Origin of the sequence: Ferruginibacter sp., assembly GCF_049840995.1 — a bacterium.
Classification (GTDB): Bacteria; Bacteroidota; Bacteroidia; order Chitinophagales; family Chitinophagaceae; genus Ferruginibacter.
The window spans coordinates 345,092-402,762 of the sequence record NZ_JASGIP010000004.1; the positions used below are offsets into that span (position 1 = coordinate 345,092).

Here is a 57,671-nt window from a genome sequence, read left to right on the forward strand (position 1 = left end):
TTCATTCACCTGTTCTTTAAAGCTATCGTCGCCGGCCAGTAATATCGCCATTTCTATTTCGGCCATGGCGTAAGTAAAGCTTTCTTTATCGGCAAATTTTTTAGTGATGTTGTAGCTTTCTATATATTTTGTTGCCGTATCGGAAGAGATGATCTTTTCTTTGGTCTGTGCGATCTTGCCCAGCAATCGATATTCCTGCGCCCATGATATATCGCCTTCGGGATAATTGGCTTTGCGTATGTTCAATGCTTTGTTGGCGTATGCTTCAGCGGTGTCGTACTGCTGCAGGTTCAGTAAAAATTCCGCTGCGTTGTGATGCAGGTCGGCTGCTTTATCTGAGTTGGGATCGGTCAAGCTGTCGATCACGCTCTTTATATATTGCATGGCCAGTTCATCATTACCTGCCTGCGAATAAAATGTGGCCAGTGCTGTAATAGTATCATCATCTATTTCCACGCCCTGCTGTTCGGCAGTTTCCATTAGTGCCACCGTACTATCCAGTAATGCAATGGCATCGTTCTTAAATCCCATTTCTATATAATCGGCCACCAGGCTGGTCTTTAATGCAAATATCTCCATCAGCGGATCATTGAGGTTGGTGGCAAGGGCGATCTTTACCAACATGAACTTGGGCATTACTGCTGCTGTTAAATGATTCAGGCTCATGCGTGTAAAAAAGGATACAATGTTCTTGCAATCTAAGTATACAGGCTTCAACTGCAGGCGCACCATTTCCTGTATCAACGGGTGCATCTTGATGAATATTTCATCTTCTTCCTCGTCGTCCTGTTTTTGTGCTGCTTCTTTTTTCTCTTCTTCCAGTATAATGAACCAACCTTTATCTATCAAACTGGATATGGCCAGGTTGAATTCATCTTTCAGGTCGGCATCATTTTCCTGCTCCTGGTACATGAATATGAACATGGCGCCTACACCAAAATTATAGGAGTTTATTACCGCGAAATTCTTCAGCACAATATCTTCCATGGTACTCATATCACCGAGTGCAAATATGCGCAGCATGTAATCTAAAATATTGTCTACCGATTGTGTGCTGTGGTCTACTGCTATGTTTGACTTTGATGCAATGTTCAATCCTTTTTTACTGATGCGGCTGGCAATTTCAGTGATGTTCAACCGGAGCTTTTGCCCGGTCTTCGACATCATTTCTGTTGTTAAAGTATGATAACCGATATCGCTGAGCACCTGCTGCAGCACGGTATCATTTTTATCGTGCGTATAGTACGTGTAAAATAATTCCATACATTTTGCAGGATCGAGAAAACCGAGATTGAATTCTTTAAAGCCTTCGAAATGATGACGGGAGGTGATGAGCACCAACCAATTCTTCTGCAATGTTTTGATGGTACGCAAGGATGCAAGGTCTTCTTCCTGCAATAAATTGTCTATCACCATTACGCTTTTACCTTCCAGGTTCAGCAATACACTGATGGATGATCTGAATACTTCATTTAATTGTTCTTCCGGCGAAGCGCTGCTTTCTTCTATTGCTATCTTTAATTGCTGCAATAAATTACCGTTGGTAAAGCCCTGTTTTAATCCCTGGCTGGCATCTATCCATGCTACATGTTTTGCAGCTGCAGCTAATTTATCCAATACCACTTTTGCAATGGTGCTCTTACCCAGTCCACCCATACCCCGTATGATGAGTGGGTTATCGCCTTTTTGTAATTGATCCGTAATAGCAATCGTTTCATCTTCGCGACCGATGAATGTTTCGGGTAAGGGTGGTATTACGGTTAAATATTTTTTGGTGATGGCAGTAGGATCGGGCGCTATGTTGATGATCTTATCTCCGGCGATATTATCGCCGAATCCTGTATGCGTCTGATCGATAGTAGCGGCCATTATTTACCGGTTATTTTATCGTGACCAATATTATCGCCTTCGCCGTAATGCACCTGGTGTACAGAATTATCAGTAATGGTTACTGGTACAGCCTGCCCGCTGCCATCGGGTTTTAATTCTATGAATTTTGCATTCACCAGTTTTTCCAGTTGCTGGTTGAATTTAAATTTCAACTCATCTATATTTTTATATACGGTGTAAAAATGGCCCAGCTCTTTTAATTTTTCCTGGAACGCCCAGAGGCTCATCATGTCATTCTTGTTCACGTTGCCGGTGGTAACAGGTGCATCTTTAAAATACGTGAATATAAATGGCTTGTTGGTGGATTTGAATTGATTGAAGGCATTGTTGAATTCTTCTTCGGTATACTTGCCTACCTTGGTAAAATACAACATGATGAATATATCACTCTCTTTAATAGCTTTGTTGTATTCATCCTGCAGCCGTGTTTGTGATACCGCGTCTAAAAAATCTTCCCATACTATCAGTTCTAAAAAAACGCCTTCGTCTATCCAATCTTTGTTCTTACGATTAATGAATATTTCAAATTCCTTACGGTCTTCTACCAATTCGGAAGAAGAAGCGAGAAAGATTTTTTTCTTTTCCATGATATACTGATTGAATGTTTGCATTGTGCTTAGACAATATAATGAATCTTATTGACAAATGCAATATATTTGTTATATAATGTTGCCCGCTGATCTCGCTGAAGTCGCTGATGAAATTTCTATTCTGCGTTATCTGCGGGCCGCTTTTCTTATTTTTGTGTTTTAAATATTCCCCTTGAGCGTTCCCATATTTTTATTTACACCTCCTTTTACACAGCTGAATACCCCGTACCCGGCAACGGCGTATTTAAAAGGTTTTTTGAATACTAAAAATATCGAAGCCTTCCAGGCCGATCTTGGGATTGAAGTTACCGTTGCGTTATTTTCTAAAAATGGCTTGCAGCAACTGTTTGCTGCCATTGATACCAATAAAGAGATCTCATCCAATTGCAAACGCATCATTACTTTACAGGACGATTATATTCACACGATAGATGCCGTGATACTTTTTCTGCAGGGAAAAAACCCATCACTGGCGCCGTTGATCTGTAAAAGAAACTTTTTACCTGAAGCTTCCAGGTTTGCACAAACCGATGACCTAGCATGGGCTTTCGGCAGTATGGGCATGCAGGATAAGGCGAAGCATTTGGCCACTTTATATTTAGAAGACCTGAGCGACCTGGTGAAAGAATGTATAGATGAACATTTTGGCTTTAGCCGCTATGCAGAAAAACTGGGTCGTAGTGCCAACAGTTTTGATGAATTGTATGAGGAACTGCAGAAGCCATTGACTTTTACTGATAACATTTTAATTGATATCCTGCAGCAGCACATGCATCGGTTGCAACCAAAACTGGTTTGTATCTCTGTTCCCTTTCCCGGCAACCTGTATACTTCATTGCGTTGCGGGCAATTTATAAAGCAACATTTTCCTGCCTCCAAAGTGTGCATGGGCGGTGGTTTTGCCAATACGGAATTGCGTTCACTTACTGATAAGCGGGTGTTTGAATTCTATGATTTTATTACGCTGGATGATGGCGAAGCACCGCTGGAAAATCTTTTTCATTTTGTGAAGGGCGAAAAAAATATTGAAGAGCTGAAGCGCACTTTTACTTTGGTGAATGATGAAATGCGTTATATCAACAACAGCGCCTGCAGCGATTACAGGCAGGGGCAGGTGGGCACGCCTGATTACAGTGATCTTTTGTTAGATAAATATATTTCCGCCATTGAAGTGGTGAACCCGATGCACAGTTTGTGGAGCGATGGCCGCTGGAACAAACTAACGATGGCGCATGGGTGCTATTGGGGCAAATGTACTTTTTGTGATATCAGTTTGGATTATATCAAAAATTATGAACCGCTTACTGCGGAGATATTGTGCAACCGCATGGAGGAAATGATGGCACAAACGGGACAAACAGGTTTTCACTTTGTGGATGAGGCGGCACCACCGGCATTGATGAGGGCTTTATCGCTGGAGATCATTAAAAGAAAACTGGTGGTGAGCTGGTGGGCCAATATACGTTTTGAGAAAAGTTTTACCAGAGACCTTTGTTTGTTGCTGAAAGCGGCGGGCTGCATTGCTGTTTCGGGCGGGCTTGAAGTAGCATCGGACCGGTTGCTTCAACTGATCGACAAAGGCATTACAGTGGCACAGGTGGCTAAAGTAAATAAACATTTTACTGAAGCGGGTATTATGGTACATGCTTATTTGATGTATGGCTTTCCTACACAAACCGCACAAGAAACTATTGACTCGCTGGAAATGGTGCGGCAGTTGTTTGAAACAGGTGTACTGCAATCGGCCTTCTGGCATTTGTTTACCATGACGGCGCATAGCCCTGTGGGGCTCAATCCTGCAAAATATAAAGTGCAGAAACTATTGGAAACAGTTGGCAGTTTTGCCAATAATGATATTGAACATGCAGACCCTACCGGCGCCGATCATGAAAGCTTTGGTTTTGGTTTAAAGAAATCACTATTGAACTATATGCACGGTGCCTGCTTTGATGTGCCGCTGCACAAGTGGTTTGATTTTAAAACACCCCGTACCAGTATTGCACCGGACTATATTGCACAGCTCTTATCCGAAGAAGAATACAATACTGTTAAACCCAATACCAAACTGGTTTTCCTGGGCAATAAACCAGTAACGGAAATTTTTACCAAATCGAAAAAAGGCAGCACGTGGGAAATGTGTTCGTTACTGTTTGAAACAAAACAGGAAAGTTTTGAAATTAAAGTGGGCAAGGAGGAAGGGTTGTGGCTGGCTGGTTTGCTGGAGAAACTATCAGGCAATAAAACAATGGCATTGCAGGAAGTGAAGCTGTCTTTTGAAAGTGCAGGGCTGGGAGATTTTGAATTATTCTGGGATAATAAACCGGTGAATACATTGTACAAAGCAGGTTTGTTGCACTTATAGTTTGCTTTACCAAAGAGTTTTTTTAACCACATAGGCACATGGAAAACATAGGAAATATAGGGTTACTTCTTGTATTGCATAGGCCGTTTTAATTGCAAAAAATCAGAAAAATATTTTATCACATAGATTTATCTATGTACTCTATGTTTTCTATGTGCCTATGTGGTTCAATTTCCTGTTACGCTAAAATATGCTTTCATTTTAGCTATATCCATTACAGCTGCATTAGTTAAGTTAAATGCCGAAATAACTGTTTCCACTAATGCCCGCCGTACCACAATTATTAATGTGTGTTTAAAAGAAGAGTGGAGTATGCTGTTGAATGAATTGTACAATCCTTTTTGTTGTTTAAGTTCCAGCGGGCCTATTTCGTCGATGATCAGATGTGTGATGGTTGTATTTTGATTTGCAGATAGTAGTATGTCGTTTGCTTTTGCAAATGCTGTCGCAGAAAATAAATATTTACCTACCGACAGTTTTTCTTCCTCTTCATTCGCTTCCATTGCAAAAAAATCACCAGTCTCAATGTTATAGAACATGCGTTTGCCATTTACAACAGGCGTGAGGATACCAGCCATGTTTTTTTGCTGTACACAAACCTGTTGCAGCAGGGTTGTTTTGCCGATTTGTATCTCTCCTGTTAAAATGATGATCTTATTGCTCATGATGTACGATCAGCAATACGGTATTGTTGATAAAACTTTTAAAGCGCTGCCATTGGGTCGGTTGCTGCGATAACTGCCAGCTTTGCTGCAATATTACCCTGATGCCCGGCAGCAATGCGATGACCTGTTGCAGGCTGTTGTTATTTTTTTCTTTATAACGGGCCACCCATTTCTGCAACTGCATACGCAATAGTGGGGTGATAAAATAATTCCACACCAACAGGATGATAATGCCCCGTATCAATAATTCTGCAATGGCATATTTACTGAAACTGCTGCTGAAAAACGGCAGGTAAGATAATACCAGCATTACAACCATCAGCGCTCCAAAAAAAACAGTGAACCTTTTTCTCTTTTTAGCGGCTTCGGGAAATGTATCCTGTACCGGGGGCAGATCATTTAGTTGCTGCAATAACAGGTTTGCCTGGTTGCCCGAACGCACCCTGTTGATGATGTGTATATTTAAAAAACCTCCGGCAATACCGGCAATAAGATAACAGGTTAAATAAATAAGGATGATATAGAGGGAATAATGCACCGCATCTTTTACAAATGATTGGGTGATCTTGTTGAGAAAAATATCAATGGACTGCCAAAGCCCCTTACCGAACACAAGCGTTAATATTAATAAGTGCTGAAATGCAGAATACAACTGGCAGAACAGTGTTAATATGAATGCAGCAGGTTTTACAATACGGCGGTTCATAAATAATAATTCACCTGCAAGCCCTTCTATTAAAACCGCCACATAAGCCATCGGCGGTGTATGCGGACTTAAAATAAATTTTACCGCTATTACCAACAGCGTGGCTTTTAATACGGCGCCTTTATTGCTTTCGCCTAATGCAATCAGGGTCATACATACAGATGCGATGAAGGCGAGTACCAGTCCTGCAAAGGGAATTTTTAATCCATGCAGTATACCGCCCATAAATGCTTCGCTGAATGCCCAGAGGGCAGTGATGCGGAGCGTAACATTTGTTCTGTAAAATTCTTTATTGATAAGATCCATGAATAGTTTGGTTAAATAAATGGTTGTTGCTGTGTGATGATCGTGATATGATCACCTACACTGATACTACCATGCTGTTGCGGCAATACATTTTGCCCGAAATAAATTTTATTGTTCTTCATACGGTAACGGGCCAGCGTACGCAAAGGTTCTTTGCCTGCTGCCGCTGTCTGCTGGTTAATAGTGGTCATTACACAACGGGCGCAGGGTTTTACGCCTAAAAATTCCAGCTCATTAATTGTAAACCTTGCCATCTCATCTTCTATATGCGCATGCCCGCCGGTAAAGACAATGTTGGGCCTGAAACGGTTGATGGGCAATGGCGCCGGCATTTTTTCATTTAAAAGATCGAGTGATGACTGACCAATGGCCAGCACCGGGTAACCATCCGAAAATGAAGTGGTCTCATCATTTTCAGCATATCGTTTATCCACCAGCCGCAATGAATCATCGGGCATGTAAACAAGTTTGCAGTTAAAGCCCAGCATGTTGCTGAACCATTGATTGATCTCTTCCGTAGCTTCAATTGCTGTGCACGCATCATCCCAAACAACTACACTGATCCTGTTGCCCGAATCTGTCAAAGGAATGCTGATGCGTTGCGATGGTTGCTGTTTATGAAAGACAGCAATGCCATCTGCAGTTTCTTCCGGTTGCAATAAACTCATTTGCGGGTGCACCCGCTGGGTTAAAAACCTGTTTTCTTCATCCACGAGCATCCACCTGCGGTCGTATTTAAAACCGGTATGTACAATTTCAACGGTCTGTTTGGCAATACCGCCCAGCGATTTAACGGGATAGATGTATAGTTCTGATACCTGCAGCATACACAAATTTATCCTTTCTGTTTGGGATAGTTTGTTGTAATTTTAACTACAAATATTTTGCATGAAACCAACCATTACCATCGAATACTGCCCTAAATGCCACTGGCTTTTGCGTGCCGCTTATATGGCACAGGAAATTTTAACCACTTTTGCCGATGAAGTGGGCGCTGTTACCTTATTGCCCAGCGAAGTGAATGGCCGTTACAGCATCCGTGTAGATGATAAAAAGATATTTGACCGGAAAGAATACGGTGGTTTTGCAGAAATAAAAGAGATCAAACAAATGTTGCGGGACGTGGTGGCGCCGGGCAAAAGCCTTGGGCATACCGATACACCTGCTCATCATCAATCCTGATATATGACTGGTATCATACTTTGCGGCGGTCAAAGTTCCCGCATGGGAACAGACAAAGGACTCTTGCACTACGAGGCAAAGACCTGGGCGCAGACTGCACTTGAAAAGATGAACGTGCTGAACATCCCTGTAAAAATTTCTGTTAACCTGCAGCAACAACCGGAGTATGAAAAAGTGTTTGCACCGCAAATGCTTATTGCAGATGATGCTTCACTTGATCTTAAAGGGCCGTTGCTGGGTGTACTGTCTGCACATTTGCAAAATTCGGCCGAAGATCTTTTTATCCTGGCCTGCGATATGCCATTGATGGAACCCGGTTTACTCAAAGAACTGTTTGCTTTATACCAGCAAAGTAAAAAATACGAAGTGTTCATTTACACCAATAATAAAGAACCTGAACCTTTATGCGGCATTTATACTTCACAGGCTTTAAAAAAGATCGTTACAATGCTGCGGCAGGATAAACTGGTGCGGCACAGTATGAAATTTGTTTTAAGCCAGCTGGTGGTTTGCGAAATTGCGTTACAGGAAAATCAAAAGACCGCTTTCCGTAATTTTAATGCACACGCAGAATTAAACGGCCTGTAAATGCTGCAATGCAGCCCGTTCAATTTTATTGAATCCATTTTTCCCTGTTTCACAAAGCGGGCAGCAATATTCCGGAGGCAAGGCTTCAAACAATGTACCTGCTGCAATATTATTTTCCGGTTCTCCCATTGTTTCATCATATACAGTAAGGCAGCTGCTGCACTGGTATAAATACTGGTCTTCTTTTTTTTGAACTGCTTCTTTTTTTACATTTACGGCTGCTGTATTTGCTTTAAGCACAGAAGCCCGGTAGTTATAAAATTGTATCACAGAACGGTGCAGCTGCTCCGGTAATAAAATACGTGGATTGCCTTTGCTGAATATTTCGCCGGTACGCTCATTGGGGTTAAAATCCTTTGCACATAAAATATCATATACAGGGAATAATTTGATACGACCCATTTGTATAAGATGCCTGCGCCTGATGAGTATACTGCTGAACACTTCGCTTTTGCTGCGGGTTTTAATACCGATGCAAATACCAAATGTCCTGGTATCATCCATACTTAAATGCTTTACCAGGTAATTTTTCAAGGCCAGCCCTTCGGTACAATTATCTTCCACCTGGAAGTTGAGTTCGTTGGCTGCATGGCGCATATTTACTTTAAATTCTTCCAGCAACAGGTTCCACGCTGCTTTGTCTTTTTCTTCAATACCTTTTATAATGATACTTTTCCAGGAAGTGCAGCATATTTGCCCCAGCTTGGTATCAAGGCAAAGCCTGCAGATCTTTTTTAAGAATGATACACTGAATAATTCATCACGGCGGTAAATGCCCAGCCAGTATTTATTGTTATAGCGGTTCAGTCCTTCGTAATATGGCAGGTTGAATTGCGGCAACACAACTTTTGCTGCAGCTGGTTTCAAAATGATATTTTCTGTTTGCAGTAAAGCAAATAATGCATCGCCGCTGGCATTATTATTATCTATGAACCTGGCAGCATGTTGTGTAAGAATTGTTTCCACCTGTTTGCTTACGCCTGCAATATTATTAGTGTAGCAAAGTTGATCCCATTCGTATATCACATTTGTTTTAGGAAAGCGAATGATCAGATGCCAATAATGTTCGGCTGTTGCAGAAGCGATCCAGTTGATATTACCGGTGAGCATGGGCGTAAAGCTCTGGTTGCTGTCGCAGATATTGATCTTTACCGAGGGCCTGAAATCGATCTCATCCAAAATATCTTTATATACACCTTCGCTTAACCAGGTATTGTGTATAAAAACATCTTCGGCAGGATAGGAGCTGATGATATTGGGAAACTGTGCTGTATTTACTTCGTACCCGATCTGTAGTTTATCCAGTTCGGTAGTGAGCAAATTTGTATGATAACTTTCCGTGTCGATCAGCAATTGCTGCCTCAATCCAAATTTTACAAAGCGTACATGGGCCTTTGTTGCTGCAATAAGTATATTCAGCAGGTCGCCGGGGGAAATGATGCCGCCTTTAAAATTTATGATCACGGTGTTTGTCATATTATATCAAACCGAATTCTTTTATTGCCTTCGGAAAGTTTTTATTTTCATGACCCGGCCTGCACAGTTTTAACAGCGTAAAGCGTTGCAGGTTGGTCAACGAACTCCATTGTTGTTTTGTTATCACCAGGTCAAACTCTTTTGCTTTCTCTACCAGCATGGCTGGTATTTCTTCAAGATCTGCCCATGCCGGATGTGCTTCTACCTGCAATGCTGTTGCGTTGCTGCCGGTATATTTTTCCACCAAGCCGGACAAATAAGTGTTGTACTCTTTTGCTTCGTTTACTGTTGCAGCAGGCAGCAGTGCCAATTGTACCCTTTCTTCCTTCTTGAATTTACTCCACTCGGCCAGTTTTAATTTGATGCCTGCCGCATCCATCTTAAAGCGAACGATCATCGGTATACAACGCACATTCTCTTCAATAAAATCTTCTTCAAAATCAAAATATTCAATGTCTTTTACATTCCTGAATTCTGATGCGTTCAGTTCTTTCTGCATGCAAACACTTTCCGGCAGGTCTTTATATTGATCGTAATTTGGAATGATATGGTAGCCCGCTGTTTTATACAATGTGGTGGCCGGTATAAAATGAATACTGGTTTCCAGTATGGCATATTTAAAACCTTCCCCTGTTGCCCATTGTTCCAATTCATTCAGGATCATTTTTGATAACCCTTTGCCACGTTGTTCCTTTACCACGAACATTCTTTTTATTTCGACGGTATCCGCATTGTATTTTTTAAAACAACCGCTTGCCGCCGGTTCATCACCTGCGTATACCACTACCACCGTATCAAGATCCGGTACTTTATTATATTGGTCGTACTGCGCCTGGTCTTCCTGCAGTTCATTCCATAATTCGTGATCCAGCTGCCTTATGAGCGACTGAAAATCTTTGTCGTTTGAAGTGGTCCGTTTGATCTTTAGCTGTTGTTTCATTGTTGGATGGCTTTAATGTTGTTGGCAGATGGCCTGCTACAAAATTAAATCATGCTGTTACTGTATCCGTTTCTTTTTTTATCACATTTACCTGGCTGTCCAGTATGGCTTTTACTTCGGGCCTGCAGCTGCCGCAGCCCATACCTGCACCTGTAAGCTGGCACAACTGTAAATGATCGGTGCATCCTTCTTTTATTTTGTTGATCAAATTACCTGCGCCTACGTTGTTGCAGCTGCAAACCAGTTTGCCTATCACCGGTTCGGGCATTTTACCGCTGCGCAATAACTGCAACCGTTTTTCGCTCAGCTCCAGTTTATTTTCTATTAAATTCCTGAATTCGAGGAATTCACTTTTATCACCAATAAGAATGGCGCCTACCAGTTTATCGTTGTGTACAATACATTTTTTGTAATAGCGTTTTGCCCGGTCAATAAAAACGATCTCTTCATAAGTGGGATCGTTGTTGGGAATTTCTGCAAGCCCCAGCGAACAAAGATCCGTGCCGTGCATTTTTAAAATATTCATCAATAAACTACCATTGTAGAATTTAGCAATATCGCCGTTCAGGAATCTTGCCACGATCTCGGCCTGTTGTTCGGCAGCAGCAGTAATACCATATAAAAATCCTTTGAATTCAGCGATCTCGCCAATAGCATAAATATCTTTTTCACTGGTACGTAAATATTCATCCACCACTACACCTCTTTTACAATCAATGCCAGCGGTTTTTACCAGTTCGATATTGGGTACGGTACCAATGGCGATCACCAATGCCTGGCAATTGATGAGCAAACCACTTTTTAACCGTACTCCCGAAATATTCTTTTCGCCGATGAAGCGGTCGATCTCATCGTTGTAAAATATTTCGATACCCTTATTCACCAGTTCTTCATGCAGTAACTGGCTGCCCAATGGATCGAGCTGCCGGTCCATTAAGCGGGAGATGCGTTGAATGATCACCACTTTTACACCCACTTCTGTAAGCGATGCTGCCAGTTCAATGCCCAGCAATCCGCCGCCTACAATGATGAGCTTGCCTTTTGCCGGATCCACATGCGCTTTAAAATTATCCGCATCCACACGGCTGCGCATGGTAAAGATGCCTTTCATGGAAGGGATATCTTTCAGCATAAAGGCACGGCTGCCGGTGGCTAATAAGAGTACATCATAAAAATGTGTAACACCATTACTGTCGGTTACTGTTTTTTGTTCCTTGTCAATTTTTTCAATGCTTACGCCGCGATGCAATTTTATTTTATGATCCGTTTCTTCATCATCGCTCATCTTTATTAAATTATGCCAGGGCAATACGCCACTGATATAATCCGGTAATAACACCCTGTTATAAAAAGGAAAATCTTCCTTGCTGAATACTTCTATTTCATCGATGGTATTCAATGCCCGGTAACTTTTTACAAAACCACAGGCGCCTGCACCAGCGCCGATCACAATTATTTTTTGCCTTGCTTTTTTATACAACTGCACCTGTACAGCACTGAATTTAAAATCGGGTTCCTTGCTTTTGGGATCCACCAGGTTGTTGGTGAGGTTATTGGCACGGTTCAGATCGCTGTTCAATATTTTGCCCCAATGCATGGGTAAAAAAACCACACCGGGTTTAATGTCTTCAGAGAATTTTGCTTTTACCCTTACATTGCCGCGGCTGTTGAATACTTCGAGGATATCGTTGTCTTTTATTTTTCTCTTTGCGGCATCAGTTGGATGTATCTCCAGAAATGCTTCGCTGATATGCTGGTTGAGTTTATTCACCTTGCCAGTTTTGCTCATGGTATGCCATTGATCGCGGATGCGGCCGGTAGTGAGTATCAACGGGTGTTCGGGCGTAAGTAGTTCAGAATTATTGCTATCCCCAAAAGAATGGATATTGGCTTTTTTATCGGCAGTAAAAAACTGATGATCGGTAAACAATCTTGGCGTACCGTAATATGATTTTTTGTGGCCGGCGCTTTCTTCTTTTTTGTAAGGCCATTGCACCGCACGCTTTTCTTTCAGGATATCATAGTTTAATCCACTGATATCAATATGTGTGCCCGCTGTTAAAGCAGCGTGTTCGGCATATATGGCGGCACTGTCTTTAAAATCAAAACCGGTGTAGTCCATCTTCTTTGCAAACCGGCAAATGATCTCTGCATCCGGCAGTGCTTCACCTGGCGCTTCCACCACTTTATTCAGGTAAGCAATATAGCGGCCTGCATTGGTCATCGTGCCTTCTTTTTCTATCCAGGATGCAGCAGGTAAAACCACATCGGCATATTGTAATGTTTCCACTTTATTACTGATATCCTGCACCACTACAAATTTTGCTTTCTTTAACCCTGCTTCAGCTATGCGTACATCGGGCAGGCTGGTGAGCGGGTTGGTGCATAATATCCAGATGGCTTTCAGCTTGCCTGCATTCAAGGCATCAAACATTTCGGTTGCGGTTAAGCCTGGCGTAGGTTGGATAGTACCCAACGGGATTTGCCAGAATCTTTCCACTTCATTACGGTGCTGCATATTCGAAAGATCGCGGTGCGCCGGTAATAAATTACTCAATCCGCCCACTTCTCTTCCGCCCATGGCATTGGGCTGACCGGTAAGCGAGAAGGGACCTGCACCCGGTTTGCCGATCTGCCCTGTAATTAAATTCAGGTTGATCAACGACAGGTTCTTATTAGTACCGATCACACTTTGATTAAGCCCCATCGTCCACATGGTGATAAAACCTTTTGCATTGCCAATGTATAATGCAGCCAGCCGGATATCATTTTCACTTACACCGCAAATATGTGCAGCTTCTTCAACAGTTCTTGCAAAAACAGTTTCGCGGTATTGCGTAAATCCATTGGTGTTGTCGCTGATAAAATCAAAATCAATTTTCCCATCTTCTATCAAACACCTGCCGATGGCATGATGCAGGGTGATATCAGTTCCGGGATTGAGTTGCAGGTGCACATTTGCCAATGAACAACTTTGTGTTTTGCGGGGATCACTCACAATAATTTTCAATTCGGGATTTTTTTCTCTCGCAGCTTCCACACGCCTCCATAGAATAGGATGGCACCAGGCAGGATTAGCACCGGCAACGAATATCACATCGCATAATTCAAGATCATCGTAACTAACAGGCACGCTGTCTTCTCCCAAGCTCATTTTATAACCCATTACCGCACTGCTCATGCAAAGACGGCTGTTGGTATCAATATTATTGCTGCCAATAAAACCTTTGATGAGTTTGTTGAACACATAATATTCTTCTGTTAAACATTGTCCGCTTGCATAAAAAGCTACACTGTCGGGGCCATATTTATCTATCAATGTTTTAAAAACCGCAGCGGTTCGTTCCAGTGCAGTATCCCAACTTACCCTTTGCAGCGGCAGATTTTTATTGTACCGCATCTGCGGATATAACAAGCGGTCACTTCTATCATTCACCGTGTGGTGCAGGTTCATACCCTTACTGCACAACATACCTTTATTTACCGGGTGGTTTTTATCTCCTTCCACGGTAACCCTGTTGTGTGCATCTTTGCTTACAACAATGCCACAGCCCACACCACAGTAACAGCAGGTAGTGCTGTTACCTGCTGTGTGTTGTGAGTTTGATATGTTGTTATTGTCCTTCAAATAATAAGTTTAAAGATCCGAGCCTCAAGTAACAAGCTGCAAGGGATAAGCATTCTATTGAAAATATTTCTTTCCCTTGCGGCTATTCCCCTTGTCGCTTTTCCCCTTGCCACTGTTTTTAATTTACTGCCGGCACTGCAGCAAGCTCAGTTACAGTCGTTTTTTTCTGTGCGGTTACTGTTCTGAAAATAAAAACCGCGATGCCAACACCTACAATGATAAAACCGAGCAAAGTAAATGCTGCCGTATAATCGATCAGGTCCTTGGTTTTGCTGATGCCGTTCTCAATAACTGTTTTGGTGCCATGTGCTGCTTTTGCTTTGAACATAAATGCGATCAGCATAGCGCCGATATTACCACCTGCACCCACAATGCCCGCCACACTGCCCACAGCTTTGGGGCTTACAAAGGGCACCAGGCTGTAAGTGGCGCCATTGGCCATTTTCAGGCTGAAGCCAAAGATGAGCATCATGGTGATGGCCATAGCAAGGTTGCCGCTTTTTGCAAACCAGATGATGCCAACACCTTCCAGTAATAATAGTATAGATAGTAAAAATGATTTGCCATCATAGCCCCACACTTTACCCACTTTATCAGCAACAATGCCGCCCATTGGCCTTGCTATTAAATTGATCCATCCAAAAATGCCTGCAGCCATACCTGCAACCGCCAGTGTGGCGCCAAATGAATCGGTGAAAAAGATAGGAGCGAAATTGTCCACGGATATTTCCACGCCAAAACTTGCCGCATAAGCAATAGTTAATACCCAGGTACGGTAATCTTTTATAGCGATCAGGAAGGTGTTCTTTTTGGTATCTACTTTATAACCGGTGTCTTTATAATTGCCTTCGGGTGCATCTTTGGTATAACGGTAGTAAAGGAATGCGCAGATCAGTAGCAAAGCACCCGGCACAGTCATGGCATACCGCCAGCTGTCTTCCTTACTGCAAAACCCCAAAACAGTAAATGCTGAAGCAATGAGCGGCATAAAGAAGTTGGCAGCGCCTGCACCGGCATTACCAAAACCACCGGCAGTGGCATTGGCCGTGCCTTTAATAGCCGGGGCAAACATTACCGAAGTGTGAAACTGTGTAATAACGAATGAAGCACCGATAACGCCAATGAATAAACGAAATAATAAGAAGGAGGTATAAGAATTGCTAAAGCCTATGAGCAATACTGGTATGGCACATAGCAACAACAGCCAGGTATAAATGATCCTGGGTCCGAACTTATCCACCAGCCTGCCAATTAAAAGACGGGCTACAATAGTTGCAGATACCGAAGCGATCTGGATATTGCCGATCTGGTCTTTGGTAAGATGCAGTTGTTCCTTGGCGATCTTCATCAGCGGCGCCATGCCGAACCAGGCAAAAAAGCAACAGAAAAAAGTGAACCAGGTAATATGAAAGGTTTTCATCTGCACTCCTTTGAGTGAGAATATATTCAGTTTGCCAAGCGGTTGATTATTTATGGTGGTGGTAGACATGTTGTAATATTTTAAGGATGAAATGAGCGTGATGTTATAAGCATCACTGTTTAAATAAAAATTCCGGTTTTATACTGATCATCACATAACTCCACAAACCGGTAAGGTCGGCCGTGCCCGGTGTTATACCCTTGGCATATTCCATACTTTTGGAAGCAGCCATGGTACATATGCCCAACTCTACAGTGGTTATCTTGTTCAGGCTGTAATTGGTTACCAGGTCAAACTCACTGCCGAGGTATTTTTCAATAGCAGCGCCATTCACATCCTTCATATCTTTTGCCAGGGCGAAATAATGGTAATCCAAACCTGCTGTAAATCTTTTATTGCTGCTGCCGTATTTTATTTTAAAAAATGGGTTGCTTAATCCTCCTGCCGGTGAACCGGTTCCCACGTAGAAATAATCCATATAACCCCAGAATTTATGCGGCGTGCCATATAAAGGATCGAAACGATGGTTGGTGGTAGAAGTTGAAAATGCATCATTGCCACTTACATAATCCCATCCTATTGTATAGGTGAATTTATTTTTCGTGAAAGCAGCAGCAAGGGTAGAAGTATAGGCTGATAAGCTCACACCATCTTTATCTTTTCCACCCTGGTAATAAGCGCCGGCCGTTAATGCCAGTGTTTTATTTTTATTTAAAGGACTATTGAGTAAAAAGCCGGTAGTGAAGCGGCTGTTCACGCCTTTTTGATTGAATTTTCTACCGTACACATACCCGTTGCCGTTAGCTGTTGATGTAAGTACAGAATCCAGTGTATATTTTCCAAACTGGTCTGCCAGCAATAAAAAACTCAGTTTAGTGTTTTTAAAAGTTTTAGCACTGTATACATATTGTAAAGCCTTGTAGTTCTGGTTCATGCCATTGGTGGAAGGCGCATTTACAAAAGAAGGATTACCCGTCTTGCTGCTGACACCGCTGCTGTTCATCAATGGTATCAACCCAGATGGTGTTGCCACCAGGAAGCCTTTACTGTCTTTTACAGATGCAGAAATATTCGCTGCTGTATAATAAGTACCATTGTAATTAAATGCATCGGTATTTTGATTGAATGCAAAACCTGCATCTACCTGCCAGCCTTTGTTCAGCATTTTAAATACCACGGCATCGTGCCTGCGGGCCTGCTGCAGCCAATCCAGGTTGCCGAGTAACCTCACATCATCATACACCAGCTCCTGCCTGCCCAGTTTTACGGCAAAATAATCTACGGAAGGTTTTTTAAAAGAAGTATCTTTTTTATTGGCCAGTATTATTTCGGCCCATGCTTCGTGCAGGCCCAGCTTACTGCCATCTGCATTGCTGATGGTAGAAGCGTCCTGGCCCCAGACCCTTACATCCTGTAAAGACGTTTGCAATATCACGCGGCTGGTCTTATAATTGAATGTAAGCCTGCTGCGCTGCGAAGTAAAAACAGCAGCATCATTCCCCGTGGTTTTTAAAGTGCCCACACCGTTCCTGTATTCAGTACGGGTACGCACCTGTGCCGTAGCAGTCAGCTGGCCGCGGGAGTAAGAAAAAAATAAAACAGCAAGGATAAGAAACAGCATACTTTTCGTCGCCTTTATTTTTTTATTCATAATTTCGTTTTGGTTTTAAATTGTTTGCAATTTGAGATCAAATTCCGGCCCGGGCAGAGCGCAATTCTTCCGGGCCATTTGTTTTAAGGGGATTGTTATTTTATCATGTATTGATGTTTAGTGTTTAATAAAATTGTTACAGGCAGATCCATTATGGCATACTATTTTACTCCACTGCTATATACACTCTTCCGTCCTCCACTTTTACAGGATATGTTTTTATCGCACATTCATCACCGCCCAGGCATTCACCGGTCCTTAATGAAAATGTTTTTTTATGAAAAGGGCAGGCCACTTTGGGTTCATCTTCCAGCGAACCGATCATGCCGCGGCTTAAGGCCATTTGTTTACGGTGCGGACATTCATTCTGCGTAGCATACCATTCATTCCTCCTGCTGAAACGGAACAATGCGATCTGTTCATTCTTATATTTTACACATACACCACCATTCATCGGTACATCATGTACATGGCAGGCATAGAACCATACTTCTTCATTTACCGGAGAAAGAATTGCAGCAGATGCAGTTGATTGAAAGGGACTATTCATCTTGGTTTATTTACGGTTAACTGTTGTGGTTTAAAGAATATCGAAACGGGCATTGCAACGGAATTTTATTTCCAGTCCCGCGCCTTTACCTGTTGCCGCATAGGGTCGAACTGCACGGACGGATCTTTTTTCTGCGGTGCATTCACAAAATGCGAAAAACGTTTGCGCAGCTCCGGCGTTTCAATGGCCGCTTTCCATTCGCATTCGTAACTGGCTACATGCGCTTCCATATCTGCTTCCCATTGTGTATTAAGTCCCAGTGCATCTTCTATCACCACTGTTTTTAAATAGGCGATACCACCTTCCATTTTATTCAGCCAGGTGGCAGTACGGGTAAGCGGGTCAGCAGTTTTGATATAGAACATTAAAAAACGATCGAGGTATTTTACACAGGTCTCTTCATCAATATCGCTGGCAAGTAATACCGCATGCTGGGGCTTGCTGCCGCCATTGCCGCATACATACAGGTTCCATCCTTTTTCGGTAGCGATAATGCCAAAGTCCTTGCTCTGAGCTTCGGCACATTCCCGGATACAACCGCTTACGCCCCCTTTTAATTTATGTGGCGAACGCAGGCCACGATATCTTTCTTCCACCCTTATTGCGAAACTAACGCTGTCGTGTAGCCCAAAACGGCACCAGGTACTGCCTACACAACTTTTTACCGTACGCAGGCTTTTGCCATAAGCATGACCGCTTTCAAAACCTGCTTCAATCAGCTCTTCCCATATATCGGGCAGATCGCTTAAGTGAGCGCCGAACATATCAATGCGCTGGCCACCGGTGATCTTTGTATAGAGGTTGTATTTTTTTGCCACCTGGCCTATCACGATCAGTTTATCCGGTGTGATCTCTCCGCCCGGTATGCGGGGCACAACAGAGTAAGTACCGCCTTTTTGTATATTGGCTAAAAAACGATCGTTGCTGTCCTGCGCCGTATCATTGCCTTTTTTCAGTATCACTTCGTTCCACAAACTGGCAAGGATAGACGCAACCGGAGGCTTACACAATTCACAACCATCACCTTTACCAAATTTGTTCAGCACTTCTTCGTAGGTCTTCAATTCATTGATCTTTACAAGGTCAAATAATTCCTGCCTGCTGTAGTCAAAATGTTCGCACAAAACATTGCGTACAATTTTTCCCTGCGCTTTCATAGTATGCGTTACCAGGTCTTTTATCATCGGTACACAACCACCACAACCGGTACCGGCCTTGGTGCATTTTTTTATCGCATCCACCGATTCACAACCGTTTTCTGTAACACTGCTGCAGATCATTCCTTTGGTCACTGCTTCGCAACTGCATATCAATGCATCATCGGGCAAGCCGGTAATGCCTGCGCCTGCTGCTTCTTCATTACCACGACTGCCCAGTATCACATCTTCGGGATTGGGTGGCAATACCATTTTGTTCTTGGTAGTTTGCAACAGCATATTGTATTGTGCTGCATCACCCACTAAAATGCCGCCGAGTAAAGTTTTGCCATCGACGCTGATGTTGATGCGCTTGTAGGTGCCTTTGTTGGCATCATTCACAGCAATGGATCGTACCTGGTCACCACTGATAAACGGATCGCCAAAACTGGCCACATCCACACCAATTAATTTTAACTTGGTGCTCATATCATACGCAGCAAAATATTTATTACCGTTGGTAAGATTAGCGGCTACCACATCTGCCATTTCGTAACCGGGCGCCACCAGTCCATAGATCATTCCTTCAAACAAAGCGCATTCACCAATGGCATAAATACTTTCATCACTCGTCTGTAATTTTTCATTCACCACAATACCACCTCTTGTGCCGGTTTGCAGACCGGCCAGTTTTGCCAGTTCATCTCTTGGTTTAATGCCTGCAGAGATCACCAGCATATCCACATCAATTTTTGTATCGTTGGTAAACTGCATGCCGGTGATATGTGTATCACCGAGTATCTGCGAAGTGTTGGTATTGGTAAGAATCTTCAGACCTAATGCTTCCAGTTTTGATTGCAATACATTACTGCCTGCATCATCGATCTGTCTTGGCATCAGCCGCGGTGCAAATTCAATAACGGATGTATCTGCAACACCCAGGTCTATCATGGCTTTGGCAGCTTCCAGTCCTAAAAGGCCGCCACCTATCACGGCACCCTTCTTTGCTTTCTTTGCCCAGGCCGTCATCATTTCCAGGTCTTCGATCGTTCTGTATATGAATACACCATCTTTTTCGGTACCCGGTATCGGCGGTACAAAAGCAGCAGAGCCGGTGGCCAGCACCAGGATATCGTAGGGGAGCGTTAAACCTTTATGTGAATCCACTGTTTTGGCATCACGGTTGATCTGTGCAATGGGGTCACCCAGGTAAAGGGTAATATTGTTTTCGGCATACCAGCTGGCAGGGGCCATGGTAAGTTCTTCGGCAGTTTTTCCGGCAAAATATTCGCTGAGATGAACCCGGTCATAAGCGGGCCGCACCTCTTCGCCAAAAACAGTGATGGAGAATTGACCCGGGATGGATCGGGCTACCAGCTTTTCGCAAAATTTGTAGCCCACCATGCCGTTACCAATGATAATTATATTCATGCTGCAATTTTTTAAAGTAAAAAATTAAAGCAAGCAATCGTATTAGTAAAATATATATTTAATATTTTTTAACGGTAAATATGTCAAAAATGCTATTAAAATATATTTTATATCATAAACATACTATTTTGTTTTTTAGAAAAAAAATATTTTGCCCAAAAAATATTACATATTTAATATTGTAATGTGATAAAATTTACCGCTTATCGACAATCTATTTATCTGATTATAAAGATTTTATTTTTATTTTTGTACGCATTTTTTAAATAAATCAAAATGGTATTAAAAAAATACAAATGTGATTTAAAAAGCTGCTCGCTTTGCCAATCCTGCAGCAAAGAATGGTTACCTGCTATTGATGCCAACAGGAAAGTATACCAGGTGAAAAAAGGTGAAATGCTTTTTAAAGAAGGAGAGGAAGTAAAGGGTATGTACTTTATACACAGTGGACTGGTTAAAGTACATAAGAAATGGGATGATGAGAAAGAAATGATCCTGCGTTTTGCAGGGCAGGGCGCCATCGTGGGCCATCGTGGCCTGGGGAGCGATACTATTTATCCTGTATCGGGCACAGCGTTGGCCAATAGTGAAGTATGTTTTGTAGATATGGATTTTTTTACTGCTACCTTAAAAATGAATCCTGAATACATGTACCAGTTGCTGATGTTCTTTGCATCAGAACTGAAGGAATCAGAAAAGCGCATGCGCAACCTGGCGCACATGAGCACCAAGGGCAGGATCGCGTATGCGTTAACGTCACTACAACAAAAATTCGGCAGCGATGCAGATGGATTTTTAAATATTGTTTTATCAAGGCAGGATCTTGCATCTTACACCGGCACCACGTATGAAACATTGTTTAAAATGATGAATGAATTTGGTGCAGATAGTATTCTCCGTTTTTCAGAAAAGAAGATCGGTATCATTGATGCCGGCAAACTGGCACAGGTATACGAAGAACAATAAAAAGAATCCGCCGGCATGGTACCGGCGGAAATAAATGAATCCTTATTTTTTCTCCTTATAATTATTGTAGTTTTATTGTTCTACAAATTGTTTTAAAGAGGTGCCGGTGATATAGTTCCATCCTTCGGCAAAATTTTCTTTTGCAAAAGCATTGTTGGCAGTTGCAGGGAAGGTCTCCAGTCCTGCATGCGTTAGTTTCAATCTTGTTTGTTCGCCTTCGGCAAATAATTCAAAACTTACCAACGAATTACCTTCAAAGCCTTCGTAACGCCAGCTGTAGCTGAGTTTTTGTCCCGGTATCACTTCCATTACTTTGCATAAGTGCAGGTAAGATTCGCCTTCTTTTCCCTGGCCGGAAAAGGAAAATTCAAAACCCACTTTTGCCTGGAAATCGGCAATATCAAAATACCATTTTTTCATTTCGGCATTATCGGTAAGCGCTTTCCATACCCGGGCCACGGGGGCGTTATATACACGTTCTATAATGATCGGTGTTGCATTGCTCATGATATATTTTTTAGTAAGTAAGATTAAAAGTACTGGTGAGGTATACCTGCAGTTTTTCAATATTTTGTTTCAGGCCTTCATCTGCTTTGAATGTTTTCACCACCTGTTCAAACTGTTCTTTGCTTTCAAACAGCATGTGCCAGGTAAGCAGGGTCTTGTCACCCTGTGCTTCAAAGCTAATGGTGGCGGTAAAATGCGGACCACTTACATGATCGTATACGATCTTTTTAAGCGGTACGATCTCTTTGTACACACTTTTATTTTTATAATCGGTGCCATCGGGCCCATGCATGGTAAGTTCCCATTCGCCACCGGGTTGTACATCCATGGTAAAAATGGTATTGGTAAAGCCATTGGGCCCCCACCAGTTTTTAATATGTTCCGGTTCGGTAAATACTTTCCATACCAGTTCGGCAGGTGCATTCAGCAGGCGGGTGAGGAGCAGTTCGCGGTCGGCAGTATTATTTTGTTGTGCCATTGTTTTATTTTTTATAAAAGATGAGTGAAGAAAATTATTTAGTGAGTGACCAGCATTTTATGTACTGCTGCTTCCAGCCGGTCAAAATTCTGTTCATTGGCAGTGCGTATAAATGGTTTTACCCGGGCGCATTCTTCGGCACTGTCAAAAAGCATGTGAAAGATGAGTTTTGTGCTGTCTGCAGTTTCCTCATCAAATGTAGCCGTAACCCTGAACCGGTGCACAGGTTCCACATGCGTGAATACGATCAGTTCCGGCGCCACAATATTCTCAAAAATATTGGTATTCGGGTAGTCGGTACCGTCAGGTGCATGCATCGTGAATATCCAGTTACCGGAAGGAGAGAAATCAAATTCGGTAAAACTGTTGGTAAAGCCTTCCGGTCCCCACCAGGTGGCCAGTATAGCCGGGTCTTCCCAAGCCCTGAATACGATATGCCGCGGCGCATGGATGATACGGGTGGAAACTATTTCGTGTTCGGTGATCATATAGCTGCTATTTTTTTCGTTTGGCGGTTCTTTTATTTTTTAAAGGCGTTGCTTCTTTGCGTTGCAATTCTTCCAGGTAAATTTCCAGCGAATCCAGTTTGGCATTCCAGAACTGGCGGTATTGTTCCACCCAGTGCGACACTTCATTGAGCTTAGCCAGTTTGGCTTCGCAAAATCTTTCCCGTCCCTGCTGGTTAATTACGATAAGGCCGCATTCGGTCAGTATCTTGATATGTTTTGAAATGGCCGGCCTGCTGATGGCAAATTTATCCGCCACCGAATTCAGGTTCTGCGGCTGCGCTGCAATCATGCCAATGATGGCCCGTCGTGTTGGGTCTGCAATGGCCTGGAACACATCTCTTCTCATTGAGTAAAAATTTAATTAGGTAACCAATCGGTTACAAATATATATGTAACTATTCGGTTACGCAAATTTTTTCTTTACTTTTTTAGAAAAGAGTGGGAACGGGCTTAGTTTTTATCGATGAGTGCGATATGTGCTTTAATGATCCGGGTAAGTTCTTTGCGGTTTTTGAGAGCGGCTTCCTTGTCTTTAAAATGAATGAGCCGCCTGTCTTTATAATTACCTTCTAAAAGCGGGGAATTTATTTTTACAATGGCGGGATGATGAAATACCAACAGGAGTTTGTGTGTTTTATAAGGGCCGAATGTAACGATGTCTTCTTTGTAATAATAACTCGGCGCATTCCATTTAATGCGTTCTTTTAATTTTTTGCTGGCAGATAGTATGATCTCTCTTACAGTTTCAATATCAGCTCTTGCGGCTGCAGGCAATTGTGCCAAATAGATTTTCACTTGTTCTTCGTCACTTTGTTTGGGTGTGGCTGCTTTTTTTACAACCGCTTTGGCTACGGGTTTTACAGTATTTTTTATACCGGCTTTTTCAATATTCTCTTTCAGTTTGAATTGCACCATCCTTGTTACCAGGTCAAGCGGCAATGGTTTATCCAAAGGGAACTGCACTGCCCCTTTTGAATTTTTAAAAGCCGATACTTCTTTTTTAAATGCTACAATAGGGGAGCCGGTGGGATAAAAACCGATATGATTTTTATATCCTGCAAAGTACACCAGCATACCATGCAATTTAAATGCAGGCATCTGGTAACTGATCAGCTCTTCTGCTTTTGGTGCGGCAGCTTTGATCGTTTTACGCAGCTGCTGCAACATTTTTTGCACGTTGGCAGGGAATTGCTGTATGTATTCATCCGTGTTTTTAGCAACTGCAGTTTTATTCATTGCCATAAAATATTTTTTATCCGTTATTTTCCAGGTTGTTCTTCATGTTCTGCAGGTTTTGCTGCATGGCTTTACCCACCAGTTTATCCATCATTACATTCATCACGTTCATCGGGAATTTTTGTGCGCCGGTGAATGTGTTGGTTACTTTGGTTTGCGTTGCAGAAAGTGGTGTTACCGTGGTGAGTGCATAATTGGTGGCTTCAAATGGTTTTTTAAAACGGATCTCCACCTGCATGCTTTCACCTTCTTTTATTGCAATGATCTCCTGTGCACCAACGCCTACATTCTTATCATCACTTTGCCAGGAAGAAGTAAAGCCCACCGTGCCATCGGTACCGGTGTACACAATTTTTATGTTGGGATCCTTCATCACCCATACACTGTATTTTTCCTGGTTCTTTATCAATTTAAGATAATTGAACACTATTGCTGCGGGCTGATCGATGATCACTTCTTTGGATAATGAAAAATCTTTTTTAATGATCAGCGCCAGCACCAGGAAAATGACGATGATGCCTGCTATTACTGATAAGATGCCGATAAGAATACTCATGATGGTAATTTTAAATTTAAGCAATTGCCTTACTGTACTGCAAGGTATTTAATTTACGATAAGTAAAATAAGATACCATCAATACTGCGAGTACAATCAACGGAAAAAATACATTGAAGCTAAAGCCTTCTACTGCCCAGATGCTGGTGGATGCAGCCACCATATCGAACGTTAAGCCTGCATACGCCCACTCTTTAAGTGTTGCCGGAACCTGCGGCACTGTGATGGCAATGGAACCAAGCACTTTAAATACTGCCAGCATAATGCCGAAATAAGCAGGATAACCCAAATGCCGGATACCTTCTTTTGCCATTTCTGTCTGCGAGGTGAGTGCGGGCATTACTCCTTCAAATATAAAGATGAGGAGTGTAGAAACCCAGAAAATGATTTTAAGTGTTTTAGGTTGCATGATCGTAATTTTTAATTTTGAATGATGTTAATTTATGTTTTGATTGTTGGAGATGATGTATTCGTGTATTAATTACCGTTATATTTTGCAACTAATGCTGTTGACTTTGATCAAAATGCAGTAACCAGTTATTGCCATATTTATCTATAAGGTCACCGAATAAAGCTCCCCAAAAAGAATGCTCCAGCGGATGTGTTTTTTTGCCGCCATCAGAAAGGTTTGCATAAAATTCCCGGATCTCCTTTTCGCTGCTGCAGTTGAGCATCAATGAAACGGCATTGCCTTTTATCAATCCATTGTCCCCTACCATGTCCGATGCCATCAGCACCAGGTTATTATTGGTTAAAGTAGCATGCAGGATGCAGTCTTTCATCTGCTCCGGCATTTTACCGGATAAGGGTGATTCACCAATGGTTTGAAAATAGAGTTCGCCACCCAGGCATTCTTTATAAAACTGCATGGCCTGCCTGCAATTGCCATTGAACGTCAGGTAAGAATTGATCTGTGTCATTATTTTGCGTTTGTGTACAATAAGATTATTTAATTATCCGGTAACAGTTCTGCAACACAATCGCGGTTTTTTAACCAGCTGATGAGTGGTGCTGCAGCAATGCTGCCGTTGTTATTCACTACTCTTAATATCCTGTCGCAATCATCCAGGTCAAAGTTGGCCTGGTACTGTGCAAAGCTCTTGCATAGTTGTTCCACCAGTTCCCTGGCCTTGTCGGGACAATTGATATTTGTTTTAAACACTTCTATCATCTGCTGATAATTTTACCAGGCATATCATGTCGGTTCCGTTAGGATATATTTCCACGCAATACCCGTTGTGATCCACTTGCGGGTGCGTTAATAATTTTCGAAAAGTTGTGGCTACAATGCCTTCATTTGTACGCCAGTCTTTTAATGTTTCACTGGCATAAGTCCCTTTGCGTATGATGAATTTTTCGCAGTGCAGTTTTTCTGCCTCGCCCTCAAATGCTTCTTCAGCGGCAGCTTTGTAAATGATACCGCCATCTTTCGACCCAAAAGAAATGCCGTATAATTTTCTCCGGGTATCATGCTGTATTAATTCATGCAGTGTTTGATAGGCTTTGCCAAGAGCCAACGGAAATGATTCCGCCTGTACGCAGATAACAGGAATGTCTTTTTCGATACTGTATTTTTCCATGATTGAAATTTTAAGACGATACAAACTTAGTTGCTGTCGCGAAAAACATTACTGTGTAAAAACGACAATCAAAGGGGTTGATTACGACATAAAACTTGATTATCTTTAGTGCATAAAAACCAAACAATGAAGCATGTATCTATCCTGGTGCCAGAATCTTCTGTGATCGAAGCAATTGCTGATCCCCGCTATATGTTCACTGCGGTGAACCAGTTCCTGGAATCGGCCGGAAAGCCTGCCCTGTTCAATGTACAGTTAGTAGCAGTAAAACCCGAAGTAAAACTGGATGGCAGTTTATTTTCTGTGCATGCAGATGTATTGCTGAAGGATGTAAAGAAGACCGACCTGGTATTTATTCCTGCATTGAGTGGTGATATAAAAAAAGCACTGGAGCTGAATAAGGAACTGGTGCCCTGGATCGTGGACCAGTATAATAGAGGAGCAGAAGTGGCGTCGCTTTGCCTGGGCGCTTTTTTATTTGCGTCTACTGGTTTGCTCAATGGCAAACAATGTTCCACACATTGGTTATTCGCCAATGATTTCAGAACCATGTTCCCGCAGGTGGAACTGGTGGATGGCAGCATTATTACCGAAGAGAATGGACTGTACAGCAGTGGTGGCGCCAACAGTTACTGGAACCTGCTGTTGTACCTGGTGGAAAAATATACCAACAGGGATATTGCGATACTGGCTTCTAAATTTTTTGCAATTGAGATCGATCGCAACAGCCAGAATGCTTTTATGATGTTCCAGGGGCAGAAGGAACATGAAGATGCAGAAATAAAAAAAGCGCAGGAATTTATTGAAGGAAATTTTTCTGATAAGATAACGGTGGACCAGTTGGCCGACCAGTTTGCTATTGGCAGAAGAAGTTTTGAAAGACGTTTTAAAAAAGCCACTAATAATACCGTGGTGGAATATATGCAGCGGGTAAAGATCGAAGCGGCTAAAAGAAGTTTTGAAAGCAGCCGGAAGAATATCAATGAAGTGATGTTTGATGTAGGCTATACAGATACCAAGGCTTTCCGTACAATATTTAAAAAGATCACAGGCTTAACACCTATTGAATACCGCAACCGGTATAATAAACAACCGGAAATGGAACTGGCCTGATGATGCGCTAATTCTTTTTTGCAATGATGATCAGGTTCACCTGGCTGCTGCCATCTTTTTTAGGATATTGCTTTCTTATTAAATGCAGAACCTGCATATTATTTTCTTCCAGCGCTTTTTGAAGATAGCCGGCCTCGTGATAATAAATGAACATCGTGAACTGGCCGTTGCTGCTGGTTTCAAAAGTGGAATTATCATATTTATCTTCAATAATACTGCAATAGAATACCCCTCCGCTGTTCAGCAAGTGTGCACTGTCTTTAATAAATTGCAAAGCATCATTCTTTGATAAATAGGGCATGCAGAATCCACAGAGTATCGCATCAAAGCCAGGCTGTAATTTCCCGATATCCCTGCAATCCATTACAGAAAAACTCGCCTCTGGCACATTTTCTTTTGCCAGTTGTATCATATTGGGAGAAACATCTGTCGCCTCAATAACAAGATCGGGCCTTTTACGGTGCATGTATCTTGTGATGTTGCCGGGCCCGCAGGCGATCTCAAACAACCGGGCGTTTGGTGAGGGTATAAGATCACAAAAAATATCATAGGTATCATCGTACAGATCCAGATCCATGAATTTATCCTGGTACAGATCTGCCAGTTGATCCCATGTTTGAATAGTATGTTGATAATGATCCATTTTACTTTGCGTACAGTATTTTAAAGGCATTGTACACTGCCTGGTGAATGATAGTAGCATGTTTTTCGCCCGCTAAATAATCAAAGTGCACGCTGATATTAGGGCGATGGATATTCCTGAGCTGCAATGCTAATGTTGTGGCATCGGTGTACATCACATCGTTTTCTTTTTTATCTGCAGCGCCTACATAGATCTTTACTTTATCTGTAAAATTATTATTTGCGATGGCAGGAGTTGTTTTCAACAATGATTCATTGCCCCACCATAGGCTGGGGCTGATGATGACATAAGTGCTGAACAGCGAAGGCGCTTTGAATAATATTTCAGTTGCCAGCAATCCGCCCAGCGATTCGCCAATGATGCTGTTGGTACCATTGGTCTTATAATGTGTTTTAATAAAGGGCTGCAATTCTTTTTCAATAAAGTTGATGAACTTTGCAGAGCCACCGGTAGCCCCGAAATTTTTTTTGTTCAGCCCCATTTTAGTTACAAAATCCAGGTTGTCGGTGGCATAAGTAAAATCCCTTTGACGGTTCACATTCTCAATACCTACAATAATGGAAGGGGGAAATTGCTTCACCCAGGGTGTGGTAAAATACTGCACTAATCCTGCCACATGCAAAAAATCTTCTTCGGCGCCGCCATCCAAAAGATAGATCACGGGATAGGTATATGCAGAATCGGGGGAGTAGCCCGGTGGTAAATAAATGGCCAGCCGCCTGTTTTCTCCTAAGATATCAGAGTGCAAAGAATCTGCAACACCAGCAATAACCGGCGGAGTATTTTGTTTGGTATGATAGGTATTAGTCTGGGCATTTGTAATGGCTGCCCAAAAAACGAGAAAGAAAAAAGAGAGGATATTTTTTATCATAAAGTAGTTGTTGCCGTTTTTTAGTATTGCCTGTTATTTTAATAATTAAAGCTGGTGAATACAATTGTCAAAATTAATGGTATCAAATTTTTGAACTTCAATTTCATTCCGCCTGTTTTTAACCAGGTTGTAAAGAGTTGCCCAATGTTCTTTATTGTTATTCCAGAATGAAGTTTTGATCCTTAAAGTGCTTTTTAAAAGATCGCCTTCAAATAGATCTCCCTCTGCAAAAAGGTCTTTCGTCAAAACCTCCAGCGCAAGTGGAACGAGGTAATCCAGGCCGATCTGCTGACTGATCATTATTCTCAGATCTTCTATCCTGAAATCTCGTAAAGGGATCTCTCTAAGCTCAAAACATCGCCTTACTAAATTGGTAGGGTATTCAATTTCGCCCCAGTAGTCATTTTCAAGGTCTTCGAGCGTGCGCTCTCTCCAGTTCTTTATAATTTTATTATTTGTTGCCAAATTTATTATCCTTATTTGAAAATTACTGGTTATTTTTCATTGAGTGTAGGCGGTGGCGTTATGCCACACATACGTAGGTATGCCACATATTACTTTGATTTGAATGATTGAAATATTAATGCAAACTGATCACTCTTGTAATGGTCCACTTACCATTGTTGTTCTTCCAGATGATCACAAATTTACTGGCATGTGGTTGATCATTCTTTTCCTGGTTATTGTGGAACATGTGCGATCCAAGTTCCACCGCACCATAACCGGGCAGGGGAGAAACCTCCAATGATCCCTTCACCAGTTCCCTGGTCACTTTTCCGCAGATGTATTTTTGCGTGCTTTCCAAAATGGCTTTTTTAGAAGTTTCCAGCCCGCTTTTATCATGATAGAATTCAATACTATCGGAATAGAATTCTTTTTGCTTGTTCATGTCGCAACTGTTGTAGGCTGCAAAGAAAGTACTGTCCAGTTTTGCCACTGTTTCGTACAGGTCTTTGGATTGTGCGAAACCGGAAGCACAGCAAAAGAATGTGATAAGGAATACGGTAGTTTTTTTGAGGTGGAACATGGGAAAGGTTTTTGATATTGCAGTGAATGAATTGTTATGGTTAATGAAGGTAAGTAAAAATGGAATTGCATGCCAGGCAGTGTGCTATTATTTGGCAATTGTATTTTGAAGACAGGTTTTGATAGTATCGCTCAAGACTGTCAAAAAATATTGAAAGACTCGATCTCCCTGTTTGAAAAGATTATTATTTTAACAGCATTGCTATCGCTATTGGCCATGCAAAGTCTATCATAACGATTAAAAATGACAGGAGATGATCACTCCAATTCTTTTTTTCTGTGTAAAAATATCTTGCACCCCGCCAGGTAGCCCTTAATTCCCGGCCCGTTATTTTCCAGGACAGCATGCCTGCAAGATTAAATACCAGGACAGCAATAATGGGTAGTGTTAAAAAACCGTAATGGAGATTTGTAAATTTCCCGGGCTTCGAAAATAATGCATAGCAGGATACAATGATCAGTGCAATGCCGCAGCCGATCAATTGGTACTTTCTGATCATCCCATGCTCAATAAGGTGAACAAGTATGCCTCCAAAAAAATAACCGTAGGCCATGATCGATATGTCAAATGCTGTCATCATTCAAATTGTCCCTTTATTTTATCTCACTTCTTTTTTTGATCACTTCCAGTATCATATTGTTGAAGTCATCTAAAATAAAATCTGCCCATAGTTTACTGTACAAATTAAGGTTAGTGGTAACCCTGTACGTACAGGTAAGTGTTACTTTGTTTTTTGCAGCATCGATCGGTTCAATTGTATAGCTACCTTTCAATACATCAAAATATTTACCACCGATCATCACATGTTCATCCAGCGTTGTTGGCGGAATGGATGCCGGATCAACATGGATATCATAAGAAAATCCTTTGCCTTCATTCCATTGTGTGATCTTTTCTTCAAACCGGATGCTTTTTTCCCAGGTAATATGCCTGGTACCACCAACTCCTTCTTTGTCAAGCTCCCCATTTAAAGGCTTTGGTATTCCAATAAGATGAATGAAATGTGTTTTTATTTCCGAGGATTGAATGTTCCTGACATTCTTAATATGCTCCCAAACATTGTTCCTGTCTGCATTGATCACTATGGATGTTGAAACGGTATGAACCTGGTCTGTTGCACGAAAATCACTTTCGAACGCAAATACCAGCAAAGGCAACAATAATGAAGCATAGAGCTTAGTTCCTTCGCCCTTTTCTTTTAATTTGACCATTCTGGTTATAAATGCGCCCAGCGTGCCCAATAAAACAAACGGTGCCACGATTATTACGAGGCAGATCATTCCTTCAAACCCTGTTACAAAACACAAAACAAAAAAGGTAAAAGTTATCAGCCAGGGTAAAAGCAGGTAACTTTTATAGGTTTTCAATTGCTCTTTTGTGGAGAATAGAACCGGGATAGCGCCTAATATTACCGGTAGCAGGAAGATATAACCAACGGAAACATTTTTGTGAAAATGTGTTACTATCAGCATGCATAAAAAGGCATACGCAACGCCGGCAATTAAACCGATCAGTAATGTTTTTAATCTGGAATTTTTCATACAATTTTATTAGCCTTGATTGCCAGGCAAAGTAAGCAGATATTATTTACCTGCTGGATCAATCTGTGCTGCTGTTTTTTATTGCAAGTATCATGTCAACCAGTTTTTCAATATCATTCCATTCATTGGGAAGTGTATGCCAGCTGTATATTGTTTTTACATCGCCAATACCCAAAGAAAGTGTGTTGAAACTGCCATCCAGCGTAAACATATGTAGCGGATCAATTTTTGGCGAAATTTTCATTTGACGAATATGCGCTATGATATCGGCGAACATGCCCGGAGTTATAGCGCCTGAAGTAATTTTAATAGTGGGTTGTGGTTGTATCAGAACAACTTTGGTCATTCCGTCCAATTCATAGAATTTACTTCTGTCAGCAACAATATCCCATTCTGTATAATACCATTTTACAATTTTATCGGTCCAGGTGATCTGCAGTTTGAAAAAAGGTTCAAATGAAGGTTCGCAGTAGTATTCGATAAAGCTTTCATTAAGCGATAGTTTGTCAATTAAGGATAGTTGCTCTGCGGCGGTATTTTTTAAGATCATCCATCGCTCTTCAGTTGTCATCGGTAAAGTTTTAAAGTTGTTGCTGCCCTGGTTAAATAGTAAACATACTTATTTTAATGTTACCAGGCATCTGAAGCCCAGCCAGTCTCCGGGAGCTGAATAGTTTTGTTTCCTATCCCTAAAGGATTCTCTTGCATAATCCCTGAAAGAGCCACCCATTGCAATTCCTTCCGTGGCGGTCATTTCTGCTGCATTTCCCTGCAAACAATACAGCCCCAGCATACTTGGCCAATAACTATCAGCTCTTATCACACATTTACCTTGCGATTTAAAGTCTTTTGTTTTTTTAATCACCAGGCAATTACAGTTCAATGAATTTTGCAGGTAACAACTCTTTGGATTGATGCTGTCTTTATTTTCAATGACTTTTTCATAAACCTCGATTGGAGGAAGTGCTATACTGACCTTGACCGGCTTGTACTGATTCACAACAGATTCCCGCCATGCGCAAAATGCTTTTGCCTGTGCAAATGAAATACCTACAATGGGAACGTTGAATGAAAAGAAATTAGTATCAGCTTCGTAAAGAAGTTTGACTTTCTTCTTTACACGAAAACCTTTAGCGCCAAAGTTTTCTTTTAAATAACCTGTATTGTAAATGGGATCAATATATTCAAAATCTTTTCCTTTTTTCAGGTCTTCAAAAAGCATTTTTGCTGCAGGTGTAATGTGTGATAGATCCGGAAAGAACCCAGGATCAAAATTAGTATTGAGAATAAAATAGATCCATTCAGTAACAGTTATCTCGGTAGCATCCATAGAGGACACATTATTAATAGGTACAGTTCCATATATCTTCGTTGGATTCTTTTGTGCCGATAGATTACTAAACATGCAGCAAAAGATAACGGACAGGGGAATTATTTTTTGAACAAAAAGTTTACTGGGCATAGCTTAATGTATAGGTTAGAGTGTTTTATTGTAATCAACTGTTCAGATACTTATTCGGCACATTTTCCGGAGAATATTCAATTCCATATTCAGCCTTCCATAATATTGAAACAATGGTATAGATATCCTGCTCCGTTCTTTGAAATTGCCGCAGCAGTCCCATCATCGCATAACTGGTGGGGTTTACAGCAGGAATAAATGTTTCCCATTCATAACCTTTGCCCCAAATAAGTCCCTTTACAGTTTGTGAAAGATCGGCTTTTTCAGCAACCAGTAATTTCAGCACATTGATACAGGCATTGTTATGCTGGTTAACCGTGTGGAAGACCGGTGTTTGACCACCGAACCCGTTTTCATCAATTCCGGCTTTTGCATTGATATCTGCGCCGTGTTTTAAAAGTGTTGCTGCACATTGCAGGTGACCATACTCGGCACAGATGTGCAGGAGCGTGGCTTTGTACAAGGGCGTAAATGTACAATCGAGGGAATAGGTTTTGAATAATAAATCTTTGTCAGCAAGCAGAAGTTTATCTAACGCTATTGCATCATCCAGTAAAACTGCCAATAGTGCTGTGTCATCAAACTGCAAACCATGCTCTGCAAAAGCCTTCATGCAATCTTTAAAACCTGGGCCACGCAGGTACATATTGATCAGCTCATAAACGAGCGGCTTGCCCTTATGCAGCTGGTTGGGATCAACGCCATTATTAAAGCATTGCCTGATGCCTTCAACGTTATGCGTTTCAAAATATCCGGCTATTTTTTGCAGCTGATCCATAAACAGGAAATTGTAAGAACAAAGGTACTGTTATTGGCTATTGACTTTATTGTTCCGGCTCTTGCGTCTTAAATTCACTATCATACTGTCTTCTTCTGCATCATCGTTCCTGTATATCACCCGGATCTTATCCGTTCCGATCTTTTTGACCAATCCCGGAAAATTCAATAACTCTTTTTCCATACGTTTATCAGCAGTGTCATTTTTTGTATCAATGAATTTATTCTCCAGTCCAAATAATCCGTATTCACTAAATGTTTCCGGCAGATCGGGTAGCTGCCAATCCCAGATGGGGAATGAATAAAGTTCTACCCACTTTTTATTTTTATAAGTTGCAATGTGCCAGGTATTCAAATTCGACCAGTCGGCCCAGTTGATGACATACGAAATTTCATCCGCCCCGTCTCCATCCAGGTCTCCTTCATTTTTTAAATAAGATAGGCCCAAAAGCTGGCCGTCTGCAGCAATATGAAAACTGTCAATACTATTGTTGTCAGACGTTATAAAACAGTAAGGCTCTTTCTTCATCGTCAAAGCCACCAGCTGATCGTATTCAGGTAAACTGTCGTAAAACTTGTTGGTTTCTTTGTGATCGATGCCAGAGAAAAAATGTTCTATCAGCCGCTCTTGTTTACCATCTCCATCAAAGTCGCCGGATATTACAAAGCGATACCCAAAAACAGGTTGTATGTTTGGGGGAACTGTCTTTAATGTTTCTTCTAACTGGTTAGTTGTATCTGAACTAACATGCTGCAATGTGTCAGCGTGGGGCAATACTTTTTCAGCCTGCTTTTTTATTGGTGCACTGTTGCAGGAAAAAAGTAAGGATACTATTGGTATAATTAAAAGTGTTCTCAAAGACGATTTTCAAGTCAGTTTATTTTAAGCCCCTACAGCGCCCGTTTTAACTTTCCCGGATCGCTGGTAAGTGGCCAAAATAACGCCTTTTGTTGTAACCTGGTGTTCTGTTAATTTAAAGGCAGCAGGTATGGTTCCATTATCAAACAATTTTTTTCCTTTACCCAAAGTAAGCGGATGGATCTTTAACCGCAGCTCGTCCACAAGATCATGCTTCAACAACAGTTGTATCAATTTACTGCTGCCCCATACATGTATCTCTGGTCCTTTGGAGCTTTTCAGTTTTTTGATATCCGCCGGTGTTTTTAATAACGTGGAATTTTTCCACCCGGTGATCATCGGGTCTGACTTTTTTAATTTTTTCGAAAATACATATTTATTGCCTTCATTAATGCCCGGCCAAAAATCGTTGTGATGCGGCCAGTAGTCCGCCCATATCTCGTAGGTCTTTCTGCCCAACAGGTAAGCAGCAGGCCGCTGCAATTCTTTTTGTACAGCTTTGCCATACATTTCGTCGCCGTAATGAGCCGTCCAGCCACCGTATTTAAAACCACCGGATACGTCTTCCTTTGGTCCGCCCGGCGCCTGTATCACGCCATCTAATGTCACCATTGATAATACAATAATCTTTCGCATAGTATTTTTGTTTTAATGATGATCCAAAGCTACTCCACAAAAAAATCTACGACACAGTGCAAACACGACAATCAGGGGGGCTGAATACGAAGGTTATTTTTTAAGTTAATGCCCGGCTGATCGTAATTCCTCCTCAATATTATTGCGTAAACCTGTAAAGTAAACGGGGAAAGAAATGGTTGTTGATATAAAGCTGATGATCACGAGTAATACAAAAACAATTGCCCCTACGATCAAACAAAAAAAGTTAAAACCGTCATTGAATAAACAAAGCAAAGCTGCCAATGCGGCCATCAGCCCGGCAGATGCGAATACTCTAGTAGTGGTTGCCTGAAAATAAATACCAAATTCATCCGCTTCATCTACAATTTCTATTTTGCCCTGAGAAAAGCTGGAAAATTTATTAGCAGATTTGGTTGGTATAAACCTGAAAAAATTATTTATAAAACTGATGGTATTAACATCTGCAGAGATATTGTTTACGCTTTGTATCTCAAGCTCCCGTTTGTACAAATCGACCAGGTCTTTTTGTGTAACACCGGGAATCTGTGCTTTTATGAAATAGGTAGAAGTTTTATACATAGAAGATTGCAGTATATGCCTGGCTTTGCCACCCGTAAAAATAAAGGTATTAAATTGTTGCTGTTGTTATGTATGCTACAATTATTTTGAAAAGGAATGCAACAGATATTCCTTTTCAAAGCGTTCAAATACTGATCTACTGAGTGTAATAGTACAAACAGTAGCTGAGCCAATAAACATCTTTTTCCATTTGGAGAAAAATATTGTTTTATCCTTCACATCCATTATCTCATTCCAGGGAATGAACAGGGGAGGATGGAATAACCTGAATATGATGATCGGCTGTAACAAAATGCCTTCGTTGTTATATTGCAGGTTAAGGCAATTGTTATAGTTGGTAAAATTGATCTTTGCGGAGATGTAGCTGAGCCTGGTGCCAGTAAATGAACCGGGAGCTGCTTTATATCTACCTGCAAGAGACGACCATCCAAACCTGGCAATAACAAATGTGATCAATACCCAGCCTCCAATAAAAAGAACGGGGAAAAAGGAAAAGAGGGTGGCAGGAGTGATCATAGCTGAGATAATTATGAATGAAAAACGGGATAAGGCTTGCTTCTTAAGATATTCCAAATGTTTCTTTCCTGATAGAAAGCATTATATCAAGTTCATTTTTCCAAAAACCTTCTTCTGTAATTGCCTTGCTATCCGCAGTAAACATTTTATTTTTGAGTTGATCAAACTGGATATTTGTAAAATTAAAACTATCATCAACGCCCTTACCTGATAAAACTTCCTGCTCAAAGTCGCGGAAAAAAATCAAAAAATCGGCGAGCGTGGTTATTGAACTGTTGAAGTATGATGAATTGAACAGGTCCTCATGATCGAGTTGAACAATCATGTCATTATTAGCCGTATCAATTGCAATTGGATCTCCGTCCCGGCAAGAACCTATAACAATATATTGATCGAATTTATCGGTGGGGTTAAAAAAATCATATTGTTCAGTCAGTTTATTGATACCAGAAAACAGGTCATCTGTATCCTTGCTAAAATGTAGATTGGGCTCGCAGTAAACAGGGAGCCCGGCCTGGGTCAAAAACTCTGAAGTCGCATTTAATAAGTTAAAACGATCGAGCCGAGTCTTAGTAATAGGGGAAAGCGGTTCCCCCATACCAGTCCAGGCATTTTTAAAATCAAGTGGTGCCATTTTGTAGTTTCAGCAATTTTACTAATTCCAAATTTCATTCATCTCCGTCAAGATCATCGGCTTTCCATCTGTTACAACAATGGTGTGCTCATGTTGCGCCATATAGCCACCTTTATTTCCCACCATGGTCCAGCCGTCTTCCAGCGTTTCGGCATAGGTGGAGTGGGTGGAGATAAATGTTTCAATGGCCACCACGGTATTTTTCCTGAACCTTTCGGTATTATAACGGTCACGGTAGTTCGCAATTTCCGCAGGCTCCTCGTGCAGGCTTTTACCTATGCCATGCCCGGTAAGATTTTTGATGACCTTGTAACCACTTTTTTTAGCTTCTGTTTCTATTAAATGCCCGATATCTGCAATCCGCACGCCACCTTTAATATTATAAATAGCTTTCTGCAAGATCTGTTTTGAAGTATCGATCAACCGCTGGTGCCCTTTCACATCTTTACCCAATACAAATGAGCCGCCATTATCCGACCAGAATCCATCGAGTTCGGCAGATACATCAATATTCACCAGATCGCCTTCTTTCAATATCCTGCTGCTGGAAGGAATGCCATGACAGAATTCATTGTTCACACTGATGCAGGTATACCCGGGAAAGCCATAGGTGAGATAAGGCGCTGATCTTGCACCAAATCCCGCAAGTATGTTGGCACCGTAATCATCCAGTTCTTTTGTTGTCATGCCGGGTTGGGCATAGTTCCTCATTTGCTTTAATGTGGTAGCAACAGCTTCGCTTGCTTTTTGCATGCCGGTGAGGTCTGTTTCTTTTTTGATTGACATACTGAATATTTTTTTGCAAGTGTAAACAATAGTCGGCTTCAACGATAAGTTAACGGTTCTCCAATGTTTTTTTTCGAAAGAACAAAGGTATCCACTTCTAGTTTAAAAGAAATGTATTGCCTGGTGCAACTTTATTATAGTAAATACAAGTTGAATAAAAGGACTTGAAGCCCGGGAATGCTTTTTTATTGAATGATATTGTTTTGCCGGTTGTTTTCATATAATTTAAAAGAATTCTTATTAGAATTGAGCAGGAGTAAATACTTATCTTTTTGAAATACTGAGTTTTATTATTTTTCCATTCTTATCAAAATCAAGATAAAGCGATTGTGCTTTGTACCATGCCCATGTATTATCAACATAGCTACCCCATTTAAAAGGTCTGCCAATTTTATTTTCCACAACGGGTCTTCTGTCGGAGAGCTTTAACTTATTGGGTAACTCCCCTGCATAAGGCGATTCCACAAATATCGAGCTGAGGATACTGTCTTTTTCAAACCGGAACGAGAGACCTTCCGGATCATACGTAATAAAAAAACAATCATCGAAAATTTTCACAGTAGAGTCATTGCCAAACCTATTCCATAGACTTTTGAACAATGGATGATCGCTTTTCTTCTCCAGTAATTCATATAACTCCTTGTATTTAACGGCGGCTGAATTGTTGTCGTAAACTTTGTTGCAGGGAAATAACTCATAATCCAGTACCATCAATTCGGTTAGCACCCTGGCATCGTTCATTGTAATATTTTTCTTATCAACGTATTTTGCTGTCCAGTAGTTTTTGATCTTTTGTATTTCTGATTGCCTGATAGTATTGCCAGTTTCTTCTGTCCATTCCCAAACCAGGCCATTGTAAATATTATGCCAGCCGATTAATTGGTTACAATTTTTGTAAATATATTTGGTTGACACTCCATAATACTCATTTTCTTTTCTCCATATTTCAGAAAGTATGATATGGGCAATTACTGTTTTACCAGTATCCCCTAATGCATTGATCAATTTTTCAGTTGCAGCCTTTCCTGTTTTTACCAATGTTTTTTCGGTGCTATCCTGGTGAGTGAGTGTAAGAATAGTTGCTGAGCAGGTCATGTTGACTGATTTCCAGGAGAGCTTATCAATGAGTGAATCTATATAGCTACTGTTTCCCTGTGCAAAAACTGCAGTCTGTAACATTACTACGAGCGTAAACAGATTAATTTTTAAATACTTCATAGCTATGCTATTCATTATTATTGACCTGCAAATACAATTAGCGCTATTTAGTTGATAAAAGAGATGACAGCCTGGCCATTCTCAGCTGCTGTTTCATAGAATGCTTTCATTTCCTTATAATAACTGAATATATAATCAAACATATCTCCACTATCCGGGTTAAATGGATATAATTCGGCGTCTGCAGATTTTAGGGATTCAAATTTTGCATACAGGCTTTCTCTTTCTAATTCTGGCAGTGCGCCGGCAATTTCTTTTGCCTGTTCAGGTGATACATAATTTGCAGGACCGTATCCCATGTCTTGTTCTTCATCAATTACGTTCCCGTTAAAAATAACAAATGACAAAGGTGGTGAGGCCTTTTCAGAGTCTGCAGAAGTGCAACCTGTTAAAAGGTAAAAGATACTTTCCCATGATTTGTCCAAATCCAGCAGGTATGGATCTTTAACATATATTTCGGGGTAAACCCTTTGCTCCAGTAAGGCACTGTTTTTAATATAACTCTCCAATTCTATATTAGAAACGCGGAGTAAATTGCCGATCATACTCATAAGAGAACTGATTTAGTTTTTTATTTGAGAGATTTTGTGGATTATATCTTTTTTTAATAATGCCAGATTCGCTATTGTAATCATATGTCATTCTATAGCTTCAAGCCTTTTATAAACCTGGCCTTGATTGAGGCAAAGTAGTCTTGTATGCAGTCTTTCATCAATGAAATGCCAAAGCAGCTGGTAATAACCGGTAATACAGTTTTTATATTTTCCGCTGGTATTCTTCAAACCATTTATTAAAAGCCTCCACTTTAGTTTGATTGTCTTTCAGCCAGCTATCAATTGTCGCATCATTTTTTGATTGACTGATCAGGTAACTGAAAGCCTGTACATGATTGCTGTTCTTCATGGAATAGAAAAAGTCAACATAAAAATTCCACCAGAATCCTTTCTTTTTATCCTTAAGCTCTCCGAGCACAGAAAAAAATGATTCCGTGTTTTCAGCAAAAAGTACATCCTCTGATTTGTCTTTATTCTTTTCTATACTTTTTGATGATTCGAGCAAAGACAGCATTAATTCCGCTGCACTGAATTCATCCGAGTCTTTCCCGGGATTGAAGGTAATATTGATGGTGTTTTCTTGTCTTTCCCTTTGCTGACACCTTGTTTCAACTGTTCCAGTAAAAATTTATAAGCCGACTCCGTTCTTGGCCCGTTAGGTTCCAGCAACAAAAAATTGTACAACGCCAGCAACGATTTTACCCTGCTGCCCTGGGCCTGCATTACATAGCCCAGCAGCAAATGACTACTGCCATGTGTAGGCCGTATCAGTAATGCTTTCTGGAGCGATTCTTCCGCAGTTTTATTGTCTCTATTATTGTAAGAAGTAAGTGCCAGGTTATAATGCAGCAGGTAGCTATCGGGGAATTTCTTTATTGCTTTTTTATAGGTTTGAACGGCATCTTCAGATCTTCCTGCAAGATCCTCTGCTGATCCTTTTAAAATATAGGCGTCTTTCACATAATCTTTTCCATAATCTATCACATGATCGGCATATTCAATTGCTTTTTCATAATTTTTCAACGAAAAATAGCTGGAAGATAACTCGTAATTGACAAGTGGAGATTTCTCATCAATCGCCAAAGCTTGTTTGTACAGTTCGATAGCTCCGTTAAAATCCCCGCTGTCGTGCAGCTTTACGCCTTTTGCAACAAGATCCTGTACTTCTGGTGTTTGTGCATTTGCATTTGCAATACCCAGGGAAATAATGAGTAGAAGTGAGATGATTTTTTTCATTTTGCCAGTTTTATAGGTTTGTGCTTATTTGAAGTTATAAAATCAACAGGAAAAATTTATAATGCGGTATAATTTTATTTTTCAACCGGTGTTTCTATAAAAAATGTGTTCTTGTCTGATCTTGTATACCAGGAATAATAACTTTTCAATCTTTTGTTACTGAGTAGTTTTGACATCTTCCTGTTGCCAAAACTGCATCCGATACAGGAATTGATCCGGTAATTACTTTTTTTAACAGTATTCATTGACTTCATTTCCTGCTTCGACAACTTTGATCCATTACGATGCAGGAAGTATAAACCAACAAAACCATAGATATTATTCTGGCGGTTATTCGAAAGCAGCCATTTCAGTAACTGCTCTTTCCTGTTATTATTAACGAGGTAAATTGTTTGCAGCATGGAATTCGGAGTAGCACCCGTTACATTACAGGCAAGTCCAAAAGTGCCGCAGCTGTCGGATATGGGTAAAAAGTGTATTGAGCCCGGCCAACTGTAGCAATAATAAAAAGGAATGCAGTGATGAGCAGTTTCATATTACCGGCAGGGTTTACTGTATTTTCGATGCTTTAATGATCTTGCAGGCTGGTGATCCTTTTAACCAGGTTAAATTAAAGATGCAGCCTGTTGATTTTTTGCATAAACAGCGCAATTCATGCGTCACCGTTTTTAGTTTCTGTAAACGATGGTTCTTCTCGTTAGAAAATTGGGCTCCGTTTCATCATTATAAAAATTATATTGCTTTGTCCATCTTTTTTTTACATCATATTCATATTTGTATTTTACAACCAGGTCACTCGTTTTCTCTACTATAATATCTCCCGATGCATTATAAGTCATCTGCCACTTATTTCTTCCTGCGCAATTAACCGGCTCCCCGGAGTGTTCTGATTGAATGCACTGGTTCTGGTTATTGTAACGGTATTTATCAATAGTTAAAGTATCCATTTTAGCAGACCTGATTATGCATAATACCAGGTTGCCCGCTTTATCATAAAAATAATTTGTTCTCTTTATGACACGATTTTTGTTATCGAGTTCATTTGATGCTATCAAATAATTCCCGGCATCATATTTATATTCCACTTTTTCGGTGACAGAAGAATAGGAAGTTTTAGTAACTGTTATCTGCCCGGATGTATTATAAGTAAAGGTCATTGCAAATGGCGCTCCTCCATCATTGTTTTTTGCATTGATAGAAAGAAGGTTTCCTGTGCTATCGTATTTATAAGAGGTTGTCTCTTTTAACTTTCCCTTATTATTATAATTTTTTTTTAATGCCAGTCTTCCCTGTTGATCAAATAAATAACTGGTGCTGTCTCCAACATCTTTCTTACCCTTCTCAATGTTGATCAATCTTTCTCCCAATTGCACAATGCCGGCTGTTCCCCAGTTCAATTCTTCCTGCCAGGGGGCATATATCAGTTTGTGATTCTCCAAATTTTTTCTTGATGATTTTGGCTCCTCAGCAACCTGCCTGCTATTGGCAGCACAGGTATTATGTATGGATACAATTATGATCAGCAGCAGGATGCTTTTAGGCAATAAAAAATTTATCTTTTTCATGTTGTTGCTTGTAGTACTTCAAAAGATGAAGGGAAATGCTGCATTACATAAAATAGCTTTTATAGTTTAATACTGAAAAATGTTCTTTTGAATTTTTCTATGTATTTACCGTCATCAAGGTCGCCACTCACAAAAATGATCATTGTGTCATCCTTAATAACAAACGAATTGAAGATCATATTTTTATAGTTGTTGCTCTTATCTGTTTCGATATAGGAAACATAATAAGCAGTAAATCCGGACAATGTTGTATCCTTTGTTTGCAGGTTGGTTATCGTATAGCCATTTTCTTTCGACATCGTGAGCATCACCTCAAGTTGTTCTTTTGCAGCAGCAGCTGTAATGCCAGGGGCAATTGTAAAAGAGAAGGCGGTTGGATTAATGGTTTGTATGTCTGGCGGGCCGTTTTTAGTGAAAACAATTGTTCCCTGGAAATCGGCTGCAAAGTGAAAACCGGTAATAGTGGAGTCAATTTTCAGGTCTTCAATTTTTATTTGCCCAAAAGAAGAGGTAAATAGAAATATAACTACTGAGAGTAAGGTTAGTTTTAAGGTCATTATACTGTTTATTAGTGCTATGGCTTCGCCCACGTCACTCACAGTTTGCGGGTAACGGGGCTGTGTCTTAAAGATATTATTTATTTTGAAACAGCCCTAACAGCAAGTGTTAAAAGAAAATCATACTTACGGCATTGCAGCCAGCCTGGCTTCCCAGCCGCTTTTTTGCAAAAAGGCCTTGTAGTCTTTAATATTCAGCATATCGCTGATGGCCTGTTTTTTATCGGTGGCATTTTCGTAATAGGCACGGCATATCTGGTAACCGATCCAGTAACCCTGGTCGGGCAGGTTATCGGGTGTGGCCTGCTGGGAATTGGCGATCCAGTTATTATAGCGATCGAAATACATGTCGGGTACAAATTTTTGCCAGATGGTTTTTTCTTTGCCCTTGGCCCATTCAAATAAAGCAGGGTTGGCCACACGGCCGCTGATCAGTTCGCCAATAAAATCTGCCATACCTTCCCGGATCACGTAGCTGAGCGTAGTGGTATCATTCTGCATACCGTCCTGCTGGTAATGCACCAGTTCGTGGGAGATGATGTTGGGCAGGTATTCCAGTTTGTTCATCCTTGTTTTAAGGCGAAAGCCCAGTTCATCTGTAGGCACGCCGTCTGCATCACAAATTTGATTCAGGCCGATGAGCAAACCTGCATCCGATACTGTACCGGCGCTGCTGAAGGCACCGATGCAGAAATATACATCCGGGAATTTCGAAGGGGGATATAATACTTTCAGTTGAGTGAATGCCTGTAAAAAATCTTTTTTATAATCATCCACCAAGGGCGTTTTCTGTTTAATGGCTGCATAAAATTTGGGTGCCGACTTTATATGTGCAATGAAAGCATCGATACTGCTTACTTTCAGCGACATGTAATCATTCATGCCGCGGCTGGCCTTATCGAAATAGTGTTTTTTAAAAATGCTTTTAAAATGTACGGTGTCTTTTAGCGCTTTATCATACGCATACCAGAAATTATGTACATCATCTGTATAAAAGCGGGCTTTTGCAGGATCATCATTGAGCACTTTTACAGCTTCCTTTACACTGTTGACAATTTTAAACCATGCTTTCTTTTCGTGCAGGTTTTTAAATCAGGATCGGCCAGTAAATTCTTTTTATTACTATAACCTGCTTTAACGGATTGCTTTAAAATAATAAATGCGGAATCTTTTTTATCCTGCAGGCTGAAGCAGCAGGCTGCATTGTACAAGGCACCGGAACGCTTTACTGCAAAGTCGGACTGTGCTGCCAATGCAAGATAGTATTGTGCAGCAGATGGATAATTCTTAGCTGTGTAAAAACTATCGGCCTTTTGTTCCAGCTGCCTTGCAGTTAAATTATTTTGCGCCATGCCGGAGCCCAGCAACAATATTGCTATGCTGGTTAAAACAAAATTCTTTGTAAGAAAATAACGCATATCGGTCTCTTTAAAATTATTGCAAAGTTATTTTAATAAGCCATGTAGCTGCTTCCGTACAGGAAATGAAACCACCCTTTTAATAACTCAATTTAATATTATAAAGACAAAAAAAGCCGGCTGTTGTTGCAGCCGGCTTTTAAAAAACGGGACAAATTATTTGATACCGTATTTGTATTTATACTTATCGAACAACTGTGTTTGTTTATTGGTCAAATTGATCTGCCTGCCCTGTATAAAGGCATAGGCGATGTTATTGCTCTTCATATCCAGTATATCGCCATCGCTTACTACAATGTTGGCATCCTTGCCGGTTTCCACAGAATCCTGTTTTATCGGCAATGCCCAGTATTTTAGCGGCATTTAATGTAATGGCGCTTAATGCTTCTTCCTTGCTTAAACCATAAGCTACTGCTGTACCTGCATTAAAGGGCAGGTTGCGGCTGCGGCTGTTCTCATCATCATCATTAATGGCAAACAACACGCCGGCTTTTTGCAACATAGCAGGTGTTTTAAATGGCTGGTCAATATCATCATCCACCATTACTGGTAAACTGTGCATTGCATCCAGTACCACGGCAATGTTATTCTGCTTCAAAATATCTGCTATTTGCCAGCTGTCCGCACCGCCTTCTATCACCACATCAAAGCCAAATTCTTTTACAAAATCAACTGCCACCAGCATTTCCTTTACAATATTGCAGTGTATCACCAGCTTCTGTTGTTTATTGAATAAATTCCTTACCGCTTCGTATTTAAGATTGGTGCTTTCGTGATTGCTTTCTGCCAGGTAAGCTTTTGCTTCGCGGAAGAATGTTTTTACATTTTCTATCTGGTCCAGCGCACGCTTTACAGGATCAACAGGCGGTTGCTGCGGCCCGCCACCACCAAAACCACGGCCACGGGTACGTGCTAATAAAGAGGGCATGCGGAAGTGCATAGCCCCATCGGCTTTATAAGCGGCATCTTCCCAGTTCCATGCATCCAGCTGCACTACGGAAGAGGAGCCGGAGATCAATCCGCCACCGGGCACCGTATTGGCCAATAATATACCGCTGGTACGCAGGGTGTTGATCACTTTACTATCGGTGGTATAAGCCACCAGCGAACGGATGCTGGGGTTGATTTCGCCCAGTTCTTCATTGTCCAGTGTGGCCCTTACTGCTGGTACTTCCACTAATCCCAGTTCGGATGAACTGAGGATAAGACCCGGATAAATTTGTTTGCCCTTACAGTCGATAATGGTGCCTGCAGGTGTTGCTGCTGCGCCTACCGCTGTTATCTTACCATTGGTGATCACTACATTACCGTTCTCGATCACCTGCCCGTTGCCTACATGTATAGTGGCATTGGTCAACGTGATGGTTTCTTTTTGCGCAGGTGCAGGATAGATCGTTTCCTGCGCTGTTGCTGTCAGCATTAAAACTGAAGCAAGCATATATAAAAATATTTTTTTCATCTTTTTCAATTGATTGGTTTGAATTATTTGCTGTCACCATCCAGGTCGTCTGCTTCCACTGCCAGTAAGCCTAGGCTGTGCATATGATCCATACAGGTATTGATCACTTCCAGTCTTGGCCTTGGCCTTTGGAAATTACCGCCGCCACCGCCCGGTGTGCCACCGGCTGCTTTTTTAGCAGCTGCCAGTTTTTGTATCAGCCTTGCTTTTTCAGCAATATTCCTTTTACGCAGTTCAGCATCTTTTTCTATATCAAAATAAACGGTGCCATCCACAATTGTTTTTTCTGCTTTGGCATAAATGCTCAAAGGATTGTCGCTCCATAAAACGAGGTCGGCATCTTTACCTACTTTAATGCTGCCCACTTTAGCATCGATATGCAGCATTTTTGCAGGATTGATGGTAACCATTTTCAACGCATCTTCTTCGCTCATGCCGCCATATTTCACGCTTTTGGCTGCTTCCTGGTTCAGGCGGCGGGCCATTTCTGCATCATCCGAATTGATGGCAACATTCAATCCCACTTTGTTCATGATATAAGCATTGTAGGCAATGGCATCCACCACTTCCATTTTATAATTCCACCAGTCGCTGAAGGTGGAGGCATTAGCGCCGTGCGCCTTCATCCTGTCGGCCACTTTATAACCTTCCAGGATATGGGTGAAGGTATTGATGGTAAAGCCAAATTTTTCAGCCACTTTCATGGTCTCAATGATCTCGCTCTGCACATAGGAGTGACAGGTGATGAACCTTTTCTTGTTCATGATCTCCACCAGTGCATCCAGTTCCAGGTCTCTTCGTACAACCATGGGCGTTGCCCCTTTCTTTTTATTGTTCTCTTCTGCTGCTTTCCATAATTTCTGGTAATCGCTGGCACGTTGAAAAGCATCCATCTGCACTTCTTCCACACCCATCCTGGTATCGGGGAAGCGTACATTGCCCTGAGAAGAGGAGCTACGTTTTACGTTCTCACCCAATGCAAATTTGATGAATGGATCTGCACCTGCAAATTTCAGGTCTTCCGCATTAGCGCCCCAGCGCAGTTTTATTAATTGCGTCTGACCACCAATGGTATTGGCAGAACCATGCAATATGTGCGAGGTAGTAACACCACCGCTCAACTGCCTGTAAATATTAATGTCTTCCGGATTCAGGTTATCACCGATCCTCACTTCGGATGTAACGCTTTGCGCACCTTCGTTGATAGAGGCGGCTGCAATATGCGAGTGCTCATCAATAATGCCTGCTGTTAAATGTTTGCCTTTACCGTCGATCACTCTTGCAGTAGCATCAGAAAGATTTTTTCCGATCGCAGCTATCTTACCATCTTTCACCAGTACGTCAGTTTCTTCCAGTTTGCCGGCGGCATCGCTGGTCCATACGGTGGCATTCTTGATCAATATATTTTCTGCTTTAGGCGCTTCTTCCCATCCAAAACTTACGAATGGATAGGTTACTTTTCCCAGCGTTAAAGGCATTTTTGGCCTGCTGCTGTCAGACTTTGCTTCCAGTACATGATCAAAATTCGCTGTCCAGGTAAATGTATTGCCGGCAACATCGCGGCCCATACCATTCCAGGTAGTACCGTTTGCAACCCCGCTCAACGTGGTTTCTTTAGCTTCCCTGCCGCGGCCTTCGGTATAACTCAGTTTTACCATCTTGCCATCATAACTGTATTTACCGGTAAGGGTATCGGTGCTGATAAAGCTGGCCACGCCGCCATCTTTCAGGTCGAGCGTGGATGCTTTGGCATTGCTGGCGGTATATTTATAAGATCCTTTTACATCGTACCAGCCATCTTCTTTTACCGCATTTTTTAAACCCTGTGTCCAGTTCTGGAACACCGTGGTTTTTTCGGCAAAGATGGGGCCGGAGGTAATGATAAAGTTGGCTACTTTACCATTATCGATACTGCCAATTTTATCGTATATGCCTAACAGTGAGGCGGGTGTTTTGGTCAACGCTTCCAGCGCCCTGGTTTCTGTTAAACCATATTCAATGGCTTTGCGCAGGTTGGCCATAAAGTCGCCCGGGTTGGTAAGATCTGCTGAGGATAAACAGAACGGCACGCCTGCTTTTTCCAATGATGCCGCATTGCCCGGCGCCAGTTCCCAGTGCTTCAGATCATCGAGGCCTACAAAACGCAGATCGTTGGGATCGTCTACATCCATTGCTGCAGGAAAATTCAAAGTAAGTATGAAAGTGGCTTTGGTAGCTGCAATTTCTTTGATGCGCTGGTATTCGTTACCACCGCCTTTAATAATGTATTGCACGCCGAATTCATCACCGATCTTATCGGCACGCAGGTCGTTCCATTTATCATTGGCATCAAATATCTGTGGCAGGGTTTGGTTATCGTTCCAGCTTTTTAAAGAAAGGTTGGTGCCTTCTTTTGCGGGCCCACTTTTATACCATTGTGCATCCAGGTAGGTTTGCCTTAATAAAGCAATGGTGCCCATCATAGAGCTGGGATAGCTTTGTGTGGAAGTGCCCTTGCTTAATGAATAAAAGGCTGCGGCCTTGTCCTTCAGCATTACCAGGTTATCGGGCTGTGTAGCCAGCGTTACAAAAGCGCCGGTGCCCCTTGCAATACCATCTTTTTGATGGGTGAGCACAGCACCAAAACCAATATCCCGCAATGTTTTTGCTTTGGAATCATCGCCGTTAAACAATTTCGATCCGTCCACATCGGCTTTAATGGCCTGGTTCCAGCCAAAAGCGCCTTTTACATTGGAGGTAAGCTGCTGAGGACCGAAGAAACCGCCGCCCTGCTGACGCTGCGGTACCGGTATACCATAATCGCTGAATATATCTATAAAGGACGGATAAATGTATTTTCCCTTGCAATCGATCACCACGGCATCTTTCGGGAGGGTGATATTGACGCCCACATTCTCAATTTTGCCCTGCCTTATTACCAGGCTGGCATTCTGTATAGTGGTTTGGGCGTCTTTTACAATGGTGGCATTGGTAAAAGCATAGCAGCCATCTTTGGGGTTGGCCACATCATTTACCGGGAAGGTTACCTGCGAGCGTACTTGTAATGCTGCCATTACAAGCGCCAGGACCAGCACCGGAAATCTTAATTTTTGCATGCTGAAGAAGTTTTGGTAATAAAAAATGAACGCTAAAAATAATAAAACTATCAATTGAAAACCAACCGCTGCTGTAATTTATTAAAAGGCTGTTATTGTTTAGTGCAAGGCGGCTGGTTATTGTAGTGCAACACCTGAAATACTGTATTTTTGCTTCCCCGATATGAATATAGCATCTTATATAGACCACACCGTTTTAAAGCCTACCACCACCGTGGCGGATATTGAAAAACTGTGTGCCGAAGCCAGGCAGTTTGGCTTTGCCGCGGTTTGTGTACCGCCCTTATTTGTAAAAAAAGCAAAGGAACTGGTGAGCGGCAGCGAAGTAAAAGTGGCTACAGTAATAGGTTTTCCCTTTGGTTACTCGGCCATTGAGGCAAAAGTGGCCGAAATGGTGTTGGCCATTGTGGATGGCGCCGATGAACTGGATATGGTGATCAATATCAGTGCGGTCAAGAACAACGACTGGCAGTTTTTGGCGCATGAGATCAATACCGTAATGCCCGTGGTGCGTAAGGCGGGCAGGGTGATCAAGATGATCATTGAAAGCGGTATCCTCACCGACCAGGAGATCATTACCTGCTGCGAACTTTATGGCGTTGCGGGGATAGATTTTATGAAGACGAGCACCGGTTATGCCGAAAAAGGCGCTACCGTGGAAGCCGTGCAACTGATGCGCAAGCATTTACCGGCTGCTGTAAAAATTAAAGCCAGCGGGGGGATTAAAAGTTACGGCTTTGCCCGCCAACTGGTGGAAGCCGGGGCCGACAGGCTGGGATGCAGCAGCAGTGTGCAGATAGTGCAGGAAGCGGCCGGCCGGGATTGATGGAATGATTTTTGTAAAAAAACAGATATGAAAAAATTAAGTGTACTGATCGTTTTGACCGCAACTTTTGCAACTGCCGAAGCACAGACTGGTGCAACCGACTCGATGATGACCGGCAGGGTAACGGTTAATAAAGACCCGAGACTGGAACTGCTGGCCAAACAGGAAGCAGATATCAATAAAGCCACTGTGGGGCTGGGTGTTAAAAATGCCAAAGGCTATCGCCTGCTGGTGGTTAACAGCAACGACCGTAACTATGCCATGAAAGTAAGGGAAACATTATTGCAGCGTTTCCCGGAACAAAAAGTGTACACCACTTTCCAGGCGCCTTTTATTAAAGTAAAGTTTGGTGATTTTGTAGAAAAGAATGATGCGGAAAAATACCGGAAGATACTCACCAACTCCAAGATAGTGACCACCAATATTTACATGGTGCCCGAAGTAGTGGAAGTTAAAGTTGATAAGAATAAAGAAGAAAACGATTAAATAGAATTAATTAACGTACTTTGAAGGGAGTTTCCGCCAAGGAACTCCTTTTTTGTTTTAATTAAGAAGAACAGGTTTATGCTGAAGGAAAAAATACAACAACTGGCAAAACAATACCGCGAAGAATTCATTGACATAAGGCATCATATTCATGCGCATCCCGAATTGAGTTATAAAGAGTTTGAGACCTCGAAATTTGTACAGGAAAAACTGCAGGGATGGGGCATTCCTTTTGAAATAAAAGCCACTACTGGTGTGGTGGGTTTGATAAAAGGCAAGAATCCCGATAAAAGAATTGTTGCACTGCGTGCCGATATGGATGCACTGCCCATTACCGAAGCCAATGATGTGCCTTATAAATCGCAGCACGATGGCGTGATGCATGCCTGCGGGCACGATGTACATACCACCTGTTTATTAGGCGCTGCAAAAATTTTAAATGAATTAAAAGACGAATGGGAAGGAACCGTGAAACTGATCTTTCAGCCCGGTGAAGAAAAAAATCCCGGTGGCGCCAGCCTGATGATAAAAGATGGTGTACTGGAAAACCCGAAGCCCGAAAAGATATTTGCATTGCATGTGCATCCCGGCCTGGAAGCGGGGCAACTGAGTTTTCGCGGTGGCATGATCATGGCCAGCGCCGATGAACTGTATATTACCATTAAAGCCAAGGGCGGCCATGCTGCTTCGCCGCATTTAACTGCCGATACTATATTGATCGCATCGCACCTCATCATCAGCCTGCAGCAGATCGTAAGCAGGAATAATAATCCTTTCAATCCATCGGTATTATCCATTACTTCTTTCAATGGCGGTAATACCACCAATGTGATACCGAGTGAAGTAAAACTGATGGGCACATTTCGTGCAATGAATGAAGAGTGGCGTTTTAAAGCGCATGAATTAATTACCAAACAAACCATTGGGCTGGTAAATGCGATGGGTGCCGAAGCGGAAATTTTAATTGATGTGGGTTATCCTTTTGTGCTGAACAACGAAGAGCTGAGTGCAGCATCCAGGAAAAAAGCGGAAGAATACATGGGCGCCGACAATGTTTCTGAAACAGAATTAAGAATGGGTGCCGAAGATTTTGCTTATTATTCTCAGCAGATGCCGGCCTGTTTTTTTAGGTTAGGTGCAGGCAATAAAGCCAAAGGCATTACCAGCGGCGTACACACGCCCACGTTCAATATTGATGAAAATGCGATTGAAGTGGGGATGGGGATGATGGCCTGGCTTGCAACCCCCTGACCCCCTAAAGGGGGAACCCTGGACACAACAGAATTATTTAATTGAACGTCTTTTTGATTGTTATCATACATTTGAATTACAAAACGATTTGCATAGAAATCATTAATAAAAAATAAGGCCTGATCAATGATACACTGACCTATGCAGCAGGGTGCATTGAATTTAGGTTCCCCTTTAGGGGACAGGGGTTATGAAGATTGCTTTCCATGGTGCTGCAAGAACCGTTACCGGTTCCAAGCATTTACTCTCACTCGTTAACGGAAAAAAATATTTACTGGATTGTGGTATGTTCCAGGGCATGGGCAAGGATACCGATGTATTCAACCGGCAGTTTGGTTTTGATCCGAAAGAGGTGACGGCATTGATCTTATCGCATGCGCATGTGGATCATTGCGGGTTGATACCCAAATTTGTTGCCGATGGATTTAACGGAAAAATTTACTGCACGCCTGCCACTAAAGAACTGGCTGCTGTATTGATGGAGGACAGCGCCGGCATACAGGAAAATGATGTGAAGTATGAAAATAAAAGAAGGGCGCAGGAAGGATTGCCTTATTTAAAACCATTGTACACTACGGACCAGGCACTGGCTGCAGTGGATCATTTTGTAACGGTGGAATATGATACCTGGTTTACAGTAGATGAAAATATTGATGTGATGTATACCGATGCAGGCCATATCATTGGTAGTGCGGCGGTACATTTAAAAGTAAAAGAAAACGGTAAGACCACCCGGATCACTTTTAGTGGCGATGTGGGCCGTTACCGCGATGTGATATTAAAATCACCTGCTGAATTTTCGCAGGCGGATTATATATTGCTGGAATCTACTTATGGTAACAGTTTGCATGATACCGCGGTAACAACACCCGACCAGGTATTGCAATGGATAGAAAAAGCCTGTATTCAGAAAAAAGGAAAATTAATTATTGCCGCTTTCAGTGTGGGCCGCACGCAGGAAATATTGTATGCGCTCAATCAACTGGAACTGGAAAGGAGATTGCCGGATGTACCTTATTTTGTGGACAGTCCTTTAAGTGTTAAGGCTACAGAAATTGTAAAACATTACCCCCAATACTTTAATAAAACCATTCAAAAAGTACTGGAGACAGACAATGACCCTTTTGATTTTAAAGGATTGAAGTTCATCCGTTCGGTGGATGAATCCAAAATGCTCAATTTCCGCAACGGGCCATTCGTGGTGATCTCTGCAAGTGGTATGGCCGAAGCAGGAAGGGTAAAGCATCATATCAGCAATAATATTGAAAGCAGCCGTAATACTATTTTATTAACGGGTTATTGCGAACCGAATTCACTCGGTGCCAAGCTGCAGCAGCCCGGCCGCAAGGAAGTGAATATTTTTGGTGTATCGCACGAGATCAATGCCGAGATCGGCAGCATCCGCAGTATGAGCGCTCATGGTGATTATGATGACCTGTGCCAGTTCATTGCCTGCCAGGATGCCAAAGCAGTGAAGCGTTTATTTTTAGTGCATGGAGAATATGAAGTGCAGCAGGAGTTTCGCCAACGATTGATGAAGAAGGGATATGATGTGGATATACCGGAGATGCATAGTGAGATCGGGTTGGGGTAGGCGTGAGACGTGAGTGGTGAGACGTGAGTGGTGAGACGTGAGTGGTGAGTAGTCAGTGGTGAGTAATTGGTGGAGTGTTTAAAGAATTGAAAGAAGTATTTATGAAAATTATTTTATCGGCGATAGAACCTAAACTGATCGATGCATGGAAGGAATTTTTTGCAGCGGAAGAAAATGTAACTATTGTTGAAGGCGATATCACTAAAATGGTGTGTGATGCGATAGTAAGCCCTGCCAATTCTTTTGGCTTTATGGATGGCGGGCTTGATTATTTACTTTCCGACAGGCTGGGTTGGGACCTGGAAAAAGAATTGCAAAAAATGATCAAAGCATTGCCTGAAGGTGAATTGCTTGTGGGTCAGGCATTGGTGCTGGAGACAGGTGATAAAGATATTCCGTTGCTGATATCGGCGCCGACGATGCGCATTCCCACCAATTTTAATATCGATACTTCGGTAAATGCTTACCTGGCTATGAAGGCTATTTTACTGAAAGCAAAAAATGACAGCCGCATTAATACGGTTGCTATACCGGGCCTGTGCACGGGTGTTGGCAGGATGCAGCCCATGATCGCTGCCCGGCAGATGTACCAGGCCTACAAAGAAATTATACTGGGTGAAAAAATGGACTTTGGAACTTTTGGAGAAGCGCAAAAATATCATTGGAATATTAATCCGCAGAGTATGATATGGACGCATTGAATTTTTAACTGAATAGGAATTCAATATCTTCTTTGGTCAACTCTTTCACAAACCCTTCATTATCGCCGATCAGGTCTTCGCTTAATTCTTTTTTACGCTGTTGCAACTGCATGATCTTTTCTTCGATGGTATCTTTACAGATCATTTTATAGGCAAATACGTTTTTCGTCTGCCCGATACGGTGAGTACGGTCGATGGCCTGCTGCTGAACGGCATTGTTCCACCAGGGATCGAAGAGGAAAACATAATCGGCGGCAGTAAGCGTAAGCCCGGTATTACCCGCCATCAGGCTGATGAGAAATACCTGCGTGGAATTGTCGTTCTGTTGAAAATCTGCTACCAGCTGCGCCCTTTGTTTTGCAGGCGTGCTGCCATCCAGCAAATAATACGAAATGCCTTTTTGTGTAAAAGTATCTGCCAGCAACTGCAGCATTTTTGCAAACTGCGAAAACACCAGCACTTTATTTTTACCGAGGTTGCCTAGTTCTTCCAGTAATATATCGGTCTTGGCAGAAAGATCGGTGGTTTGTTCTGCCGTAGGCAATAATAAAGGAGAGCTACAGATCTGTTTCAGCTTCATGATGCCCTGCAATACCGCCAGTTTGGCTTTGCCAATTCCGTTGGCATCGATATCCGTAAACAGGTTTTGTTTTATTTGTCCTTTTATTTCATTGTACAGGTCTTTCTGTTGCGTGCTCATATTGCACCACAATACCGATTCTGTTTTTTCGGGCAGGTCCTTCGCCACCTGCTCCTTGGTACGCCGTAAGATAAAGGGGGCTGTAAGTTTCTGCAGCATCCATATCTTTTCTTCATTGCGGTCTTTATCAATGGCGTCGGCATATTCTCTTTTAAAGAACTCCCTGCTGCCGAACATACCGGGCAATAAAAATTCCAGCTGGCTGTACAGGTCAAAGGTATTGTTCATTACAGGGGTACCGCTAAGGGCTACACGACAATTGCTTTGCAGCTGATTCATTGCTTTGGTGATCTGCGCTACGGGACTTTTAATGTTATGGCTTTCATCTATCACCACCACTTCAAAATTGATGGCGGCCAATGCTTCAATATCCGAACGTAAAGTGCCATAGCTGGTGATACAGATATCATTTTCTGCCGGTGTAATATTATCCAGGCTGCGCTGGGCGCCATGATGCACCACGCAACGTAAATGCGGCGCAAATTTTTCTGCTTCTGCCTGCCAGTTGTACACAAGCGATGCAGGACAAACAATGAGCGCAATGCCCTTTGCATTTTGCAGGCGGTCGGTAATAAAACAAATAGTCTGCAATGTTTTACCCAAGCCCATATCATCAGCAAGACAGGCACCGGCATTTACAGCGGCCAGCATCTTCATCCATTCAAATCCTTTTTGCTGGTAGGGGCGCAGTGTAGCTTTGATGCTTGCGGGAACTGGGTAGAGGATATTATCCGTATCCTGCCATTGCTGCCATACCTGCCACCAGTCGGTGTTGATACTGGCATCCAGTTTTTTTGCTGCTGCTTCCGTAACGTGTTCGCCAATGGCCAGCCATTTGGGCGCCAGTAAGCTAGTGGCATTGCTGATCTTGCTGTGCTTGATCACGGTGGCAAATTCTGTCAGCCAATTTTCGGGTAGCACTCCCAGTGAGCCGTCTTTCAGCATCACGGCACGTTGCCCTGCCAACACGATCTTCTGCAATTCATTCAGCGGCACCTGCTCTTTACCAAAGTGCAGGGAAAAGCCGATCTCCACTTTACTGTCGTTGATATTTTTAATATCAAAAACGGTTTCAGGCTTGTGTGGCGAATACCGGAAGTGGGTGAGCATATCAATACCTGCCAGTTCAATATTCATTTCCAGCAGCTGGTGGTATACTTTTAAGAACCATTGTTTTTTTTGTGCATCTGCAAAACTCAAGTAATACCAGCCATTCAGCTGGCGAGGAAAATTAGGATGCAGGCCGGCGAGTAATTTTCTGAAATCCTGTTCGGCCTGTTTATTTCTTTTAATGAATACCTGTTGTCCTTCCTGAGTTGTTTCTATCTGTTCTTTCCATTCACCTTCCACAATATTACCATCATATATCCATTGCGGGGTAAGCACTAAAAAAGAATTGCTGATCTCGCTCAGCATTACCCTTTGTGCAGGAATAATGTCATCCAGCACATTTACTTCAAATAAATTATTGCGTTCTACGGGATAGTTTTCTTCCAGCACCGCGAGGATATTTTTTGCAAAGGCAGCTGCATCGGTGCCACTATTACCTGTTTTGATCAGCCATTCTAAAGTTTGATAGTCTTTATTCTTTAAAATAAAATATTCATTCCTGCTTTCAAGCAAAAAACCAAAACGCCGGAAGGCATTTTCAGGGTATGCGATACCGTTAACCGTAACAGCAGTTACAACTATCAATACACCATTCTTGTTTTGTACGGTGAAGCTTAAAGCAGGAGTGTATCCACTGAATGTACAGGGAGCGATCATTAAATTACCGGTTGCGGGGTTGGGCAACTGGTGGTAGCATTTGAGTAAGGGTAAAAAAGGTTTTACCGTTTCAAATAATTGCTGCAGTTGCCGGTTGTAAGCTGTTTCGGTAAACTGCGCCAGGGGCATGCCTGCTTTTTGCAAACGGTGTTTTTTTGCCAGTTCATCGAGCAATTCTTTTAATGAATCGCCCAGTAAATTATTGAGTGCTTCCTTTGCAGGTTTAGGTAATGTGGCAAAATTTTTTGTAAGTTCCCTCGCCGTCAATTCCTGTGCATCGTATTGTACGGTACCGGCGCCCTTCTTGATGTTCAATAAATGAATAAAGGTATTCTGCCGTACCATTTGTACGGGTAAAAAAAGTACACCTGTTTTAATATCTGTTGCTGCTGCCTGGTTGTTCATAGCGGATGATCACCTGCCCTTTGGTGAAGTTAAAACTGAAGAATTAAAATTGATCTGCTGCGAAAGTATTTAAAAATTTAAAACCGCTCCACTTTAAATGCACTGATATTAACGGCAGTGGTTTTGTGCTGTATGATCTCCGTTACCAGTTTGCCGGTGCCCGTTCCTTCGGAAATGCCGAGCATGGCATGACCACCTGCAAATACTACGTTCTCATACAGGGAATGGCGGCCGATATAAGGCAGGCCATCGGGTGTTACAGGCCGCAACCCGTTCCATATTTTATCGGTAGGTGGAAAATCTATTTTTAGGCCGGGATAAAAATCCAGCGCAGAATCATAAATACCCTGCATGCGTTTTACCAATACTTTATTGTTGATGCCGCTTATCTCCATGGTACCGCCAATTCGTAATTGGTTGCCCCAGGGAGTGATGGCGCAGCGGCCATCCACGAGTATAGCGGGATATTTAATATTTTTTTCTACATGAGGATAGGTATAGCTGTAGCCTTTGCCCGGTTGTAATAATAATTGTATGCCCATCATCTTTGCAGTTACCGGCAACCAGCTTCCTGTTGCTATCACAATTTCGCTGGCGGTAAATTTTCCTTTGTCGGTTATTACTGCTGCAATTTTGTTGTTGGCTTTTTCAAAACCCGTTACTGTACAGTGAAGCTCCAGCTTCACTCCCTTACTAACCAAATAATTCTTCAGTGCCACCATCATCTTACCGGGATTGAAATGACAATCATCTTTAAATAATACAGCGCCTGCAACATCCACTTCCACATTGGGTTCCAGTTTTTGCACTTCTTCTTTTACCAGGCGTTCCACTTTTAATCCAAACATTTCGGCATCATCTGCCATGTGAAATTCGTGATCCAAAGTTTTTTGCTGCTTGCACATCATGAGGCATCCGATCTCTTCCATATCGAATGTATCACCTATATCGTTGCGCAGATCATTCACCAGTTTGCGGCTGAGTTGTAAAATATCATTTAAGTGCGGTGAATTTTTTTTAACCGTAGCGGCATTGCTGC

60 protein-coding genes (2 of these 60 running past the window's edge) are annotated in these 57,671 nt (G+C 41.9%); 10 read left to right on the plus strand and 50 right to left on the minus strand.

Features of this window, described 5'->3' with window-relative positions; all coding sequences use genetic code 11:
• Together QM738_RS12255 and QM738_RS12260 are read right to left on the minus strand one after the other, a co-directional pair.
• Window positions 1-1,869 carry the 5' portion of an NB-ARC domain-containing protein gene (locus QM738_RS12255; protein ID WP_462277011.1) on the minus strand. 351 nt of this gene lie to the left of the window's left edge, so 1,869 of the gene's 2,220 nt are visible here — the first part of the coding sequence; the start codon lies at window positions 1,867-1,869; its stop codon lies off the left edge, out of view.
• A complete protein-coding gene (locus tag QM738_RS12260) occupies window positions 1,869-2,477 on the minus strand; it encodes a hypothetical protein (protein WP_462277012.1) in 609 nt (202 codons plus the stop codon). Before QM738_RS12260 ends, QM738_RS12255 begins: the two co-directional genes overlap by 1 nt.
• Before the next feature lie 175 nt (window positions 2,478-2,652).
• Between QM738_RS12260 and QM738_RS12265 the strand changes: the two genes are divergently transcribed.
• The gene (locus QM738_RS12265) at window positions 2,653-4,842 is read left to right on the plus strand and encodes a B12-binding domain-containing radical SAM protein (protein WP_462277013.1); all 2,190 of its coding nucleotides are present in this window, start codon (window positions 2,653-2,655) and stop codon (window positions 4,840-4,842) included.
• Between the two features lie 167 nt (window positions 4,843-5,009).
• Here the strand turns inward: QM738_RS12265 and QM738_RS12270 are convergent, their stop codons facing one another.
• The 3 genes from QM738_RS12270 to QM738_RS12280 are packed head-to-tail and all read right to left on the minus strand — an operon-like array spanning window position 5,010 to window position 7,346.
• On the minus strand, window positions 5,010-5,507 hold the full coding sequence (locus QM738_RS12270) for a nucleoside-triphosphatase (protein WP_462277014.1): 498 nt from the start codon (window positions 5,505-5,507) through the stop codon (window positions 5,010-5,012).
• Entirely contained in the window at window positions 5,497-6,519 is a 1,023-nt protein-coding gene (locus QM738_RS12275) for a hypothetical protein (RefSeq protein WP_462277015.1), read from the minus strand. The genes QM738_RS12270 and QM738_RS12275 overlap by 11 nt, the downstream gene beginning before the upstream one ends.
• Window positions 6,520-6,530: 11 nt before the next feature.
• A complete protein-coding gene (locus QM738_RS12280; protein ID WP_462277016.1) occupies window positions 6,531-7,346 on the minus strand; it encodes an MOSC domain-containing protein in 816 nt (271 codons plus the stop codon).
• 61 nt (window positions 7,347-7,407) lie between these two features.
• Here QM738_RS12280 and QM738_RS12285 point away from each other — a divergent pair, with 61 nt between their 5' ends.
• Window positions 7,408-7,701, plus strand: a complete 294-nt coding sequence (locus QM738_RS12285; protein ID WP_462277017.1) for an Rdx family protein — start codon at window positions 7,408-7,410, stop codon at window positions 7,699-7,701.
• A gap of 3 nt (window positions 7,702-7,704) precedes the next feature.
• Window positions 7,705-8,289, plus strand: a complete 585-nt coding sequence (gene mobA, locus QM738_RS12290; protein ID WP_462277018.1) for a molybdenum cofactor guanylyltransferase — start codon at window positions 7,705-7,707, stop codon at window positions 8,287-8,289.
• Here mobA and QM738_RS12295 read toward each other — a convergent pair.
• From QM738_RS12295 to nirB, 7 genes are all read right to left on the minus strand, one after another.
• Entirely contained in the window at window positions 8,275-9,765 is a 1,491-nt protein-coding gene (locus QM738_RS12295) for a rubredoxin (RefSeq protein ID WP_462277019.1), read from the minus strand. The genes mobA and QM738_RS12295 overlap by 15 nt on opposite strands.
• 1 nt (window position 9,766) lies before the next feature.
• On the minus strand, window positions 9,767-10,705 hold the full coding sequence (locus tag QM738_RS12300) for a nitrate reductase associated protein (RefSeq protein ID WP_462277020.1): 939 nt from the start codon (window positions 10,703-10,705) through the stop codon (window positions 9,767-9,769).
• A gap of 49 nt (window positions 10,706-10,754) precedes the next feature.
• A complete protein-coding gene (locus QM738_RS12305) occupies window positions 10,755-14,333 on the minus strand; it encodes a molybdopterin-dependent oxidoreductase (protein WP_462277021.1) in 3,579 nt (1,192 codons plus the stop codon).
• Between the two features lie 118 nt (window positions 14,334-14,451).
• A complete protein-coding gene (locus QM738_RS12310; RefSeq protein WP_462277022.1) occupies window positions 14,452-15,822 on the minus strand; it encodes a NarK family nitrate/nitrite MFS transporter in 1,371 nt (456 codons plus the stop codon).
• Between the two features lie 43 nt (window positions 15,823-15,865).
• Entirely contained in the window at window positions 15,866-17,404 is a 1,539-nt protein-coding gene (locus QM738_RS12315) for an alginate export family protein (RefSeq protein WP_462277023.1), read from the minus strand.
• Window positions 17,405-17,570: 166 nt separating this feature from the next.
• The gene (nirD, locus tag QM738_RS12320; protein WP_462277024.1) at window positions 17,571-17,954 is read right to left on the minus strand and encodes a nitrite reductase small subunit NirD; all 384 of its coding nucleotides are present in this window, start codon (window positions 17,952-17,954) and stop codon (window positions 17,571-17,573) included.
• 65 nt (window positions 17,955-18,019) lie between these two features.
• Window positions 18,020-20,521: a nitrite reductase large subunit NirB gene (nirB, locus tag QM738_RS12325; RefSeq protein ID WP_462277025.1), complete on the minus strand. Its 2,502-nt coding sequence runs from the start codon at window positions 20,519-20,521 to the stop codon at window positions 18,020-18,022.
• A gap of 276 nt (window positions 20,522-20,797) precedes the next feature.
• Between nirB and QM738_RS12330 the strand changes: the two genes are divergently transcribed.
• Complete coding sequence (locus tag QM738_RS12330) at window positions 20,798-21,487, plus strand: Crp/Fnr family transcriptional regulator (protein WP_462277026.1); 690 nt, start codon at window positions 20,798-20,800, stop codon at window positions 21,485-21,487.
• A gap of 72 nt (window positions 21,488-21,559) precedes the next feature.
• Here QM738_RS12330 and QM738_RS12335 read toward each other — a convergent pair whose 3' ends face one another.
• The 10 genes from QM738_RS12335 to QM738_RS12380 form a co-directional block, all read right to left on the minus strand.
• Entirely contained in the window at window positions 21,560-21,994 is a 435-nt protein-coding gene (locus tag QM738_RS12335) for an SRPBCC family protein (protein ID WP_462277027.1), read from the minus strand.
• 10 nt (window positions 21,995-22,004) lie between these two features.
• The gene (locus tag QM738_RS12340; protein WP_462277028.1) at window positions 22,005-22,472 is read right to left on the minus strand and encodes an SRPBCC family protein; all 468 of its coding nucleotides are present in this window, start codon (window positions 22,470-22,472) and stop codon (window positions 22,005-22,007) included.
• A gap of 38 nt (window positions 22,473-22,510) precedes the next feature.
• A complete protein-coding gene (locus QM738_RS12345) occupies window positions 22,511-22,960 on the minus strand; it encodes an SRPBCC family protein (RefSeq protein WP_462277029.1) in 450 nt (149 codons plus the stop codon).
• Window positions 22,961-22,967: 7 nt separating this feature from the next.
• Window positions 22,968-23,327 carry an ArsR/SmtB family transcription factor gene (locus QM738_RS12350; RefSeq protein ID WP_462277030.1) on the minus strand — a complete coding sequence of 120 codons (360 nt, stop codon included), beginning with the start codon at window positions 23,325-23,327 and terminating at the stop codon, window positions 22,968-22,970.
• Between the two features lie 104 nt (window positions 23,328-23,431).
• Entirely contained in the window at window positions 23,432-24,223 is a 792-nt protein-coding gene (locus QM738_RS12355) for a DUF1801 domain-containing protein (protein ID WP_462277031.1), read from the minus strand.
• 10 nt (window positions 24,224-24,233) lie between these two features.
• Window positions 24,234-24,773, minus strand: a complete 540-nt coding sequence (locus tag QM738_RS12360; RefSeq protein ID WP_462277032.1) for an SRPBCC family protein — start codon at window positions 24,771-24,773, stop codon at window positions 24,234-24,236.
• A gap of 16 nt (window positions 24,774-24,789) precedes the next feature.
• Complete coding sequence (locus tag QM738_RS12365) at window positions 24,790-25,182, minus strand: DoxX family protein (RefSeq protein WP_462277033.1); 393 nt, start codon at window positions 25,180-25,182, stop codon at window positions 24,790-24,792.
• A 91-nt stretch (window positions 25,183-25,273) separates the two neighbouring features.
• Entirely contained in the window at window positions 25,274-25,693 is a 420-nt protein-coding gene (locus QM738_RS12370; RefSeq protein WP_462277034.1) for a VOC family protein, read from the minus strand.
• Between the two features lie 29 nt (window positions 25,694-25,722).
• Complete coding sequence (locus QM738_RS12375; protein ID WP_462277035.1) at window positions 25,723-25,944, minus strand: hypothetical protein; 222 nt, start codon at window positions 25,942-25,944, stop codon at window positions 25,723-25,725.
• Complete coding sequence (locus QM738_RS12380; protein WP_462277036.1) at window positions 25,928-26,353, minus strand: hypothetical protein; 426 nt, start codon at window positions 26,351-26,353, stop codon at window positions 25,928-25,930. Before QM738_RS12380 ends, QM738_RS12375 begins: the two co-directional genes overlap by 17 nt.
• Before the next feature lie 126 nt (window positions 26,354-26,479).
• On the opposite strand from QM738_RS12380, the gene QM738_RS12385 reads away from it, so the two are divergent.
• The gene (locus QM738_RS12385; RefSeq protein WP_462277037.1) at window positions 26,480-27,466 is read left to right on the plus strand and encodes a GlxA family transcriptional regulator; all 987 of its coding nucleotides are present in this window, start codon (window positions 26,480-26,482) and stop codon (window positions 27,464-27,466) included.
• A gap of 7 nt (window positions 27,467-27,473) precedes the next feature.
• Here QM738_RS12385 and QM738_RS12390 read toward each other — a convergent pair whose 3' ends face one another.
• The 26 genes from QM738_RS12390 to QM738_RS12515 form a co-directional block, all read right to left on the minus strand.
• Entirely contained in the window at window positions 27,474-28,109 is a 636-nt protein-coding gene (locus tag QM738_RS12390; RefSeq protein ID WP_462277038.1) for a class I SAM-dependent methyltransferase, read from the minus strand.
• Between the two features lies 1 nt (window position 28,110).
• A complete protein-coding gene (locus tag QM738_RS12395; protein WP_462277039.1) occupies window positions 28,111-28,980 on the minus strand; it encodes an alpha/beta hydrolase in 870 nt (289 codons plus the stop codon).
• A 45-nt stretch (window positions 28,981-29,025) separates the two neighbouring features.
• Complete coding sequence (locus QM738_RS12400; RefSeq protein WP_462277040.1) at window positions 29,026-29,445, minus strand: contact-dependent growth inhibition system immunity protein; 420 nt, start codon at window positions 29,443-29,445, stop codon at window positions 29,026-29,028.
• 115 nt (window positions 29,446-29,560) lie between these two features.
• Window positions 29,561-30,007, minus strand: a complete 447-nt coding sequence (locus QM738_RS12405; RefSeq protein WP_462277041.1) for a nuclear transport factor 2 family protein — start codon at window positions 30,005-30,007, stop codon at window positions 29,561-29,563.
• Window positions 30,008-30,191: 184 nt separating this feature from the next.
• Window positions 30,192-30,587 (minus strand): hypothetical protein, encoded by a 396-nt coding sequence (locus tag QM738_RS12410; RefSeq protein ID WP_462277042.1) that lies wholly within the window; start codon window positions 30,585-30,587, stop codon window positions 30,192-30,194.
• Between the two features lie 13 nt (window positions 30,588-30,600).
• Window positions 30,601-31,548, minus strand: a complete 948-nt coding sequence (locus tag QM738_RS12415; RefSeq protein ID WP_462277043.1) for an SRPBCC family protein — start codon at window positions 31,546-31,548, stop codon at window positions 30,601-30,603.
• Window positions 31,549-31,606: 58 nt separating this feature from the next.
• Window positions 31,607-32,119, minus strand: a complete 513-nt coding sequence (locus QM738_RS12420) for a hypothetical protein (protein WP_462277044.1) — start codon at window positions 32,117-32,119, stop codon at window positions 31,607-31,609.
• 48 nt (window positions 32,120-32,167) lie between these two features.
• The gene (locus QM738_RS12425) at window positions 32,168-32,953 is read right to left on the minus strand and encodes an SUMF1/EgtB/PvdO family nonheme iron enzyme (protein WP_462277045.1); all 786 of its coding nucleotides are present in this window, start codon (window positions 32,951-32,953) and stop codon (window positions 32,168-32,170) included.
• Between the two features lie 91 nt (window positions 32,954-33,044).
• Complete coding sequence (locus tag QM738_RS12430) at window positions 33,045-33,788, minus strand: ankyrin repeat domain-containing protein (RefSeq protein ID WP_462277046.1); 744 nt, start codon at window positions 33,786-33,788, stop codon at window positions 33,045-33,047.
• A 30-nt stretch (window positions 33,789-33,818) separates the two neighbouring features.
• Window positions 33,819-34,646: a hypothetical protein gene (locus QM738_RS12435; protein WP_462277047.1), complete on the minus strand. Its 828-nt coding sequence runs from the start codon at window positions 34,644-34,646 to the stop codon at window positions 33,819-33,821.
• Window positions 34,647-34,670: 24 nt separating this feature from the next.
• Complete coding sequence (locus QM738_RS12440; protein WP_462277048.1) at window positions 34,671-35,282, minus strand: dihydrofolate reductase family protein; 612 nt, start codon at window positions 35,280-35,282, stop codon at window positions 34,671-34,673.
• Window positions 35,283-35,387: 105 nt separating this feature from the next.
• Window positions 35,388-35,864, minus strand: a complete 477-nt coding sequence (locus QM738_RS12445) for a hypothetical protein (protein ID WP_462277049.1) — start codon at window positions 35,862-35,864, stop codon at window positions 35,388-35,390.
• A gap of 81 nt (window positions 35,865-35,945) precedes the next feature.
• The gene (locus QM738_RS12450) at window positions 35,946-36,380 is read right to left on the minus strand and encodes a hypothetical protein (RefSeq protein WP_462277050.1); all 435 of its coding nucleotides are present in this window, start codon (window positions 36,378-36,380) and stop codon (window positions 35,946-35,948) included.
• 43 nt (window positions 36,381-36,423) lie between these two features.
• Entirely contained in the window at window positions 36,424-37,014 is a 591-nt protein-coding gene (locus tag QM738_RS12455) for an SUKH-4 family immunity protein (protein WP_462277051.1), read from the minus strand.
• Window positions 37,015-37,035: 21 nt separating this feature from the next.
• Window positions 37,036-37,800 (minus strand): type I methionyl aminopeptidase, encoded by a 765-nt coding sequence (gene map / locus QM738_RS12460; protein ID WP_462277052.1) that lies wholly within the window; start codon window positions 37,798-37,800, stop codon window positions 37,036-37,038.
• A 264-nt stretch (window positions 37,801-38,064) separates the two neighbouring features.
• A complete protein-coding gene (locus QM738_RS12465; RefSeq protein WP_462277053.1) occupies window positions 38,065-38,895 on the minus strand; it encodes a hypothetical protein in 831 nt (276 codons plus the stop codon).
• A gap of 170 nt (window positions 38,896-39,065) precedes the next feature.
• Window positions 39,066-39,569, minus strand: coding sequence for a YfbM family protein (locus QM738_RS12470; RefSeq protein ID WP_462277054.1), 504 nt, complete (start codon window positions 39,567-39,569; stop codon window positions 39,066-39,068).
• A gap of 205 nt (window positions 39,570-39,774) precedes the next feature.
• Window positions 39,775-39,990, minus strand: a complete 216-nt coding sequence (locus QM738_RS12475) for a hypothetical protein (protein WP_462277055.1) — start codon at window positions 39,988-39,990, stop codon at window positions 39,775-39,777.
• Window positions 39,991-40,085: 95 nt separating this feature from the next.
• Window positions 40,086-40,808: a tetratricopeptide repeat protein gene (locus tag QM738_RS12480; RefSeq protein ID WP_462277056.1), complete on the minus strand. Its 723-nt coding sequence runs from the start codon at window positions 40,806-40,808 to the stop codon at window positions 40,086-40,088.
• A 74-nt stretch (window positions 40,809-40,882) separates the two neighbouring features.
• Window positions 40,883-41,209 carry a hypothetical protein gene (locus QM738_RS12485; protein WP_462277057.1) on the minus strand — a complete coding sequence of 109 codons (327 nt, stop codon included), beginning with the start codon at window positions 41,207-41,209 and terminating at the stop codon, window positions 40,883-40,885.
• 267 nt (window positions 41,210-41,476) lie between these two features.
• Complete coding sequence (locus QM738_RS12490; protein ID WP_462277058.1) at window positions 41,477-42,373, minus strand: RHS repeat domain-containing protein; 897 nt, start codon at window positions 42,371-42,373, stop codon at window positions 41,477-41,479.
• A gap of 59 nt (window positions 42,374-42,432) precedes the next feature.
• Window positions 42,433-42,930 (minus strand): hypothetical protein, encoded by a 498-nt coding sequence (locus QM738_RS12495; RefSeq protein ID WP_462277059.1) that lies wholly within the window; start codon window positions 42,928-42,930, stop codon window positions 42,433-42,435.
• A gap of 126 nt (window positions 42,931-43,056) precedes the next feature.
• Window positions 43,057-43,956 (minus strand): gliding motility protein GldB-related protein, encoded by a 900-nt coding sequence (locus tag QM738_RS12500; RefSeq protein ID WP_462277060.1) that lies wholly within the window; start codon window positions 43,954-43,956, stop codon window positions 43,057-43,059.
• Window positions 43,957-43,970: 14 nt separating this feature from the next.
• The gene (locus tag QM738_RS12505) at window positions 43,971-44,348 is read right to left on the minus strand and encodes a TPR end-of-group domain-containing protein (protein ID WP_462277061.1); all 378 of its coding nucleotides are present in this window, start codon (window positions 44,346-44,348) and stop codon (window positions 43,971-43,973) included.
• Between the two features lie 253 nt (window positions 44,349-44,601).
• Window positions 44,602-45,807: an amidohydrolase family protein gene (locus QM738_RS12510; RefSeq protein ID WP_462277062.1), complete on the minus strand. Its 1,206-nt coding sequence runs from the start codon at window positions 45,805-45,807 to the stop codon at window positions 44,602-44,604.
• Between the two features lie 23 nt (window positions 45,808-45,830).
• Window positions 45,831-48,902: an amidohydrolase family protein gene (locus QM738_RS12515; protein WP_462277063.1), complete on the minus strand. Its 3,072-nt coding sequence runs from the start codon at window positions 48,900-48,902 to the stop codon at window positions 45,831-45,833.
• 163 nt (window positions 48,903-49,065) lie between these two features.
• Here QM738_RS12515 and deoC point away from each other — a divergent pair, with 163 nt between their 5' ends.
• The 5 genes from deoC to QM738_RS12540 all read left to right on the plus strand — a co-directional run bounded on the left by deoC (window position 49,066) and on the right by QM738_RS12540 (window position 53,760).
• Window positions 49,066-49,728: a deoxyribose-phosphate aldolase gene (gene deoC / locus QM738_RS12520; protein WP_462277064.1), complete on the plus strand. Its 663-nt coding sequence runs from the start codon at window positions 49,066-49,068 to the stop codon at window positions 49,726-49,728.
• Window positions 49,729-49,755: 27 nt separating this feature from the next.
• Window positions 49,756-50,214: a hypothetical protein gene (locus tag QM738_RS12525; RefSeq protein ID WP_462277065.1), complete on the plus strand. Its 459-nt coding sequence runs from the start codon at window positions 49,756-49,758 to the stop codon at window positions 50,212-50,214.
• A 78-nt stretch (window positions 50,215-50,292) separates the two neighbouring features.
• Complete coding sequence (locus QM738_RS12530) at window positions 50,293-51,465, plus strand: M20 metallopeptidase family protein (RefSeq protein ID WP_462277066.1); 1,173 nt, start codon at window positions 50,293-50,295, stop codon at window positions 51,463-51,465.
• A gap of 190 nt (window positions 51,466-51,655) precedes the next feature.
• Window positions 51,656-53,059 carry an MBL fold metallo-hydrolase RNA specificity domain-containing protein gene (locus QM738_RS12535; RefSeq protein WP_462277067.1) on the plus strand — a complete coding sequence of 468 codons (1,404 nt, stop codon included), beginning with the start codon at window positions 51,656-51,658 and terminating at the stop codon, window positions 53,057-53,059.
• A 101-nt stretch (window positions 53,060-53,160) separates the two neighbouring features.
• Complete coding sequence (locus QM738_RS12540) at window positions 53,161-53,760, plus strand: macro domain-containing protein (protein WP_462277068.1); 600 nt, start codon at window positions 53,161-53,163, stop codon at window positions 53,758-53,760.
• A 4-nt stretch (window positions 53,761-53,764) separates the two neighbouring features.
• On the opposite strand, the gene QM738_RS12545 is transcribed toward QM738_RS12540, so the two are convergent.
• Both QM738_RS12545 and QM738_RS12550 read right to left on the minus strand, forming a co-directional pair.
• Window positions 53,765-56,632 (minus strand): DEAD/DEAH box helicase, encoded by a 2,868-nt coding sequence (locus tag QM738_RS12545; RefSeq protein WP_462277069.1) that lies wholly within the window; start codon window positions 56,630-56,632, stop codon window positions 53,765-53,767.
• Between the two features lie 77 nt (window positions 56,633-56,709).
• Window positions 56,710-57,671 carry the 3' portion of an NAD(P)/FAD-dependent oxidoreductase gene (locus QM738_RS12550; RefSeq protein WP_462277070.1) on the minus strand. The gene runs 283 nt beyond the window's last position, so only the last 962 of its 1,245 coding nucleotides appear in the window; its start codon lies off the right edge, out of view; it ends in the stop codon at window positions 56,710-56,712.

Excerpts from the sequence above, each read along its gene's own strand:
- QM738_RS12545 (WP_462277069.1), bottom strand. The coding sequence starts at position 56,632 with ATGAACAACCAGGCAGCAGCAACAGATATTAAAACAGGTGTACTTTTT.
- QM738_RS12510 (WP_462277062.1), bottom strand. The coding sequence starts at position 45,807 with ATGAAAAAAATATTTTTATATATGCTTGCTTCAGTTTTAATGCTGACA.
- deoC (WP_462277064.1), top strand. The coding sequence starts at position 49,066 with ATGAATATAGCATCTTATATAGACCACACCGTTTTAAAGCCTACCACC.
- QM738_RS12490 (WP_462277058.1), bottom strand. The coding sequence starts at position 42,373 with ATGAAAAAGATAAATTTTTTATTGCCTAAAAGCATCCTGCTGCTGATC.
- mobA (WP_462277018.1), top strand. The coding sequence starts at position 7,705 with ATGACTGGTATCATACTTTGCGGCGGTCAAAGTTCCCGCATGGGAACA.
- QM738_RS12430 (WP_462277046.1), bottom strand. The coding sequence starts at position 33,788 with ATGGATCAGCTGCAAAAAATAGCCGGATATTTTGAAACGCATAACGTT.
- QM738_RS12505 (WP_462277061.1), bottom strand. The coding sequence starts at position 44,348 with ATGCGTTATTTTCTTACAAAGAATTTTGTTTTAACCAGCATAGCAATA.
- QM738_RS12450 (WP_462277050.1), bottom strand. The coding sequence starts at position 36,380 with ATGATCACTCCTGCCACCCTCTTTTCCTTTTTCCCCGTTCTTTTTATT.
- QM738_RS12405 (WP_462277041.1), bottom strand. The coding sequence starts at position 30,007 with ATGTTCCACCTCAAAAAAACTACCGTATTCCTTATCACATTCTTTTGC.
- QM738_RS12390 (WP_462277038.1), bottom strand. The coding sequence starts at position 28,109 with ATGGATCATTATCAACATACTATTCAAACATGGGATCAACTGGCAGAT.
- QM738_RS12395 (WP_462277039.1), bottom strand. The coding sequence starts at position 28,980 with ATGATAAAAAATATCCTCTCTTTTTTCTTTCTCGTTTTTTGGGCAGCC.
- QM738_RS12360 (WP_462277032.1), bottom strand. The coding sequence starts at position 24,773 with ATGAGTATTCTTATCGGCATCTTATCAGTAATAGCAGGCATCATCGTC.
- QM738_RS12270 (WP_462277014.1), bottom strand. The coding sequence starts at position 5,507 with ATGAGCAATAAGATCATCATTTTAACAGGAGAGATACAAATCGGCAAA.
- QM738_RS12330 (WP_462277026.1), top strand. The coding sequence starts at position 20,798 with ATGGTATTAAAAAAATACAAATGTGATTTAAAAAGCTGCTCGCTTTGC.
- QM738_RS12425 (WP_462277045.1), bottom strand. The coding sequence starts at position 32,953 with ATGTTTAGTAATCTATCGGCACAAAAGAATCCAACGAAGATATATGGA.
- QM738_RS12495 (WP_462277059.1), bottom strand. The coding sequence starts at position 42,930 with ATGACCTTAAAACTAACCTTACTCTCAGTAGTTATATTTCTATTTACC.
- QM738_RS12515 (WP_462277063.1), bottom strand. The coding sequence starts at position 48,902 with ATGCAAAAATTAAGATTTCCGGTGCTGGTCCTGGCGCTTGTAATGGCA.
- QM738_RS12455 (WP_462277051.1), bottom strand. The coding sequence starts at position 37,014 with ATGGCACCACTTGATTTTAAAAATGCCTGGACTGGTATGGGGGAACCG.
- QM738_RS12530 (WP_462277066.1), top strand. The coding sequence starts at position 50,293 with ATGCTGAAGGAAAAAATACAACAACTGGCAAAACAATACCGCGAAGAA.
- nirD (WP_462277024.1), bottom strand. The coding sequence starts at position 17,954 with ATGAATAGTCCCTTTCAATCAACTGCATCTGCTGCAATTCTTTCTCCG.
- QM738_RS12415 (WP_462277043.1), bottom strand. The coding sequence starts at position 31,548 with ATGAAAAATTCCAGATTAAAAACATTACTGATCGGTTTAATTGCCGGC.
- QM738_RS12365 (WP_462277033.1), bottom strand. The coding sequence starts at position 25,182 with ATGCAACCTAAAACACTTAAAATCATTTTCTGGGTTTCTACACTCCTC.
- QM738_RS12280 (WP_462277016.1), bottom strand. The coding sequence starts at position 7,346 with ATGCTGCAGGTATCAGAACTATACATCTATCCCGTTAAATCGCTGGGC.
- QM738_RS12420 (WP_462277044.1), bottom strand. The coding sequence starts at position 32,119 with ATGACAACTGAAGAGCGATGGATGATCTTAAAAAATACCGCCGCAGAG.
- QM738_RS12380 (WP_462277036.1), bottom strand. The coding sequence starts at position 26,353 with ATGGAAAAATACAGTATCGAAAAAGACATTCCTGTTATCTGCGTACAG.
- QM738_RS12335 (WP_462277027.1), bottom strand. The coding sequence starts at position 21,994 with ATGAGCAATGCAACACCGATCATTATAGAACGTGTATATAACGCCCCC.
- QM738_RS12385 (WP_462277037.1), top strand. The coding sequence starts at position 26,480 with ATGAAGCATGTATCTATCCTGGTGCCAGAATCTTCTGTGATCGAAGCA.
- QM738_RS12340 (WP_462277028.1), bottom strand. The coding sequence starts at position 22,472 with ATGGCACAACAAAATAATACTGCCGACCGCGAACTGCTCCTCACCCGC.
- QM738_RS12295 (WP_462277019.1), bottom strand. The coding sequence starts at position 9,765 with ATGACAAACACCGTGATCATAAATTTTAAAGGCGGCATCATTTCCCCC.
- QM738_RS12370 (WP_462277034.1), bottom strand. The coding sequence starts at position 25,693 with ATGACACAGATCAATTCTTACCTGACGTTCAATGGCAATTGCAGGCAG.
- QM738_RS12470 (WP_462277054.1), bottom strand. The coding sequence starts at position 39,569 with ATGAGTATGATCGGCAATTTACTCCGCGTTTCTAATATAGAATTGGAG.
- QM738_RS12525 (WP_462277065.1), top strand. The coding sequence starts at position 49,756 with ATGAAAAAATTAAGTGTACTGATCGTTTTGACCGCAACTTTTGCAACT.
- QM738_RS12310 (WP_462277022.1), bottom strand. The coding sequence starts at position 15,822 with ATGTCTACCACCACCATAAATAATCAACCGCTTGGCAAACTGAATATA.
- QM738_RS12485 (WP_462277057.1), bottom strand. The coding sequence starts at position 41,209 with ATGCTGCAAACAATTTACCTCGTTAATAATAACAGGAAAGAGCAGTTA.
- QM738_RS12285 (WP_462277017.1), top strand. The coding sequence starts at position 7,408 with ATGAAACCAACCATTACCATCGAATACTGCCCTAAATGCCACTGGCTT.
- QM738_RS12410 (WP_462277042.1), bottom strand. The coding sequence starts at position 30,587 with ATGATGACAGCATTTGACATATCGATCATGGCCTACGGTTATTTTTTT.
- QM738_RS12375 (WP_462277035.1), bottom strand. The coding sequence starts at position 25,944 with ATGATAGAAGTGTTTAAAACAAATATCAATTGTCCCGACAAGGCCAGG.
- QM738_RS12445 (WP_462277049.1), bottom strand. The coding sequence starts at position 35,864 with ATGTATAAAACTTCTACCTATTTCATAAAAGCACAGATTCCCGGTGTT.
- QM738_RS12440 (WP_462277048.1), bottom strand. The coding sequence starts at position 35,282 with ATGCGAAAGATTATTGTATTATCAATGGTGACATTAGATGGCGTGATA.
- nirB (WP_462277025.1), bottom strand. The coding sequence starts at position 20,521 with ATGAATATAATTATCATTGGTAACGGCATGGTGGGCTACAAATTTTGC.
- map (WP_462277052.1), bottom strand. The coding sequence starts at position 37,800 with ATGTCAATCAAAAAAGAAACAGACCTCACCGGCATGCAAAAAGCAAGC.
- QM738_RS12260 (WP_462277012.1), bottom strand. The coding sequence starts at position 2,477 with ATGGAAAAGAAAAAAATCTTTCTCGCTTCTTCTTCCGAATTGGTAGAA.
- QM738_RS12535 (WP_462277067.1), top strand. The coding sequence starts at position 51,656 with ATGAAGATTGCTTTCCATGGTGCTGCAAGAACCGTTACCGGTTCCAAG.
- QM738_RS12315 (WP_462277023.1), bottom strand. The coding sequence starts at position 17,404 with ATGAATAAAAAAATAAAGGCGACGAAAAGTATGCTGTTTCTTATCCTT.
- QM738_RS12465 (WP_462277053.1), bottom strand. The coding sequence starts at position 38,895 with ATGACCTGCTCAGCAACTATTCTTACACTCACTCACCAGGATAGCACC.
- QM738_RS12275 (WP_462277015.1), bottom strand. The coding sequence starts at position 6,519 with ATGGATCTTATCAATAAAGAATTTTACAGAACAAATGTTACGCTCCGC.
- QM738_RS12355 (WP_462277031.1), bottom strand. The coding sequence starts at position 24,223 with ATGGCAATGAATAAAACTGCAGTTGCTAAAAACACGGATGAATACATA.
- QM738_RS12540 (WP_462277068.1), top strand. The coding sequence starts at position 53,161 with ATGAAAATTATTTTATCGGCGATAGAACCTAAACTGATCGATGCATGG.
- QM738_RS12350 (WP_462277030.1), bottom strand. The coding sequence starts at position 23,327 with ATGAGAAGAGATGTGTTCCAGGCCATTGCAGACCCAACACGACGGGCC.
- QM738_RS12345 (WP_462277029.1), bottom strand. The coding sequence starts at position 22,960 with ATGATCACCGAACACGAAATAGTTTCCACCCGTATCATCCATGCGCCG.
- QM738_RS12300 (WP_462277020.1), bottom strand. The coding sequence starts at position 10,705 with ATGAAACAACAGCTAAAGATCAAACGGACCACTTCAAACGACAAAGAT.
- QM738_RS12480 (WP_462277056.1), bottom strand. The coding sequence starts at position 40,808 with ATGAAAAAAATCATCTCACTTCTACTCATTATTTCCCTGGGTATTGCA.